General features: G+C 69.5%; 55 protein-coding genes (2 of these 55 cut by a window edge). 26 read left to right on the forward strand and 29 right to left on the reverse strand.

Annotated elements, in window-relative coordinates; all coding sequences use genetic code 11:
* Positions 1–105, forward strand: the final stretch of a protein-coding gene (locus ASD43_RS03030; protein ID WP_045254946.1) for a GNAT family N-acetyltransferase. Its footprint begins 213 nt before the window's first position; only the last 105 of its 318 coding nucleotides appear in the window; its start codon lies beyond the left edge, outside the window; it ends in the stop codon at positions 103–105.
* Entirely contained in the window at positions 105–1,022 is a 918-nt protein-coding gene (locus tag ASD43_RS03035; RefSeq protein ID WP_056413399.1) for a pirin family protein, read from the forward strand. Before ASD43_RS03030 ends, ASD43_RS03035 begins: the two co-directional genes overlap by 1 nt.
* 137 nt (positions 1,023–1,159) lie before the next feature.
* Here the strand turns inward: ASD43_RS03035 and ASD43_RS03040 are convergent, their stop codons facing one another.
* The 7 genes from ASD43_RS03040 to ASD43_RS03070 form a co-directional block, all read right to left on the reverse strand.
* Entirely contained in the window at positions 1,160–4,189 is a 3,030-nt protein-coding gene (locus tag ASD43_RS03040) for a S8 family serine peptidase (protein WP_056413402.1), read from the reverse strand.
* A 192-nt stretch (positions 4,190–4,381) separates the two neighbouring features.
* On the reverse strand, positions 4,382–5,839 hold the full coding sequence (locus ASD43_RS03045) for a sodium/solute symporter (protein ID WP_056413405.1): 1,458 nt from the start codon (positions 5,837–5,839) through the stop codon (positions 4,382–4,384).
* Positions 5,836–6,210, reverse strand: coding sequence for a hypothetical protein (locus ASD43_RS03050; protein ID WP_056413409.1), 375 nt, complete (start codon positions 6,208–6,210; stop codon positions 5,836–5,838). The genes ASD43_RS03045 and ASD43_RS03050 overlap by 4 nt, the downstream gene beginning before the upstream one ends.
* Positions 6,207–6,923, reverse strand: coding sequence for a LytR/AlgR family response regulator transcription factor (locus tag ASD43_RS03055; protein ID WP_056418970.1), 717 nt, complete (start codon positions 6,921–6,923; stop codon positions 6,207–6,209). Before ASD43_RS03055 ends, ASD43_RS03050 begins: the two co-directional genes overlap by 4 nt.
* A gap of 25 nt (positions 6,924–6,948) precedes the next feature.
* Positions 6,949–8,133 carry a sensor histidine kinase gene (locus tag ASD43_RS03060; protein WP_056413411.1) on the reverse strand — a complete coding sequence of 395 codons (1,185 nt, stop codon included), beginning with the start codon at positions 8,131–8,133 and terminating at the stop codon, positions 6,949–6,951.
* A 615-nt stretch (positions 8,134–8,748) separates the two neighbouring features.
* Complete coding sequence (locus ASD43_RS03065) at positions 8,749–8,994, reverse strand: YbdD/YjiX family protein (protein WP_056413415.1); 246 nt, start codon at positions 8,992–8,994, stop codon at positions 8,749–8,751.
* 1 nt (position 8,995) lies between these two features.
* Complete coding sequence (locus ASD43_RS03070) at positions 8,996–11,293, reverse strand: carbon starvation CstA family protein (protein WP_056413418.1); 2,298 nt, start codon at positions 11,291–11,293, stop codon at positions 8,996–8,998.
* 185 nt (positions 11,294–11,478) lie between these two features.
* Here ASD43_RS03070 and ASD43_RS03075 point away from each other — a divergent pair, with 185 nt between their 5' ends.
* From ASD43_RS03075 to ASD43_RS03095, 5 genes are all read left to right on the forward strand, one after another.
* Complete coding sequence (locus ASD43_RS03075; protein WP_056413421.1) at positions 11,479–12,021, forward strand: ECF transporter S component; 543 nt, start codon at positions 11,479–11,481, stop codon at positions 12,019–12,021.
* A 129-nt stretch (positions 12,022–12,150) separates the two neighbouring features.
* Positions 12,151–13,914 (forward strand): ABC transporter ATP-binding protein, encoded by a 1,764-nt coding sequence (locus tag ASD43_RS03080; protein WP_056413424.1) that lies wholly within the window; start codon positions 12,151–12,153, stop codon positions 13,912–13,914.
* Positions 13,911–14,729 (forward strand): energy-coupling factor transporter transmembrane component T, encoded by an 819-nt coding sequence (locus tag ASD43_RS03085; protein WP_056413426.1) that lies wholly within the window; start codon positions 13,911–13,913, stop codon positions 14,727–14,729. Before ASD43_RS03080 ends, ASD43_RS03085 begins: the two co-directional genes overlap by 4 nt.
* An 11-nt stretch (positions 14,730–14,740) precedes the next feature.
* A complete protein-coding gene (locus ASD43_RS03090; RefSeq protein WP_056418973.1) occupies positions 14,741–15,616 on the forward strand; it encodes a siderophore-interacting protein in 876 nt (291 codons plus the stop codon).
* A gap of 137 nt (positions 15,617–15,753) precedes the next feature.
* On the forward strand, positions 15,754–16,329 hold the full coding sequence (locus ASD43_RS03095) for an ECF transporter S component (protein ID WP_056413430.1): 576 nt from the start codon (positions 15,754–15,756) through the stop codon (positions 16,327–16,329).
* Positions 16,330–16,454: 125 nt separating this feature from the next.
* Here the strand turns inward: ASD43_RS03095 and ASD43_RS03100 are convergent, their stop codons facing one another.
* Positions 16,455–17,618 (reverse strand): acyl-CoA dehydrogenase family protein, encoded by a 1,164-nt coding sequence (locus tag ASD43_RS03100; protein ID WP_056413433.1) that lies wholly within the window; start codon positions 17,616–17,618, stop codon positions 16,455–16,457.
* A 163-nt stretch (positions 17,619–17,781) separates the two neighbouring features.
* A complete protein-coding gene (locus ASD43_RS03105; RefSeq protein WP_056413436.1) occupies positions 17,782–18,717 on the reverse strand; it encodes a M15 family metallopeptidase in 936 nt (311 codons plus the stop codon).
* A gap of 82 nt (positions 18,718–18,799) precedes the next feature.
* Here ASD43_RS03105 and ASD43_RS17140 point away from each other — a divergent pair, with 82 nt between their 5' ends.
* The 3 genes from ASD43_RS17140 (at position 18,800) to ASD43_RS03120 (ending at position 21,789) form a co-directional block, all read left to right on the forward strand.
* Positions 18,800–20,893: an intein-containing Rv2578c family radical SAM protein gene (locus ASD43_RS17140; RefSeq protein ID WP_056413439.1), complete on the forward strand. Its 2,094-nt coding sequence runs from the start codon at positions 18,800–18,802 to the stop codon at positions 20,891–20,893.
* A gap of 100 nt (positions 20,894–20,993) precedes the next feature.
* Complete coding sequence (locus tag ASD43_RS03115; RefSeq protein WP_056413442.1) at positions 20,994–21,209, forward strand: hypothetical protein; 216 nt, start codon at positions 20,994–20,996, stop codon at positions 21,207–21,209.
* Between the two features lie 40 nt (positions 21,210–21,249).
* Entirely contained in the window at positions 21,250–21,789 is a 540-nt protein-coding gene (locus ASD43_RS03120; RefSeq protein ID WP_056413445.1) for a YaeQ family protein, read from the forward strand.
* Between the two features lie 182 nt (positions 21,790–21,971).
* Here ASD43_RS03120 and ASD43_RS03125 read toward each other — a convergent pair whose 3' ends face one another.
* Positions 21,972–24,260 carry a DEAD/DEAH box helicase gene (locus ASD43_RS03125; protein WP_056413448.1) on the reverse strand — a complete coding sequence of 763 codons (2,289 nt, stop codon included), beginning with the start codon at positions 24,258–24,260 and terminating at the stop codon, positions 21,972–21,974.
* A gap of 289 nt (positions 24,261–24,549) precedes the next feature.
* On the opposite strand from ASD43_RS03125, the gene ASD43_RS03130 reads away from it, so the two are divergent.
* Positions 24,550–25,446 (forward strand): aldose 1-epimerase family protein, encoded by an 897-nt coding sequence (locus ASD43_RS03130; protein ID WP_056413451.1) that lies wholly within the window; start codon positions 24,550–24,552, stop codon positions 25,444–25,446.
* Positions 25,447–25,556: 110 nt separating this feature from the next.
* Here the strand turns inward: ASD43_RS03130 and ASD43_RS03135 are convergent, their stop codons facing one another.
* The 4 genes from ASD43_RS03135 to ASD43_RS03150 form a co-directional block, all read right to left on the reverse strand.
* A complete protein-coding gene (locus ASD43_RS03135; RefSeq protein WP_056413454.1) occupies positions 25,557–28,748 on the reverse strand; it encodes an efflux RND transporter permease subunit in 3,192 nt (1,063 codons plus the stop codon).
* A 22-nt stretch (positions 28,749–28,770) separates the two neighbouring features.
* Complete coding sequence (locus ASD43_RS03140; RefSeq protein ID WP_056413458.1) at positions 28,771–29,364, reverse strand: TetR/AcrR family transcriptional regulator; 594 nt, start codon at positions 29,362–29,364, stop codon at positions 28,771–28,773.
* A 114-nt stretch (positions 29,365–29,478) separates the two neighbouring features.
* Positions 29,479–29,838: a fluoride efflux transporter FluC gene (locus tag ASD43_RS03145; protein WP_056413461.1), complete on the reverse strand. Its 360-nt coding sequence runs from the start codon at positions 29,836–29,838 to the stop codon at positions 29,479–29,481.
* Positions 29,835–30,224, reverse strand: a complete 390-nt coding sequence (locus ASD43_RS03150; RefSeq protein WP_056413464.1) for a fluoride efflux transporter FluC — start codon at positions 30,222–30,224, stop codon at positions 29,835–29,837. Before ASD43_RS03150 ends, ASD43_RS03145 begins: the two co-directional genes overlap by 4 nt.
* Positions 30,225–30,310: 86 nt before the next feature.
* Here ASD43_RS03150 and ASD43_RS03155 point away from each other — a divergent pair, with 86 nt between their 5' ends.
* Positions 30,311–31,840 carry an FAD-dependent oxidoreductase gene (locus ASD43_RS03155; protein ID WP_056413466.1) on the forward strand — a complete coding sequence of 510 codons (1,530 nt, stop codon included), beginning with the start codon at positions 30,311–30,313 and terminating at the stop codon, positions 31,838–31,840.
* 3 nt (positions 31,841–31,843) lie between these two features.
* Here the strand turns inward: ASD43_RS03155 and ASD43_RS03160 are convergent, their stop codons facing one another.
* Both ASD43_RS03160 and ASD43_RS03165 read right to left on the reverse strand, forming a co-directional pair.
* Entirely contained in the window at positions 31,844–32,668 is an 825-nt protein-coding gene (locus ASD43_RS03160) for a nitroreductase family protein (protein ID WP_045252746.1), read from the reverse strand.
* Between the two features lie 4 nt (positions 32,669–32,672).
* Entirely contained in the window at positions 32,673–33,047 is a 375-nt protein-coding gene (locus ASD43_RS03165) for a hypothetical protein (RefSeq protein WP_056413470.1), read from the reverse strand.
* Between the two features lie 242 nt (positions 33,048–33,289).
* On the opposite strand from ASD43_RS03165, the gene ASD43_RS03170 reads away from it, so the two are divergent.
* From ASD43_RS03170 to ASD43_RS03195, 7 genes are all read left to right on the forward strand, one after another.
* On the forward strand, positions 33,290–33,532 hold the full coding sequence (locus ASD43_RS03170; protein ID WP_149424024.1) for a hypothetical protein: 243 nt from the start codon (positions 33,290–33,292) through the stop codon (positions 33,530–33,532).
* A gap of 29 nt (positions 33,533–33,561) precedes the next feature.
* Positions 33,562–34,323, forward strand: a complete 762-nt coding sequence (locus ASD43_RS03175; RefSeq protein WP_235564148.1) for an ATP-binding cassette domain-containing protein — start codon at positions 33,562–33,564, stop codon at positions 34,321–34,323.
* The gene (locus ASD43_RS03180) at positions 34,320–35,891 is read left to right on the forward strand and encodes a hypothetical protein (RefSeq protein ID WP_056413479.1); all 1,572 of its coding nucleotides are present in this window, start codon (positions 34,320–34,322) and stop codon (positions 35,889–35,891) included. Before ASD43_RS03175 ends, ASD43_RS03180 begins: the two co-directional genes overlap by 4 nt.
* Positions 35,875–36,039, forward strand: a complete 165-nt coding sequence (locus ASD43_RS17145) for a hypothetical protein (RefSeq protein ID WP_157550753.1) — start codon at positions 35,875–35,877, stop codon at positions 36,037–36,039. The genes ASD43_RS03180 and ASD43_RS17145 overlap by 17 nt, the downstream gene beginning before the upstream one ends.
* Position 36,040: 1 nt before the next feature.
* Positions 36,041–36,571, forward strand: a complete 531-nt coding sequence (locus ASD43_RS03185; protein ID WP_056413482.1) for a hypothetical protein — start codon at positions 36,041–36,043, stop codon at positions 36,569–36,571.
* Between the two features lie 73 nt (positions 36,572–36,644).
* The gene (locus tag ASD43_RS03190) at positions 36,645–37,484 is read left to right on the forward strand and encodes a DUF4097 family beta strand repeat-containing protein (RefSeq protein ID WP_056413485.1); all 840 of its coding nucleotides are present in this window, start codon (positions 36,645–36,647) and stop codon (positions 37,482–37,484) included.
* Positions 37,481–38,107, forward strand: coding sequence for a PadR family transcriptional regulator (locus ASD43_RS03195; protein WP_056413489.1), 627 nt, complete (start codon positions 37,481–37,483; stop codon positions 38,105–38,107). The genes ASD43_RS03190 and ASD43_RS03195 overlap by 4 nt, the downstream gene beginning before the upstream one ends.
* Before the next feature lie 284 nt (positions 38,108–38,391).
* Here the strand turns inward: ASD43_RS03195 and ASD43_RS03200 are convergent, their stop codons facing one another.
* Complete coding sequence (locus ASD43_RS03200; protein WP_056418976.1) at positions 38,392–38,934, reverse strand: universal stress protein; 543 nt, start codon at positions 38,932–38,934, stop codon at positions 38,392–38,394.
* 149 nt (positions 38,935–39,083) lie between these two features.
* On the opposite strand from ASD43_RS03200, the gene ASD43_RS03205 reads away from it, so the two are divergent.
* Both ASD43_RS03205 and ASD43_RS03210 read left to right on the forward strand, forming a co-directional pair.
* The gene (locus ASD43_RS03205; RefSeq protein WP_045254362.1) at positions 39,084–39,272 is read left to right on the forward strand and encodes a DUF3073 domain-containing protein; all 189 of its coding nucleotides are present in this window, start codon (positions 39,084–39,086) and stop codon (positions 39,270–39,272) included.
* A 100-nt stretch (positions 39,273–39,372) separates the two neighbouring features.
* Positions 39,373–40,212 carry an MOSC domain-containing protein gene (locus tag ASD43_RS03210; RefSeq protein WP_056413491.1) on the forward strand — a complete coding sequence of 280 codons (840 nt, stop codon included), beginning with the start codon at positions 39,373–39,375 and terminating at the stop codon, positions 40,210–40,212.
* A 24-nt stretch (positions 40,213–40,236) separates the two neighbouring features.
* Here the strand turns inward: ASD43_RS03210 and ASD43_RS03215 are convergent, their stop codons facing one another.
* From ASD43_RS03215 to purM, 3 genes are read right to left on the reverse strand one after another with little or no spacing between them, the layout of a single operon-like run.
* A complete protein-coding gene (locus tag ASD43_RS03215) occupies positions 40,237–41,595 on the reverse strand; it encodes an MFS transporter (RefSeq protein WP_235564005.1) in 1,359 nt (452 codons plus the stop codon).
* On the reverse strand, positions 41,568–43,040 hold the full coding sequence (gene purF, locus ASD43_RS03220; RefSeq protein ID WP_056413495.1) for an amidophosphoribosyltransferase: 1,473 nt from the start codon (positions 43,038–43,040) through the stop codon (positions 41,568–41,570). Before purF ends, ASD43_RS03215 begins: the two co-directional genes overlap by 28 nt.
* A gap of 6 nt (positions 43,041–43,046) precedes the next feature.
* Entirely contained in the window at positions 43,047–44,183 is a 1,137-nt protein-coding gene (purM, locus tag ASD43_RS03225) for a phosphoribosylformylglycinamidine cyclo-ligase (RefSeq protein WP_056413497.1), read from the reverse strand.
* A 161-nt stretch (positions 44,184–44,344) separates the two neighbouring features.
* On the opposite strand from purM, the gene ASD43_RS03230 reads away from it, so the two are divergent.
* Positions 44,345–44,977, forward strand: a complete 633-nt coding sequence (locus ASD43_RS03230; protein WP_056413500.1) for a hypothetical protein — start codon at positions 44,345–44,347, stop codon at positions 44,975–44,977.
* Positions 44,978–44,992: 15 nt separating this feature from the next.
* Here ASD43_RS03230 and ASD43_RS03235 read toward each other — a convergent pair whose 3' ends face one another.
* The gene (locus ASD43_RS03235; protein ID WP_056413504.1) at positions 44,993–45,307 is read right to left on the reverse strand and encodes a hypothetical protein; all 315 of its coding nucleotides are present in this window, start codon (positions 45,305–45,307) and stop codon (positions 44,993–44,995) included.
* Between the two features lie 211 nt (positions 45,308–45,518).
* Entirely contained in the window at positions 45,519–45,890 is a 372-nt protein-coding gene (locus ASD43_RS03240) for a sterol carrier family protein (protein ID WP_056413508.1), read from the reverse strand.
* Positions 45,891–45,951: 61 nt separating this feature from the next.
* Between ASD43_RS03240 and ASD43_RS03245 the strand changes: the two genes are divergently transcribed.
* Positions 45,952–46,632 carry an NUDIX hydrolase gene (locus ASD43_RS03245; RefSeq protein WP_056418983.1) on the forward strand — a complete coding sequence of 227 codons (681 nt, stop codon included), beginning with the start codon at positions 45,952–45,954 and terminating at the stop codon, positions 46,630–46,632.
* 157 nt (positions 46,633–46,789) lie between these two features.
* Positions 46,790–48,067, forward strand: a complete 1,278-nt coding sequence (gene purD / locus ASD43_RS03250) for a phosphoribosylamine--glycine ligase (protein ID WP_056413511.1) — start codon at positions 46,790–46,792, stop codon at positions 48,065–48,067.
* Between the two features lie 82 nt (positions 48,068–48,149).
* Here the strand turns inward: purD and ASD43_RS03255 are convergent, their stop codons facing one another.
* From ASD43_RS03255 to ASD43_RS03280, 6 genes are all read right to left on the reverse strand, one after another.
* Positions 48,150–48,878, reverse strand: coding sequence for an amino acid ABC transporter ATP-binding protein (locus ASD43_RS03255; RefSeq protein WP_056413514.1), 729 nt, complete (start codon positions 48,876–48,878; stop codon positions 48,150–48,152).
* The gene (locus ASD43_RS03260) at positions 48,875–50,353 is read right to left on the reverse strand and encodes an amino acid ABC transporter substrate-binding protein/permease (protein WP_157550756.1); all 1,479 of its coding nucleotides are present in this window, start codon (positions 50,351–50,353) and stop codon (positions 48,875–48,877) included. The genes ASD43_RS03255 and ASD43_RS03260 overlap by 4 nt, the downstream gene beginning before the upstream one ends.
* Before the next feature lie 120 nt (positions 50,354–50,473).
* On the reverse strand, positions 50,474–51,004 hold the full coding sequence (locus ASD43_RS03265; RefSeq protein ID WP_056418990.1) for a GNAT family N-acetyltransferase: 531 nt from the start codon (positions 51,002–51,004) through the stop codon (positions 50,474–50,476).
* 68 nt (positions 51,005–51,072) lie between these two features.
* A complete protein-coding gene (locus tag ASD43_RS03270; RefSeq protein ID WP_056413517.1) occupies positions 51,073–52,623 on the reverse strand; it encodes a DHA2 family efflux MFS transporter permease subunit in 1,551 nt (516 codons plus the stop codon).
* Entirely contained in the window at positions 52,620–53,243 is a 624-nt protein-coding gene (locus ASD43_RS03275; protein ID WP_082539223.1) for a PadR family transcriptional regulator, read from the reverse strand. The genes ASD43_RS03270 and ASD43_RS03275 overlap by 4 nt, the downstream gene beginning before the upstream one ends.
* A 67-nt stretch (positions 53,244–53,310) precedes the next feature.
* A complete protein-coding gene (locus tag ASD43_RS03280) occupies positions 53,311–53,859 on the reverse strand; it encodes a GNAT family N-acetyltransferase (RefSeq protein WP_056413520.1) in 549 nt (182 codons plus the stop codon).
* 69 nt (positions 53,860–53,928) lie between these two features.
* Here ASD43_RS03280 and ASD43_RS03285 point away from each other — a divergent pair, with 69 nt between their 5' ends.
* Together ASD43_RS03285 and ASD43_RS03290 are read left to right on the forward strand one after the other, a co-directional pair.
* Positions 53,929–54,807, forward strand: a complete 879-nt coding sequence (locus ASD43_RS03285; protein ID WP_056413523.1) for a phosphoribosylaminoimidazolesuccinocarboxamide synthase — start codon at positions 53,929–53,931, stop codon at positions 54,805–54,807.
* A 344-nt stretch (positions 54,808–55,151) separates the two neighbouring features.
* Entirely contained in the window at positions 55,152–56,507 is a 1,356-nt protein-coding gene (locus ASD43_RS03290) for a uracil-xanthine permease family protein (RefSeq protein WP_056413525.1), read from the forward strand.
* A 101-nt stretch (positions 56,508–56,608) separates the two neighbouring features.
* Here ASD43_RS03290 and ASD43_RS03295 read toward each other — a convergent pair whose 3' ends face one another.
* Positions 56,609–57,024: the 3' portion of a TetR/AcrR family transcriptional regulator gene (locus ASD43_RS03295; RefSeq protein ID WP_056413528.1), read on the reverse strand. The gene runs 235 nt beyond the window's last position; the window shows 416 of its 651 coding nt (coding positions 236–651); its start codon lies off the right edge, out of view; it ends in the stop codon at positions 56,609–56,611.

Here is a 57,024-nt window from a genome sequence, read left to right on the forward strand (position 1 = left end):
GTGCCGCTGTGCCCGTACATCGCCAGATACCTCGAGAGCCACGAGATCCCCGGCGCCGAGATCCGCTGGCCGAAGCGCCCCGGCACCGCCCCCGCGGAGGCGTGATGATCGGACAGCGGCGCATCGTCCTCGAGCCGCGCGAGGTCCCGCTCGGCGGCGTGCGGGGCATGAGTGTGCTGCGCGTGCTGCCGCACCGCAACCTCCCGACGATCGGAGCCTGGTGCTTCCTCGACCGGTTCGGTCCGGCGGACACCCGGATGCGCGTCGAGCCGCATCCGCACATCGGGCTGCAGACCGTGACCTGGCCGCTGATCGGCGAGATCCGGCATCGTGACTCGCTCGGCAGCGATGCCGACCTGCGCCGGGGCCAGCTCAATCTGATGACCGCGGGCAACGGCATCTCGCACTCGGAGTACTCGATCGGCGAGGAGCCGATCCCGCTCGATGCGCTGCAGCTCTGGGTCGTGCTGCCCGAGGGCGCCCGGCAGGGAGTCGGCGGCTTCGAACGCCACGCCGAGCTGCCCACTCTCGCGGTCTCGGCCGAAAACGGTCCGGATGCCACGGCGACCGTCGTGCTCGGGGAGTTCGCCGGCGTCGTGTCACCGGCGACCGTGCACACGCCGATCGTCGGCGCCGAGATCGCGGTGCCGGCGGGCACCCGCATCCGCCTGCCGCTGCGCACGGACTGGGAGCACGCGATCATGCTCGTCGAGGGCGACGCGCAGGTCGCGACGCACGGGATGACGCAGAACGATGTGCTCTATCTCGGCGACTCCCGCGACGAGGTCGAGGTCACGAGCGCCCAGGGAGCACTGCTGTTCCTGATCGGCGGGGAGCCGTTCGACGACGAGATCGTCATGTGGTGGAACTTCGCCGGCCGCACGCACGAGGAGATCGTCGACGCGCGCACCGACTGGGAAGCGGAGTCCCCGCGCTTCGGGGTCGTCGAGGGTCACGATGTGCGCATCCCCGCTCCTCCCCTGCCCGACGTGCGACTGATGCCGCGCGGCCGCCGGATCTGATCCTCCCTTCCCCCGGTCGTTGAGCGAGGACGACGGAGTCGACCGAGACGAAACGCGGTGAGCCGATGCTGCATACCCACCGCGTTTCGTCTCGCTGCTCAGGTGCTCGCTCAACGACCTGAGCGGTGTGTTGACTGTTACGGCGTGTCGACCGTGACGACGGTCTGCACCGCCGAGTCGCCGTACTGCACGAGTCCGAGATAGCGGGTGCCCGCGGTCAGGCCGGTCCAGTTCAGCTCGTAGCTCGTCGCCTGTCCGCGCACAGCGGGGACGGGGTTCGGGTTCGCCGTGAACGTGCCTTCGCCGTCGGCCTGCACGGTGGCGTAGGTCATGTCCCACGTCATCGACGCCGACGTGGAGTACACGTTCGCGACCACCAGGTAGGTACCGGCCGTCGGTGCGGTCAGCGTCACCTGCTCGTCCGCCGACCCCGTCGCCGACTGCCAGCGCTCGTAGTAGCTCAGGTCGTCAGGGCCGACCACGCGGTAGACCGTGAGGTCGAGGTCGCTTCCGGTGTCGTCGGACGAGTCGAGATCGAAGCGCGAGAGCGCGGCTCCCTCGGGCACGTCGACGATCCACGACACGTTCTTGTCGGCGTCTCCCGACGCCTCGTCGCCCGAGTGTCCGACCACGCGGCCGTCCGGGTCCTCGAGCAGCGTGAACGGCGTGAGACCCGACAGTCCGAGCGAGAGATCGCCGTCGACGCCCGGCGTGATCTCGACCGACGTCGATCCGTCGACACCGGTGCCGGACACCTCGGCCGGAGCATCCGCCGTGACCGGGAAGACCGCGATCGGCGAGCGCACCGTGTTCTTCTTGCTCGTCCACGTGAGCGATCCGGTCGCCCACTGCTCGACCGGCGCGCTCTCATTGTCGAACGTCACCGTGTACGTCGCGGTCTGGCCCGGCTTGGTGAACTTCAGCGTCGAGGGCTGCACCGTCGCGTTCACACCCGGCAGGTCGACGGATGCAGTGAAGGTGCCCTTCTCGGTCGCCGTGACCGTGCGGGTGACGGTCTGCGCGCTCGCCAGCGACCCGATCGAGAACGACGCGACGTTGAGGTCGCTGCCGTCGATCGGCTCTCCGGGGAAGTCGGCGAGCCCCTTGCCCTCGAGGTACGCGGTCCAGTCGGCCACGTCGTTGAGGTACAGCAGCCCCGGGGTGAAGTAGCGCTTCGGGTCGACCTGACCCGCACCCTGCTGGAACGGATCCGTGTTCGGCGATCCGTCGGCGTTCACCGTGTCGTACGCGGTGGTCATCATGGCCGACTTGATCTCGGCCGGCTTCGCGTTCGGACGCTCGCCCAGGTAGAGCGCGGCGAGGCCGGCGATGTGCGGAGACGCCATAGAGGTGCCCGACAGGATGCCGAAGGTCGGCGTCTCTCCGGGCGCGTTCTGCGTCGCCGCGAGGATCGCCACACCCGGAGCCGCGATGTCGGGCTTCATGATGTCGCTGCCGTCGGCCAGCATGGGCCCACGGCTCGAGAACCCGGCGATCTGCGGCACCGGCGTCGTCACGCCCGTCGTGTTCTTGCCCACGAGGGAGATCGGACGGTCGACGCCGCCCTGCACGTAGCCGAGCACGGCGGCGCGGTACGCGGAGGCGAGGTGCACGGTGGGCACGGCGTGGAAGTCGTTGTCGAGCGAGTCGGCGCCACCGGGGACGTTCACGAGGACGACACCTGTTCCGCCGGCATCCTTCACGACCTGGGACTTCTCGGCCCGCGCATTGCCGCCGCGGTCGCAGACCACGATGTGACCGGTGACCTTCGCCGCATCGAGGCTTCCCGGCAGGCAGAGTGCCGCGTCGGCGGGCGTCTGCCCTGCGGCGGGCGCGTCCCCGGCGTAGACGGAGGGACCGGTGACGGTCGTGCCGAACGGCACGCTCACCGAGGCACCCGCCTGCGCGAAGCCGTCGAACTGCACGGTGCCCTCCCACGTCGGGATGGTGGATGCCGCGACCGTCGTGTACCAGGGCGAGGCGTGGTCGGCGGTCACCGGGTCGGGTCCGTCGTTGCCCGCGCTCGTCGCGACGAAGACGCCGGCGGCTGCCGCGTTGAAGAATGCGATGTCCTCGGGGGCGAGGACGGTGGATGCCGCCCCGCCGCCGATGGAGTAGTTGATCACGTCGACGCCGTCGGCGACGGCCTGGTCGATCGCGGCGATGAGGTCGCTGCCGGCGCAGATGTCGTCGGTGGTGACGGTCTCATCGGGTCCGACGTAGCAGGCCTTGTAGGCGGCGACCTTGGCGCCGGGGGCGACACCCGAGATCTTGCCGAAGTCGACATCCTCGATCGATGCCTTCACGCCGAAGTTCCCTGCCGCGGTGCTCGCGGTGTGCGAACCGTGGCCGTCGCCGTCGCGCGGCGAGAGGTAGTCGTACTGGAAGTCGAAGCCCGCCGCCTGCGCTCCGGTGAAGAAGTACCGGGCGCCGATGAGCTTCGACGAGTAGTCGCCCTTGTCCCACTCCTGCGCCTCGACCATCTCGCCGCGGAACTGGCCGCCGTCGGACTTGTCGAAGTAGACGGACGTGCCGTCGGTGTAGGGCTCGCCGCCCTTGTGGCGCTTGTCCTTCTTGGGCTGCTTCTTCAGCTTCTTGCCCGCGAACGACGGATGCTCGGGGGCGATGCCCGTGTCGATGACGCCCACGACCACGCCCTCGCCGGCCTTCTCGACGCCGCCGGTCTGCTGCCAGATCCCGCCGCGGCCCTTCTTGTCGTCACCCAGACCGAGGAGGTCCGTCGATGTCTGGGCATCCGGGTGGCGGATGAAGTCGGGGTACACGTCGTACACGTCCTTCGAGGCGCGCAGCGTGTCGACCTGCTCGCCCGTGAGCTCGGCGCTGAACCCGTTGAGGACGACCTGGTAGCTGATATCAGGAGTGACGCCGGCCTCCTCGGCCACCGTCCGCTGCTCCGTCTCGAGGTGCTCGACGTAGCGCTGGGAGTCCTGGGACTCCGTCTCGAGCTGCTCCCCCTCGGCGGGCTTCGTCGCCCGGAGGCCGTCGACCTCTCCGGTGTAGCTCGCGAGCGGGTCGGACTTCAGCACGACGATGTAATGACCCGGTGTGCCGTCGACGGGAGTGGGGTTCACCTCCTCCGTGCCTGCGTAACCTGCGGTTGCCGTCGAGGCGATGAACAGCGTGGCCAGGGTGGTGGCGGCTGCCATCCGGAGGGGTGTTCGACCCATGTGCTTCTCCCGGTGATCAGGGTACGGAGGTGTTGCCGCACCGCCGCTCAACGTACGCCCGACTTTCGGCCACACACCAGGGTCGGGGACGATTACTGGACGAACGGCCAGAGGACTCGCCAATGGTCGATCGGCGACGTGCGCCAGGGCCGCCGCACCGCGCGAGGAGCCTCAACGACGCTCGGGCGAGTGCACCCGGGTGAGGAATCTCTGGGTGCGCGGAGACGGCCCCCGCGGATCGAGCAGCGACACCACGACCGTGACGACGGCCGCGAGCGGGATCGTCCACGCCGCCGGCTGGGCGAGGTAGGGGGCGGCCGCGCCCACACCGCCGATCAGCCCGTGGACCAGCAGCGCCAGGCCCGCGGCGACGCCGCCCGACAGCATCCCGGCGACCGCCCCTCGAGCCGTGAGACCGCGCCACCAGACCCCGAGCAGCACGACCGGCGACAGCGTCGACGCCGCGACCACGAAGACGACGCCGACGCTCGAACCGAGCCCGGCCGGTGCGGTGAGGAGAGCGACCGCGAGCGGCACCAGCGCGCACAGCACGGCCGAGAGGCGGAAGGAGCGCACCGATCCGGAGAACACATCCTGGCTGATGACGCCGGCGAGCGACACCACGAGACCGGCGGAGGTCGCGAGGAAGGCCGCGAACGCACCGGCGACGATGAGCGCCGTCAGGAGCTCGCCGGCGAAGCCGGGGAACACCCTCGACGGGAGCAGCAGCACGACGGTGTCGGCGACACCGGGCACCGCGAGATCGGGGGCGGCGATGCGTGCGAGGAGCCCCATGGTGCTCGACACCGCGTAGAACGCGCTCACCATTCCGATCACGATCACGGTGGTCCGCCGGGCCGAGACCCCGGTCGGGCTCGTGTAGAAGCGCACGAGCACGTGCGGCAGACCCATCGTCCCCAGCAGAAGCGCGATGAGCAGGGATGCCGTCTGGTACGCGTCGAACCCCGACGGCCCCGCCTCGGCGGGGAACACGAGCGCGGGGTCGAAGTCGTGCGGTCCGCCGCTCAGTGCGAACGCGATGCACACGACGGGCACGAGCAGCGCCGTGAGCTTGAGCCAGTACTGGAAGGCCTGCACGTACGTGATCGCCCGCATGCCTCCGGCGGCGACCGCTGCGGCGACGAGCACCGCGACGAGCACGGCGCCGACCCATTCGGGCACGCCCGCGACGACGAGCAAAGTGATGCCCGCACCGTGCAGCTGCGGGACGATGTACAGCCAGCCGATCACGAGCACCGCGATGCTGGTCACCCGGCGAGCCGCCGTCGATTCGAGTCGCGCCTCGATGAAGTCGGGGATCGTGTACGCGCCGCTGCGCCGCAGCGGCGCCGCCACGAACACGAGGACGAGCAGGTAGCCGGCCGCATAGCCGATCGGGAACCAGAAGCCCCGTGCGCCGTCGAGCAGCACGAGCCCGGAGAGTCCGAGGAACGTGCCGGCCGAGAGGTACTCGCCGCTGATCGCCGAGGCGTTCCACACCGGCCGCACGGTGCGCGAGGCGACGAAGAAGTCTCCGGTGGTGCGGGAGATGCGCAACCCGTACACGCCGATCAGCAGGGTCGCGACCACGACGAGCGCGATGCCGACCAGGTCGAGCACGGCGTTCATTCGCGGTCACGCAGCGCACGGAAGCGCCGCTCGTTGCGGGCCGCCGTGCGCACGTGGAGCACCGCGAAGACGAGGATGAGCGGATAGAAGGCATACGCCTGCAGCAGCCACGACAGCGGCAGCCCCCACACGACGAATCGATCGATCTCGGGGATCAGGGCGATGGCCAGGGTCAGCGCGACGACCACCAGCACGAAGCCCGCGACCGTGCCGAGCGCGAGCCGCAGCTGGCTGCGCATCAGCGCGCGGACGAACACCGCATCCGCCTCGTCGACAGGGGAACCGGGCAGCGCGATGCCGCGCGTCGACGGTGCCGCACGCCGCGTCGGGTCGTGAGCGGTGACCCGCACGCGCTTCGGGGTCTCGGTCACGGTGCGCCCTCCACCCGCAACAGGGCATCGCGCACCGCGGGCACCAGACGTCTGCTCACGGGCAGCACCGCGGCATCCACCACGACCGCAGGATCCGCCCCCGACAGCCGCGCCTCGGTCACCGCCGCCGAACGGACGAGGGTCGAGCGGTGGATGCGCAGGAAGCCGGCATCCGTCCATCGGGCCTCCAGCTCGGAGATCGGGATGCGCACGAGATGTCCGCCGTCGGCGGTGTGCAGCCGCGAGTAGTCCCCCTGCGCCTGCACCCAGCGCACCTCGCTGCGCCGGACGAAGCGCACCGCTGATCCCACCGTCACCGGCAGTGTCTCGTCGTCGGCGGGGGCGGCGACCTCGCCCAGATCGATCACGCGGTCGATGGCGCGGCGCAGGCGCTCGATGCGCACGGGTTTGAGCAGGTAGTCCGCGGCGCGCAGCTCGAAGGCCTCGACCGCGCGGGCCTCGTCGGCCGTGACGAACACGACCGCCGGCGCCGTCGCGAGGCTGAGCAGCGAGCGGGCCAGCTCGGTCCCCCGCAGGCCCGGCATGTGGATGTCGAGGAACGCGATGCGCACGACGCGCTGCGAGAGCAGACGAAGGGCGTCGACACCCGAGGTCGCCGTGAGCACCTCCCCGATGCGCGGATCGAGGCGCAGCAGATGCACGAGCTCGTCGAGAGCGGGCTTCTCGTCGTCGGCGACGAGCACGTCGATCATGTGCATCTCGGTCGTCATCGAAGCCTCAGTCGTTGTCCGGGTCGTGCTGCGGCTGCGACTTCGGCACCCGCATGCGCACCAGGGTACCCGCGCCCGTGTTCGTCTCGACGACGAGGCCGCCGTCGGGCCCGTACAGCTGGCGCAGCCGGGTGTCGACGTTGCGCAGCCCCACGTGCAGCCCGTCGTCCGCCGCGGTGAGCGTGGCGAGCAGTCCGTCGGGGTCCATGCCCACGCCGTCGTCCTCGACGGTCACCTCGGTGTGCGTCCCGTCATCACGCGAGACGATGCGGATCTCTCCGCCGCCCTCCCCCGGTTCGATGCCGTGACGCACGGCGTTCTCGACCAGCGGCTGCACCGAGAGGAACGGGATGACGGTCGCGAGTGTCTCCGGCGCGATCCGCAGGGTGACCCGCAGACGTTCGCCGAACCGGGCGCGCTCGAGCTCGAGGAAGGAGTGGATGCTGCCGAGCTCCTCCGCGAGCGTCGTGAACTCCCCCTGCCGTCGGAACGAGTACCGGGTGAAGTCGGCGAACTCGAGCACGAGGTCGCGCGCGCGCATCGGATCGGTGTGGATGAACGACGCGATCGCGGTCAGCGCGTTGTAGATGAAGTGCGGCGAGATCTGCGCGCGGAGCGACCGCAGCTCGGCCTCGGCCAGCTGGGTGCGCGAGGCGTCGAGGCTGCCGAGCTCGACCTGCGCCGCGCACCAGTCGGCGACCTCCTGCGCCGCGCGCACGAGAGCGGCGCCCACCGGCGACGCGAAGGCGACGACCGCGCCGATGACCTGCCCGTCGACGACGATCGGCGCTCCCACGCCTTCGAGGTCGTCGGCCCGCCCGTCCGGTGAGCGGAACACCTGTCGGCGGCCCGAGCCGCGCACCTGCTGGGCGATGCGCACGGCGGCCGGTTCCAGTCCCTCGGAGGCCCCGTCCATCGACAGGGCGTCGTCGTCGCCCACAAGCGCGACGGCCGCACTGCCGAGCAGCACCCGCAGGTGCCTGGCGGCCTTGACGACATCGGGGCCGGCGAGCCCCGCGCGCAGATGCGGGGCGGCGAGGCTCGCCTGATGCAGCGCCTGCAGCGCCGCACGCTCCGCATCGCTGCCGAGGTCGGCCGACCCACGGGCGAGCCGCCGAGCGAGCAGCAGGAGCACCGAGAGCACGATGCCGCCGAGCACGCCGAGGATCGCGGCGAGGACGACGTCGTTCATGCCCTCAGCCTAGATCCGCGTGTCCGGCTCCGCCTTCGTCTCGCTCCGCGGATCCTGAGCGAGGAGCGAAGCGACGAGACGAAGGGCGCACGCACCACCGCAGCGCGCCCCTCCGCGTGGAACGCCCTTCGTCTCGCTCCGCGGATCCTGAGCGAGGAGCGCCCTCACCACCTCCGCCCCCTGAGCGAGGAGCGCCCTCGCCACCTCCGCCCCCTGAGCGAGGAGCGAAGCGACGAGACGAAGGGCGGCAGGGAGCGGGAGACTCGACCGGAGCCCTCCGCCCCCGCCGCCTCCGTGAGGAGCACCCTCGCCACCTCCGCCCCCTGAGCGAGGAGCGAAGCGACGAGACGAAGGGCGCACGCGCAGCCGCAGCGCGCCCCTCCGCGTAGTACGCCCTTCGTCTCGCTCCGCTCGCTCAGGGAGCGGCGGACTCGACCGGAGCCCTTCGTCTCGCTCCGCGTGGAACGCCCTTCGTCTCGCTCCGCGGATCCTGAGCGAGGAGCGAAGCGACGAGACGAAGGGCGACAGGGAACGGGGGACTCGACCGGAGCCCTCCGCCACCGCCACCTCCGCCCCCTGAGCGAGGAGCGCAGCGACGAGACGAAGGGCGCATGCTCAGCAGCAGCGCGCACCCGGGTTTCGATCCTGATCGTCCATCCGCTGCCGCCAGAACTGCCGCTCGGTCATCGGCGCCTCGCCCGGATGCTGCCGCTGCTGATGGGCGACATAGGTGGCGTAGGCGCCGTCGCCCATCAGGGTGGTGATGTACCAGCGGATGCCGCGGCCCACCCGCCCCGCGGCGCCGAGCAGCGTCCGCAGGAGGGTGGTCGCGGCATCCGTCCGGTTCGCGATGTCGGCCATCTCAGTGCCCCGACGTCGAGCGCTCGTCGGCGAGGATCGGCTCCCACTCCTTCTCCAGCTCGCGTTCGGCCGGGCTCGGGAGGAATCCGGCCGGGGCGAACCGCCGCGAGGCGACAGGGGTCTCCTCGGTGTTCTCCCCGCCGCCGTTGCGGATGGCCTTGACCGTGACGACCACCGCGGCGACCATGACGATGATCGCCAGGGTGACGAAGATGATCGACAGGGTGCCCTGCACGGCGGTGTTGCGGATGACGGCCTCGAGCACCTCGGGGGCGCCCAGCGAGGTGTCGCCGCTGTCCCGCGCCGCGACGTAGCGGAAGTGGTTCGCCCAGTAGCCGATGGCCGGCACGGGGGAGGCGATCTTGTACAGCGACGCGGTGATCGTCACCACGGCGGTGAACGCGAGCGGCAGCCCGATGATCCACAGCCACTTGATGTAGCTCTTGCCGCGCTTGGCGACGATGGCCATCACCACGGCGAGCGCGATCGCGGCGAGCAGCTGGTTCGCGATGCCGAACAGCGGGAAGAAGGTGTTGATGCCGCCGAGCGGGTCGGTGACGCCGAGGATGAGGATCGCTCCCCAGCCGGCCACCATGATGGCGGTGCAGATCCAGACCCCGGGGCGCCAGGACACGTCACGGAACTTGGGGAACCAGGCGCCGATCGAGTCCTGGAGCATGAAGCGTGCGACGCGGGTGCCGGCATCCACCGCGGTGAGGATGAACAGCGCCTCGAACATGATCGCGAAGTGGTACCAGAACGCCATGAGCGCCTGCCCGCCGAGGGCCTGCTGCATGATGTGGGCGAGACCGAGCGCCAGGGTCGGCGCGCCACCGGTGCGCGAGACGATGGATTCCTCGCCGACCGCCTGCGCGGTGCCGGTGAGCATCTCGGGTGTGAGGTTCACCCCCGTGAGCCCGAGGGAGTTCACGAAGGCGACGGCACCCTCGACCGTGCCTCCGGTCGCTGCCGTCGGGGCGTTCATCGCGAAGTAGATGCCCTGGTCGATCGAGATCGCGGCGACGAGGGCCATGATCGCGACGAAGGATTCCATCAGCATCCCGCCGTAGCCGATGAAGCGCGTCTGGCGCTCCTTCTCGACGAGCTTCGGGGTGGTGCCGGATGCGATCAGCGCATGGAAGCCCGACAGGGCGCCGCAGGCGATCGTCACGAAGAGGAACGGGAAGAGCGGACCGGCGAACACCGGCCCCATCCCGTTCTCGCCGAAGACGCTGACGGCCGGCACCGTGATCTCGGGGCGCACGAGCACGATCGCGCCGGCGAGCATGACGATGACGCCGATCTTCATGAAGGTCGACAGGTAGTCGCGCGGGGCGAGCAGCAGCCAGACGGGGAGCACTGCGGCGATGAAGCCGTAGACGATGATGCCCCACGCGATCGTGGTGCGGTCGAGGTGGAAGATCGCCTGACCCCACTCGGTGCCGGCGACCCAGCCGCCGCCGATGATGGCCGCCATCAGCAGCGCGAAGCCGATGAGGGAGACCTCGGTGACCTTGCCCGGACGCAGGTAGCGCAGGTAGATGCCCATGAAGATCGCGATCGGGATGGTCATCGCCACCGAGAACACACCCCAGGGGCTCTCGCCGAGCGCGTTCACGACGACGAGGGCGAGGATCGCGACGATGATGAGCATGATCAGCAGCGAGGCGACGATCGCGGCGGTCCCGCCGATCCTGCCGAGCTCCTGCCTCGCCATCTGACCGATCGTGCGGCCGCCGCGACGCATCGAGAAGAACAGCACGGTGTAGTCCTGCACGGCACCCGCGAGCACGACGCCGACGATGATCCAGATGGTGCCGGGGAGGTAGCCCATCTGCGCGGCGAGCACCGGGCCGACGAGCGGTCCGGCACCGGCGATCGCGGCGAAGTGGTGCCCGTACAGCACGCGGCGGTCGGTGGGGACGTAGTCCTTGCCGTCCTGCCTGACCTCGGCGGGGGTCGCCCGCCGGTCGTCGGGTCGGGTGATGTACTTCTCGATCACCTTGGAGTAGAACCGATAGCCGATCAGGTACGTGCAGACGGCGGCGAACACGAACCAGATCGCGTTCACGGTCTCGCCGCGCACGATCGCGAGCATCGTCCAGGCGACCGCCCCGAGCAGGGCGATCGCCGACCAGAGGACGATCTTGGGCCAGGTCCAGCGGCCGGCCTTCTCGTGGTGCTCGTCGGTCAGTGCGACCGGGGGCAGGGAGGGATCGGTGGTGATCGCGGTGTCGCCGTGGCGTCCGGCGCGATCGCGGCCGGTCCCGCCGCGGCGATGCGACGAAGATGCAGTCATGGGGGTCTCCTCGGGGTGCGCGTCTTTGCGTTCCCCCACGCTAGGAAGCATCCGGGCGCTCCACCCGCCCGAGACGCAGGACATGCGACGAACGGCACGGACGACGCGACGAACGGATGCCGCGGCGGCGGTTTTTCCCGGCGCCGGCCGCCGCTGCCTCCTCGACCCGCAAGTAGGCTGGAGGGGTGGCATCCTCCCCCGTCCTGACGACTCGCGTGCTGCTCGTCTGCGCCGCGATCGGTGTCGCGACGGGCATTCTCGGAGGTGTCGCCGGCTGGATCACGCTCCCCGTCCTCGCGGGGCCGGCGTTCCTGTACGGTCTGGTGCTCGGGTCGCACGTCCTGCCCGGGATCATCGCGCAGGAGGTGCTGCGGCGTCCGTTCGTGGCGCTCGTCACGCACGTGATCGCGGCTCTCATCTCGAGCGCGTTCAACCCGGCGTGGACGCTGCGTTTCATCGGCACCGCCCTGCTCTTCGGCGCGATCCAGGAGGGCATCGCCGCGCTCACCCGCTACCGCTCCTGGGGCGCGTGGCGCTTCTTCCTGTCGGCCGGTGTGATCGGTGTGATCGTCGCGGTCGTCGTGTTCTTCGCGGCGCACCTCGCCGTGATGCCGCTCTGGGCGCAGATCGCCTACCTGGTGATCTCGGTGCTCGGACCGGTCGCCTGGACCGCCGTCGGACTCGCGATCGGCACGGCACTGAGCCGCGCGGGCGTCTCCCGGCGCTGACCCTCGCCTCGGCACCTCGCTGCGGCATCCTCCTGCGCGGGTGCTGCGCCCTTGCTGTACCCCTGCTGCAGATCAGGTTAGGCTTAGCTAAGTCAGAACTTAGCCGATCCGCTGAACCGGGGTGATGCCGTGCGCTCCTCTGCGCCCCTGCTGAGCGTGCGTGACCTCTCGGTCGCCCACGCGGATGCCGCGCACCCCTCCCCTGCGGACGTCTCCTTCGACGTCCACCGCGGCGAGGTCGTGCTGCTGCTCGGCCCGTCGGGCTCGGGCAAGTCCACACTGACGCTCGCCCTCAACGGGCTCATCCCGCATGCCGTCCCCGCGACCATGTCGGGGGTGGTCGTGGCCGGCGGACTCGACACCGCCGACACCCCCACCGCCTCGCTGAGCACGCGCGTCGCGATGGTGTTCCAGGATCCGGATGCGCAGATCGTCACCGGCACGGGCTACGACGAGGTCGCGTTCGGCCCCGAGAACCTGCGGCTCCCCCTCGACGAGGTGCATCGCCGGGCCGAGGACGCCCTGCGACGCGTCGGCCTCTGGGAGCGCCGAGACGAGAACCCCGACCGTCTCTCGGGTGGTGGCCGCCAGCGCCTCGCGATCGCCTGCGCTCTGGCGATGGGATCCCCGCTGATCGTGCTCGACGAGCCGACCGCCAATCTCGACCCCCAGGGCATCGACGACGTGTACGCCGCGCTGACCGACGTGATCGCCGCCGGGGACAGGGCGATCCTGCTCGTCGAGCACAACCTCGACGCGGCGATGGGGTTCGTGACCCGCACGATCGTGCTCGATGCCGCGGGCCGCGTCGCGTTCGACGGTCCGGCCGACGAGGTCATCCGGAGGCACGCCGACGAGCTCGTCGCGATGGGGGTGTGGCTCCCCGCGGCCACGCTGGCGGCGCTGCGGATGCGGGAGCTGGGCCTGCACATCCCGGAGATCCCCCTCACCCCCGCCGAACTCGCCTCGGCGCTGGCGGACCGGCCCTCCGTCGGCCTGCAGGACCACGGCACGGATGCCGGACCGCAGCCGGTGGATCGACCCGACATCCGTGCCTCGATCCTGCAGGCCGCACGGGCCTGGGGCCCGATCGCCCCCTCGATCGACGAGTCGGATGCCGTCAGCGGGTCGCCGTCCCCGATCATCCGCGCCCGGGGATTGACCGTCCGCCGCCACCGCACCGAGATCCTGCACGGCCTCGACCTCGACATCGCCCCCGGCACTCTGACCGCGATCGTCGGGGCGAACGGAGCGGGCAAGACCACGCTGCTGCAGGCGCTCGCCGGAGTCGTGCCTCCGCCGCGACGGCAGGTCTCGGTCGACGGGATGGACCCGGGGTCCGCGTCGCCCCGGGAGCTCGCGAACCGCATCGGCTTCGTCTTCCAGAACCCCGAGCACCAGTTCATCGCGCACACCGTCTTCGACGAGCTCGCGCACGGCCTTCGGCTGCGGCGCACCCCGGATGCCGAGGTCACTGTGCGCGTCGACGCCATGCTCGAGCGGTTCGGCCTCGAAGCCAAGGCGCACGTGCACCCCTTCCTGCTCTCGGGAGGGGAGAAGCGTCGCCTGTCGGTCGGCACCGCGCTCATCACGCGCCCGCGGGTGCTCGCCCTCGACGAGCCGACCTTCGGACAGGACCGCGCACGCGCATCCGAACTCCTCGCGCTGCTGCACGATCTGCGCGACGAGGGCACCACGATCCTCATCGTCACGCACGATCTCGCGCTCGTCGCCGCGCACGCCTCGCACACCGTGATCCTCGCCGACGGACGCGTCCACGCTGCCGGCCGCACCACGGATCTCTTCCGCGACGAGCGGCCGTTCGTCGACGCCGGCCTCCGGCTCCCGGCTCTTCAGCGCGTGCTCGCCGCAGCAGGGCGGACCCCCGCATGAGTGTGCAGACGTTCGACCCGTACGCCGCGGTGGCCGAGACCTCGCCCCGGCGCTTCCTCCACGCCCTGAACCCGATCGCGAAGGTCGCCGGCGTCGCGCCCGCGATGGTGGTGCTGATCTTCGTGCGCGACCTCGCGACGCCGACGGCGTTCCTGCTGCTCTCTCTGCTCCTGATCGCCGTCGGGGCGCGACTCACCGCACGCAGCGCCGCCCTGCTGTTCCTCGCCCTGCCAGTGGGGATGCTTGCGATCACCCTGGGCTTCTCGCTCTGGGTGGACCCCGCTCTCGTCGCCCACACCCCCGCGGTCGCTCGGATCGGCGACTGGACGCTGTTCGAGGGCGCTCTCACGATCGGCGCCGCCACCGCCCTGCGCCTCGGCTCGATCATCGCGCTGGCGCTGATCGGAGGACTCACCACCACGGGCCCCGGTCTCGTGCGGGCGAGCGTGCAGCAGCTGCGGGTGCCGTACCGGATCGGGTACACGGCGCTCGCCGCCTTCCGTTTCGTTCCGCGCTTCGGGCACGAGCTGTCGGTGATCCGCGCCGCACACCGCGTGCGCGGTCATCACGGCGGCAGCGGACCGTTCGCGCGCATGGCCCGGGGGTGGGGGTACATCGTGCCGCTGCTGGCGGGAGCGATCCGGCATGCGGAGCGCGTCGCGCTGGCCATGGACTCCCGCGCCTTCGGTGCGCACCCCACCCGCACCGAGCGCCACCTCGTGCCGTTCCGCGCGCGCGACACCGTCTTCATCGGATGCTGCCTCGCCGCATCCGCCGCGATCTTCGTGATCTTCTTCCCCTGGCAGCTTCCCTGAAAGGTATGCGCATGGCGTTCAGCAAAATGGTCAAGCCCGAGTCGTCCGAGGTCATCCACCTCGAGGTGCTGCGCACCGAACGCCTCTCGCCGCACTGGATGCGGGTGACTCTCGGCGGTGGCGAGATCGAGAAGTTCCGGTCCATGGGCTTCGATCAGTGGTTCCGACTCTTCCTGCCGATCGGGGGCGAAGCCGGACTCGATCGTGTACCCGCCAAGGCGAACAGCCTGCTCGGGTACCTCAGGTTCCTGCGCATCCCCAGCGGCGAGCGCCCGGTCATGCGCAACTACAGCGTGCGCGCGTATCGGCCCGCCTCGGAGGGCGCAGGCGCCGAGATCGATGTCGACTTCGTGCTGCACGGATCGGCCGAGGACGGCACGGCCGGACCCGCGTCGCGGTGGGCAGAGACCTGCGAGCCCGGCGAACCCGTGCTGATCCTCGACGAGGGGATCACGTTCAACCCGCAGCGCGGAACCGCGCGCGTGGTGCTGGTGGGCGACGAGACGGCTCTCCCCGCCATCGCCTCGATCTGCGCCTCGCTGCCGGACGATGCCACGGGTACCGCCCTCATCGAGGTCCCCTCCGAGGAGGATGCCCTCACGTTCCCGCATCCGCAGGGAGTCGACATCGTCTGGCTCGTGCGTCCGCACGAGTTCGCCCCCGGCACGTTCGCCCTCGGCCGGTTGAGCGATCTGGAGCTGCCCGAGGCTCCGTTCCACGCCTACGCCGCGGGTGAGCAGTCTCTCGCCTCGGGAGCCCGCAAGCATCTCGTCGGCGAACGCGGGGTCGACAAGAACAGCGTGAGCTTCTGCGGCTACTGGAAGATCAGCGCCGGGTCCGCTGCGTCGAAGGCGGCGCGGGACGCGTCGGCGGAGCCCCGCGCATGAGCGGGGCGGATGACGCGCGCCGGAACCCCTACGCAGATGCGTCGGCCGGCGCGGGGTCGCCGACCGCCGGTGCGGGGTCAGAAACGCACCCCGCCCCCGATGCGGGGCCAGAAACGCACGCCGAATCGCCCTCCGCGGTGCAGAATCGACCCCGCAGCGGCGTCGGCCGCTCGCGTTTCCGTCTGCCGACCGCCATTCTGCTCACCTGCGCGGCGCTCGGAGTGGCCGGCGGCGTCCTGCTCGCACCCGCGAACTGGATCTCGACGGTGCTGTTCCTCGGCGTCCCCTTCGCCAGCGTCGCGCTGGCCGGGCTGTGGCTCCTGCCGTCGGTGATCGCCCTGCGTCTTCTGCGACGTCCCGCGGTGGGCCTGTTGGTGGGGCTCCTCGCCGGACTCGTCATCGTGCCGTTCTCCGGATACGGATTCAGCAGCGTGGCCACGAACCTCTGGTGGGCGGCGTTCACCGAACTCCCGTTCCTGTTCGTGCTCTGGCGCTACTGGGGAACCTGGTTGCACTACCTCGGCGCGGCGATCGTCGGCATCGTCTACCCGGTCCTCGCCTGGACGTCGTTCAACCTGGGGACGTTCGACCTCGGCCTGCAGATCACGTTCTTCGCGATCACGCTCGCGAGCTGTCTCGGGGGCACGGCACTCGGCATCCTGATCGCCGACCGGCTGCGCCGCGCGGGTGTCGGCGGGCGCCTGCCGCGCTGACCACCCCTGGCCAGCCCCTGATCGCCCGTGGCCGGGAACAGACCCGTCTCACTCGGTCAGCCGCCCGACAGACGCAGAAGGGCCCCGGATGCCGGCATCCGGGGCCCTTCTTCCGTCGATCCGCGTCAGCGCTTGCCGGCGATCTGACGACCGACGATCTCGCGCATGATCTCGTTCGTGCCGCCGTAGATGCGGTGCACGCGGGCGTCGAGAAAGGCGCGCGCGATCGGGTACTCGGTGATGTACCCGTATCCGCCGTGCAGCTGCACACCGGTGTCGAGCACCTCCCACTCGCGCTCGGTCGCCCAGAACTTCACCTTCGCCGCCTCTTCGGCCGAGAGCTCGCCCTTCGAGTACGCCAGCAGTGCACGGTCGACGTACGCCCAGAGCGCGTCGACCGTCGTCGCCATGTCTGCGATCTTGAAGCGGGTGTTCTGGAAGTCAATGATCCGCTCGCCGAACGCCTCGCGGTCCTTCGTGTACGCGACGGTCCAGTCGAGCGCGGCCTGCGCGGCCGCCGCGCCGGCGACACCGATCGACAGGCGCTCCAGCGGCAGGTTCATCATCAGCTGCACGAAGCCCTTGCCCTCGACACCCCCGATGAGGTTCTCGTCGGGGACGAAGACGTCGCTGAACGAGAGCTCGGCGGTGTCGTGCCCCTGGAAGCCCATCTTGTGGAGCTTCTTGCCGTGCTCGAACCCCTCCATCCCGTCTTCGAGCAGCACCAGGCTGAACGCATCGGGACGGTTGCCCTCACCGGTCTTCACGAACGTGACGACGAGATCGGCGGTGGCACCCGACGAGATGAAGGTCTTGGCGCCGTTGACGATGTACCCGCCGTCGGTCTTCTTCGCCGTGGTCTTGATGCCTCGCAGATCCGACCCGGCACCGGGCTCGGTCATCGCGAGTGCGCCGATCACCTCGCCGGTGGCCATACGCGGCAGCCACTTCTCCTTCTGCTCCTGCGTTCCCATGTGCACGAGGTACGGCACGGCGAGGTCGTCCTGGATGCCGAAGGCACCCGCGAGCGAGCCCGCTCCGGCGGCGATGACCTCTTCCATCACGATCGTGCGGAAGCGGTAGTCCTGCAGCATCCCCGCGCCGCCGAACTCCTCGGGCACGGACAGCCCGATCAGGCCGGCCTCGCCGGCGGCGAGCATGGTCGCGCGGTCGACCTCACCGTCGGAATCCCACTTCTCGATCGTCTCGTGCGTGACGTGGCGCTTGACGAAATCCTTGACGAGGTCGCGGAATGCCTCGTGATCCTCTTCGTAGATGTCGCGTTCCATGGCGTCCTCCTGAACGTTCGTGCGTCTTTGCTCCGGTGAGTCTATGCCGGTTCGCCGACACCACGACAGCCCATTGTGAGAATGCATCCCACAATCCGTGACACTGGGTACCGTGATTGTCGGATGCCGCAACGAGGTCGTCGAGACCGGCATCCGCAGGCGATCAGTGCAGGTAATCGGGGGCTGCGGGAAGCCCGAAGAACTCCTCGAGCGTGTGATAGCCGCCCTGGTGGTAGGCCGCGGCGAGATCCCGACCGACGTAGCGGAGGTGCCAGGGCTCCGGCTTGTATCCGGTGATCCCCGAGCCGACCTGCTCGTAGCGCACGATGAAGCCGTACTCCCAGGCGTTCGCCGCGATCCAGTCGCCCTGCGCGGTCGCACCGAACGACTCGATCGCACCGCACGACGACTCGCACGCCACGAGGTCGATCGCGAGCCCGGTCTGATGTTCGCTGTGGCCCGCCCGTGCCGACGATGCATCGGCACCGGCCTGGCCGTCGGTGCGCACATGCGAGGCATGGGTCGCGACCTGCAGGTCGTACGACCGGTAGCCGTTGTTCGCTCCGATGCGCCCCGCCCCCTCGGAGTCGGCCGCCACGGCCATCTCGCCCACCGCGGCGGCGACATCGGCGCGAGCCTGGCCCGAACGCGTCGTCATCTGCACCGGGATGTCGGCGAGAGGCGACGGCGCGAAATCCAGGGGGGTCAGCGGACGCGCCTTGTTGACCACGACCCACACGTGCGCCGGGTCGTCGAGCGAGATGCACGGGGCGTTCCCCGCGATCACGGCCGCCCGGAAGCCCTCCCCGCCACCGAACCCCGCGACGATCGCCGCGTCGTCGGCGACCGAGATCGCCTCGAGAACGCTCGGCTCGGCGCACGGGTCGGCCGCGGTGGTCGCGCCGACCTGCACGGCCGGCACCTCCTGCACCACGCTCGGCTCGGGCATCCCCGGATCGTCCGACGCGGAGGTCGCGACCGGCGCCGTGGCGATCGAGAGCAGGATGCCGATGGCGGTCACCGCGAGTCCGACCGGCAGCGCAGGCCCTCGGGCCGGGGACCGGGTCGCCGCATGCTGAGGCTGCGGCAGAAGATGCATGCCTCTATTGTCGCTTAACTCGAATCGAACATATATCGCAGCCGGGTTGACGTGACAGTCGATTTTATGTTCGACTCTCTGCATGAGGTGGCAAGGTCAGAAGGTCGGCGACGTCGACTCCGGGGCACTCCCGGGGCTCGAAGACCGGTCGAGCGTGCTGCGCACCGTGACCACGCCCGACTTCGCAGGGATGACCTTCCACGAGGTGCTGTCGAAGTCCGCGCTCAATCACGTCCCCGGCGCATCACGCATGCCGTTCGCCTGGACGATCAACCCGTACCGGGGATGCAGCCATGCCTGCGTCTATTGCCTATCCCCCGACACCTTGATCCTCTGCGCCGATGGCCGCCAGCGGCCCCTGCGTGCCCTCGAGATCGGTGACGAGATCATCGGCACCGAGCGGCAAGGCAGCTACCGCCGCTACGTTCGCACCAAGATCCGGGCGAAGTGGGCGACGCGGAAACAGGCGCATAGGGTCACGCTTGCGGATGGGACCGAACTCGTCGCGAGCGGGGATCATCGGTTCCTCACTGAGCGCGGGTGGAAGCATGTCGCAGATGCTGATTCCGGGCAGCGTCCACATCTCACGACGAACAATCGGCTCATGGGGTTCGGAATCGGATCCGCCGGGTCGTCGATCGATGCGCTCTCGTCCGGATACCGTCGCGGCTACCTCTCGGGGATGATCCGCGGCGACGGGACGATCTTCCACGGCACCTATCCGAGCGAGTCCCGAACCCGCGAGATACACAGCTTCCGCCTCGCACTGATCGATGACGAAGCCCTCGAGCGAACTCGGCTATTCCTCGACGATGAAGGCGTTCCGACCAGGACCCGCCCCTTCGCGGTCGCCACCAATACGCGCAGCGATGCGGACGCGATCCACACCGCCGCCAGGCATCATGTCGAGACCGTCGAGTCGCTCGTGCAGACGCCCGACGCTCCGGACGCCGACTGGTACGCGGGGTTCCTCGCCGGCATCTTCGACGCGGAGGGAAGTTGCTCGGGGGGCGTCCTGCGGATCTCGAACAAGGACGCAGAGATCATCGCGCTGATCGAACGCGGCTTGCGGATTTTCGCGATTCCGCATGTCGTCGAAGATCCGCGCCCCAACGGCGTTCGTTGCGTCCGTGTCGTCGGCGGCCTCCCCAGCCGCCAGCGATTCTTCGCGATCTGCTCGCCGGCTATCACTCGCAAGCTCTCCATAGAGGGAACCGCGGTGAAGAGCGTCGCCGATCTGAGGGTCATCGAGATCACGCCGATCCCGGGAGAGCAGGAACTGCTCGATATCACGACCGGCACAGGAGACTTCATCGCCAACGGGGTCGTCAGCCACAACTGCTTCGCTCGAGGGACGCACGAGTATCTCGACCTCGACGGCGGAGCCGACTTCGACTCGCAGATCGTGGTCAAGACCAACGTGGTCGAGGTTCTGCAGAAGGAGCTGCGCAAGGGCAGCTGGCAGCACGAGACCGTCGCACTCGGCACGAACACCGATCCGTACCAGCGCGCGGAGGGTCGGTACAAGCTGATGCCTGGCATCATCGAGACCCTCGCTGCATCGGGCACACCGATGTCGATCCTCACCAAGGGCACCTTGATCAGGCGCGACATCCCGCTGCTGGTGAAGGCTGCGCAGCGGGTTCCGGTCGACATCCAGATGTCCATCGCGATGTACGACGACGAGCTGCAGAAGGCGATCGAACCGGGCACACCGACGACGCAGGCGAGGCTCGACACGGTGCGGGCTCTGCGAGATGCCGGGTTCCGCGTCACGGTGTTCCTGATGCCGATCATGCCGCACATGACCGATTCGGTCGAAGCGCTCGACACCGCGCTGCGCCGCATCACGGAGGCGGGTGCGAGCCGGGTGATCTACGGCGCGCTGCATCTTCGCGCGGGCGTGAAGCCGTGGTTCATGCAGTGGCTGGGCGAGTGCCGCCCGGATCTCGTCTCGTCGTACCGCGGACTGTACCCGGGGGTCTCCGCCGAGGCACCGAAGGGCTATCGGCAGTGGCTGGCCAAACGAGTGCGCCCGCTGATCCGGATGCACGGTCTCGACGCCGAACACGAAGACGACTATCCGGTGCGCGGCATCCGCTCGTCCGCCCCGCACGGACGCCCGGCACCCGCTGTCGCGGCGCCTGCCGCGCCCGCGCAGCCGATGCTGTTCTGACGTGCGCCGATGCTCGGGGGTTCCCGGGGATTCCGGGGTTCCGGCGGACTCTCCGGGCCCTCCGGGCGTGTGCGCCGAGCATCCCGCTAGGTTGGGCTGCATGTTCCGCGGATACGTCGCCCTGCTGTTCCTCGCCGGTCTCGCCGCGACCGTCTACGGCACACTGCTGCCGCTCGGCGGCGGCTCGACGCTCGCGATGGTGGGGGCGGCCGCCCTCGGTGCCTCCTTCGTCCTGATCGGGATCGTGCTTCTCGGCGATCGAGGGAAGGCGCAGGCGCCCTCGCGCGAGGGCGCTGCCGGTCGAGCGATCGGGTGAGGTCCGGAGAGCGCGTCCAGGGCGCGTAGGCTCGGTCGTTATGGCTACCGGCTCCACGATGCACACGTTCGACGTCCAGCTGGCCGACATGGATCGTGGGGTCTACGACGACTACTCGCTGCGTGTCGCCCGGCATCCGTCAGAGACCGACGCCTACATGCTGACGCGCGTACTGGCGTACGGACTCGAATTCACCGAGGGCATCACCTTCGGCGGCGGCATCTCGCAGACCGACGAGCCGGCCGTGCTCGTGCGCGACCTCACCGGCAGCACCACCGCATGGATCGAGGTCGGAGCGCCGGATGCCGAACGCCTGCACTACGGCTCCCGGCTCGCCGAGCGCACGGTCGTGTACACGCATCGCGACCCGGCGAAGGTCATGGCGCCGTGGGCCGACAAGCGCATCCACCGTTCCGAAGACCTCCGCGTCTTCAGCTTCGACCCCGGCTTCGTCGATTCGGCCGCGCCCCTCCTCGAGCGTCGCAACACGATGACCCTCACGGTCACCGAGCAGGTGCTCTACCTCGACCTCAACGGCACGACGCTGACCACCGCGATCCACGAGCACCGACTCGGCTGACGCGGGCTCCTCCTCCCTGCGCCGGTGCCGCGCCGTGCACCGCGTCGGGAGGAGAACAGCCTGTCGGGAGGACTCGCTGCCTGAAATCCTCCTCCCGACGCGTGGATCTCCTCCCGGAGAGACGGCGCACGGCACGACGAAGGCCCCGTCCCCGCAGATGCGGAGACGGGGCCTTCGAGCGCTCAGGCCGTGAGGTCTGCCGCGGTCGGCACGCGACCGGCGATCTCCTCGATCAGGTCGTCGTTCAGGCGCGCGTTCTCGAACGGCGCCTCGATCTCGGCGCGCTCCAGCAGCTCCGTCATCCGGCGCTGACGCTGACGCGTGATCAGCGTGACCACACGTCCCGAGCGACCGGCGCGACCGGTACGGCCGGAGCGGTGCAGGTACGTCTTGTACTCGTCGGGAGCATCGGCCTGGACGACCAGGTCGATGTCGTCGACGTGGATGCCGCGGGCGGCGACGTCCGTCGCGACGAGCACGTTCACGCGGCCCGAGGTCAGACGCTCGAGGTTGCGCGTGCGCTTGGCCTGGTTCAGGTCGCCGTGCAGCGAGACGGCCGGGATGCCGGCATCGTCGAACTGCTCCGCGAGCATGTCGGCGTACGCGCGGGTACGGGCGAAGACGAGTGTCTTGCCGTCGCGGTCGACGAGCGAGGTGAGGATGTCGGCCTTGTCGCGGTGCTCGATGACGAGCACGCGGTGCTCGATGGTGCTCGAGTCCTGGTCTTCACCGGCGACCTCGTAGACGGCAGGATCGACGAGGAACTCGTCGACCAGCGCCGCGACCTCGCGGTCGAGCGTGGCCGAGAACAGCAGCTTCTGGCTGCCGTCGGCGGTGTGCCGCAGGATGCGCTGCACGGGCTCGACGAATCCGAGCTCGCACATGTGGTCGGCCTCGTCGAGCACCGCGATGCGGCAGTCGGAGAGATCGAGCTTGCCCTGGTTGATGAGGTCCTCGACGCGACCGGGCGTGCCGATGACGATGTCGACGCCCTTCTTCAGCGCGCCCACCTGACGTCCCTGGGGCACGCCACCGTAGATCTGGGTGGTGAACAGACCCACGCTGCGCGCGATCGGCTGGATCGTGCGGTCGATCTGCAGCGCGAGCTCGCGGGTCGGCGCGAGGATGATCGCGCGCGGCGACCGTCCGAACTCACGGCGCTTGCCGGCCTGCGACTGCAGGACGCGCTCGACCAGCGGTGCGCCGAAGGCGATGGTCTTGCCCGAGCCGGTACGGCCACGGGCGAGCACGTCGCGGCCCGCGAGCACGGCCGGGATGCTGGCCGCCTGGATCGGGAACGGCGTGGCCGCTCCCATGCCCACGAGGGTGTCGACGATGTTGGAGCCGAGCCCGAGATCGCCGAAGGTCACACCATCGACCTCGACGGCTGCAACCGACTTCGCCTCGAGGCGCTCGTGCACGACGTCATCGCCCTGCTCGAACTTCTTGCTCGGCGCGGCGGCGGCGGTCGCGTTCCAGTCGTTGCGGCTCGGACGCTCGTTGCGGCTCGGACGCCCGCGGGTGTCGGAGGTCAGCGGGCGCACACGGTCGGTGCGGTACGCGCCACCGGTCGACGGACGCGAACGCTCGTCGCGGCCGCCCTCGAACGACCGCTGCGTGCGGTCGCGATCGAAGGCGCGGCGGGCACGGTCGGCATCGTAGGAGCGCTCCGGGCGCTCCGCGCCGCGGCTCGGCGCACCGGAACCGCGGTCGTCACGACGCGGACGCTCGTCGCGACCGAAGCGCTGACCGCCGCGGTCGTCCCGGCCGCCGCGCTCGTCACGGTAGCTTCCGGGACCGGTCGGACGCTGGCCGCGACGGTCGTCGCGAACGGGACGGCCGCCATCGCGGTGGTCGTTGTCGCGGAAGCCCTGGCGCTGCGTGCCGGCACCGCGGTCGTCGCGACGCGGACGCTCGTCGCGCTGGCCGCCGCGCTCGTCGCGGTAGGTGCCGGGACCGGTGGGGCGCTGGCCGCCACGGTCGTCGCGACGCGGGCGGTCGTCGCGGTCGAAGCGAGGACGCTCGTCGCGTCCGCCGGCGCGGGTCGGGCGGTCGTCGAATCGACGCGCACCGGTCGAGGCGCGGTCGCTGAAGCGGGGACGCTCGGTGCGCTCGTCGCCGCGGTGATGCGGCGCCTCGCGGCGGCCGGACTCGGCGCGGTTGCGGATGCCGCGAGCCTCGTCGCGCCCCGCACGCTCCTGCGCGCTCCAGCGCTGCTTGGGGGCACCGGTCTCGGCCTCGGCCGCGCGGTATCCGCGGTGTCCGACGCTGCGGCTGCCGGGGCGACGGTCGTAGCCGCCTGCGGCGGGAGCGCTGCGGCGCTCGCCGGCATCCGCTCGTCCGCCGCGCTCGGGACGCCCGGCGTCACGGCCGCCGGCGTGGCGGTCGTGGAACGAGGTCTTGTTCGCGCCGTAGCGCGGCTCGAAGTTGGCGGCGGGGCGTCCGCCGCGGGGCTTCTTGTTCTTGGGCATGGATGTGTCCTTCTGAGTTCTCGCACGAGAACAGCGCTGCGCACACGCGCGAGCACCCTGTGCCTGATCCAAAGTGATCGAGCTCGGGGTTCCGGACTGTCAGCGGCCGGGGCCATTCATGTGATGGTTGATTTACGTCGATCGACGCTCACCATCGGCCCCTGGACTCACACTTCTTACACAAAAACGTCCGCGCCATGCGCGGGTGTCCGAAGCCGACCGCACAAGTGTAGCGGGCACGCCTGAAAGAGTGCCCAGTCCGGCTCGCGGCGAGCCATACGATGGCGAGGTGAACTCCGCTTCCCCCACCGGCATCCAGGTGCACCTCCAGCTCGGCGACGTCAGCGCCCAGATCGCTCAGGTCGGCGCGTCGCTCCGCGCCCTCCGCATCGGCGCGGTCGATCTGATCCCCCCGTATCCGCTCGACGCTCCGACACCCTCCTGTTCGGGGGTCGTGCTCGCCCCCTGGCCGAACCGGGTGCGCGACGGACGATGGGATGACCGCGGCACGGAGCGGCAGCTCGCGATCACCGAGCCGAAGTTCCGGAACGCCAGCCACGGACTGCTGCGCTTCACGTCCTACGACATCTCCGAGACCGCGTCAGCGGCGACGCTGACCGCGACGATCGTGCCGCAGACCGGGTACCCGTACCTCGTCGAGACGAGCGTGACCTATGTGCTGCGGGCCGACGGCATCGACGTCACGCACGCCCTCACGAACCGGTCGGCCACTGCGGCACCGGTCGCCCTCGGCACGCATCCCTTCTTCATGATCGGCGATGTGGACACGCAGGATCTCGTGCTGCGCGTGCCGGCGCAGACGGCGTTCGACACGGACGAGCGCATGCTGCCCACCGGATCGCGCCCTGTCGACGCGACGCTGCGCGACGGCATCCGCCTGGGCGACACGAGCCTCGACACCGGGTTCGCCGATCTCGATCGCGACCCCGACGGACTCGTGCGGCACTCGCTCACCGCGCCGGACGGTCGCCGCCTCACGGTCTGGCAGGGTGCCGGCTTCGACTTCGTACAGGCGTTCACGACCGACAAGTACCCCGGACAGCCGCTGGCGGTCGCGATCGAGCCGATGACGGCCCCCGCGGACGCGCTGAACAGCGGCGTCGGCATCCGCCACCTCGATCCCGGCGAGACCTGGACGCTCGAGTGGGGCATCACGCTCGACTGAGTCCCCGGCGCCGCGGGCACGATTCAGCACCGATACGCCGATGCCCGCCCGGGAATCGTTTCCGGGCGGGCATCGGGCTCAGCCGTGCTGAATCGCAGACGGGGCGGCGATCACTCGCCGCGCTCGCGAAGCTCCCGACGGGTCAGCTGCGGCGCATGCGGCAGACCGGCACCGGCCAGTGCCGCATCGCCGGCAGGTACAGGGCCACCGGACGGCTCGTGGTCGGCCGACGCTGAGCCGTCGTCGCCCGATCCCGACCTGCGCGCCCGGCGCCGCTCCTTCGCACCCTCGACGAGGTTGTAGAGGGTCGGCAGCACGATCAGCGTCAGCACGGTCGAGGAGATGAGTCCGCCGATCACGACGATCGCGAGCGGCTGCGAGATGAATCCGCCGTGTCCGGTGATGCCGAGCGCCATCGGGGTGAGCGCGAAGATGGTCGCGAGGGCCGTCATCAGGATCGGCCGCAGACGCTTCTCGCCACCCGCCTTGACGGCATCGATCGTCGACAGACCCTTCTCCCGGTACTGGTTCACCAGGTCGATGAGGACGATCGCGTTCGTCACCACGATGCCGATGAGCATCAGGACACCGATCAGCGAGGCGACGCCGAGCGGCACGCCCGTGACGATCTGCAGCAGGATCGCACCGGTCGCCGCGAACGGCACCGACACCAGCAGCAGCAGCGGCTGGCGCAGCGACTTGAACGTCGCCACCATCACCACGTAGACGATGAGGATAGCCGCCAGCATCGCCAGGCCCAGCTGCGAGAACGAGTCGGCCTGCTGCGAGGCGACACCGCCGACCTCGGCCGACGCACCGTCGGGCAGGTCGACCGCAGCGAGCGCCGCGGTCACCGAGGCGGTGGCGGTGGCGAGGTTGTCGGATGCCGGAGGCACGGTGATCGTCGCGGTGCGGCGTCCCTGCTCGGTGGTGATCGACGTCGGCCCGTTGCGCTCCTCGACGGAGGCGATGTCCTGCAGCTGCACGACGCCGAGGGCGGTCGGGATCGCGAGCTCACGCAGCGCCTGCGCCGTGGTGGGCGGCTCGGACGACGCCAGGTAGACGGTCAGCGCGGTGTCGTCGATCTCGATCGAGCCGAGCTGCTCGGGGCGCATCGTGTTCGACACGATCGCTCCGACGGCGACCTCGGACAGACCGCGCTGGGCGGCCGCGTCGCGGTCGACGACCACGGCGAGGTACGGCAGAGCGGCGGCGAGGTTGTCGGTGATCTGGCCGATGCCGTCACGGTCCTTCAACTCGTCGATGACGGCCGTCGTCGCGGTCTGAAGGTCGTCGGAGCCGGATGCCGAGACCGTGATCTCGATGTCGCTGGAGCCGAGTCCGGCCGATGCCGCGACCGACACCTCGCCGACGTCGGTGAGGTCCTCGATCGCGCTCTGCACCGACGCGCGCAGCTTCTCCTGGTCGGCGTCGCCGTCGGTGAGCACCGAGTAGGTCACGCCGGCGCCGCCCGAGAAGGCGTCGCGCAGCGCCGAGCCGCTCGATCCGATCGATGCCTGCACGTGGGTGACGCCCTTGATGTCCAGCAGTGCGTCCTCGACGGCGATGGCCGCCTGGGACTTGGTCTCCAGGCTCGCCGTGGGTCCGAGGTCCTGCGTGACGGTCATCGTGTTCTGACCGGAGTCGCTGAGGAAGTTGATCTTCATCAGCGGCGCCGCCGCGACGGTCGCACCGAGCACGATGACGGCGAGGATCACCGTGATGCCGGAGTGCTTGAGCGTCCACGCCAGGATCGGGCGGTAGCCGCGCTGGAGTCGGGTCGGAGGAGCATCCTGGTGCTCCGGGTCGATCTGCACGCCGTTCTCATCGAGCAGCGGTTTGCCCGGGCGGAGGAACCAGTAGGCGAGCACCGGGACGATCGTCAGCGAGACGAGCAGCGAGGCGACCATCGCGATCGACACGGTGACCGCGAACGGACGGAAGAGCTCTCCGACCACGTCGCCGACGAACACGATGGGCAGGAACACCGCGACCGTGGTGATGGTGGAGGCAGTGACCGCCATCGCGACCTCGCGCACCGCGAGGCGGATCGCGTCTCCCTTGTCGGCGTCGCCGACGTAGTGCCGTTTGATGTTCTCGATCACGACGATCGAGTCGTCGACGACGCGACCGATCGCGATCGTGAGGGCGCCGAGCGTGAGGACGTTCAGCGAGTACCCGAACGCCTGCAGTCCGATGAACGTGATGAGCACGCTCGTCGGGATCGAGATCGCCGTCACGAGGGTCGAGCGGATCGAGAAGAGGAACACCAGGATGACCAGCACGGCGAAAACGAGACCGAGGAGTCCTTCGACGGCCAGCGTCTCGATCGATTGCTGGATGAAGGGCGCCTGATCGAAGATGATCGTGAAGTCGGCATCGGGGAACGTCTTGCCGATCTCGTCCAGAGCGGCGATCACGCCCTGCGAGACATCGACCGTGTTGGCGGCGGGCAGCTTGGTGATCGAGATCGAGAGCGCGTCCTTGCCGTCGACACGAGAGATCGAGGAGACCGGGTCGGACTCCTGCACGACGGTGGCGACATCGCCGATCGACTGGTCGGAGCCGACCAGGGGAAGCGCTGCGAGCTCCTCCACCGAGGTGATCTTCGCGCCGGTCTGCACCGTGAGCGTCTGGCCGTTCTCGGTGATGTCTCCACCCGGGAACAGTGTGCCGTTCTGCTGCAGAGCCGTGCTGATCGCCTGCGTGCTCTGCCCTGCGGCGGCGAGCTTCGCGAGATCGGGGGTGATCGTGATGCGCTGTCCGACGCCGCCGATGATCTGGGCGGCGTTGACTCCGTCGACGTCCTCGAGGTCGGGGATCGCGATGTTCTGAAGTTCGGCCTGGGCGTTCTCGGCGTCGTCGAAGCCGGTGACCGCGACCTGGATCACCGGGAAGTCGTCGATCGACACCGTCAGGACCTGCGGGCTGAGGTCGTCGGGCAACTGACCCGAGATGCGGTTGATCGCCTGCTGGATCTTCTGCTCGGCTGTCGCGAGGTTCGTGCCGTACGCGAAGGTGGCCTGCACGATCGACGCATTGGTGGTGCTCGTCGCCGTGGTGGCCTCGAGCCCCGGCACGCCCTGGATCGCCGATTCGATGGGGGTCGACACGTCGTTCTCGACGACCTCGGGCGAGGCGCCGGGGTACGTCGTCTGCACCACGAGGTTCGGCAGTTCCAGCGACGGGATGAGCTCCTGCTTGAGGTTCGTCAGAGCGAGTCCGCCGAACACGGCGGCGACGATCGTGATGAGCGCGATCAGTGCGCGGTTCTTGAGACTCAGGACGGCGAGGTTCGACAAGGCGGATTCTCTCTCGATCGGATCAGGCGGATGCTGCGGCGGCGGATGCGGAGGGGGACGCCGGAGAGGGAATGAGGATCCCGGCGAGGGCGTCGCGGATGAGCTCTTCGTCGAGCGGCTCGTCGTGGATCTGTGAGTGCCACAGTACGCCGTCGATGAAGGCGGCGGCGGCCCGTGCGCGATCCGTTCCGTGGACGGGCGAGATGAAGCCGACGATCTCCTCGGACCAGCGCCTGGCGAAGGCGCGGACGCGGGGATCGTGCACGGCTGCGGTCACCACCGCGCGGTCGGCCTGCACCGCCCTCGCGTCCTCGAGGCTGCGGTGCACGAGTCGCGCGATGCCCTCGGGGCTCACACCCTCTGCGGCCACCGCTCGCCTGGTCTCGTCGATGCGCACCTCGACCTCGGCGGCGAGCGCGCCGATGGCCGCTTCGCGCAGGTCGTCGAGGGTGGCGAAGTACTGGGTGGTCGACCCCAGCGGCACACCGGCACGGGCGGCGACCTTGCGGTGCGTGAGAGCGTCGACGCCGACCTCGATGATGAGCTCGGCGGCGGCCGTGATGATCTCGAGACGGCGTGCCTCAGGGTCGCGGCGGCGGCGTGTGCCCTCGCTCATCCGGATCCCCCTGCGCTGTCATGCCTGTACGCACGTACATGTACGTTTGTACATTCTGCGCGGCGAACCTGGGCATTCGCCCGGTGCAGTGCTCTGGCGGCGCACGGAGCGAGGTCAGAGCAGCGAGCCGAGCACCAGCCCGAGGCCGGCCGCGAGCAGACCGAGCAGCAGCATCCCGACAGCGTTGACTGCGGATGCCCTGCGCTCGCCGTCGCGCCAGAGCGCCACCGTGTCGAGCATCGCGGTGCTGAAGGTCGTGTAGCCGCCGAGCAGACCGGCGCCGAGGAGGAACGCCTGATCGGGCAGCGCCGCGGTCACGACGCCCAGCGCGAACGAGCCGGTGAGGTTCACGACGAAGATGCCCCAGGGGAATCGACGACCGGCGACCTTCGCGACGCCGAGATCGACGAGGTACCTCAGCACGGCACCCACACCCCCGGCGAGCGCCGCTGCGACGAACAACAGGGGGTTCACGAGTCGACTCCTGCGCGGCGAACGGTCGAGCGAGGGCGTCCGATCCGCAGCCCGAGCACCGCCGCCGCGAGACCGAGCACGAGGCTGGCCCCGGCGTAGGCGGCGGCGAGCAGCGGGGCGTGCGCCCAGAGCGCGTCCGTGCCCGTCATGAGCGCACTGTACGTGGTGAAACCGCCGAGCACACCCGTGCCGAGGAACACTCGCAGACCCGTGGTCTGCGGCAGCCGTGCCGCGAGGATGCCGATGAGCAGCGCGCCGAGCACATTGACCAGGAGAGTGGCGACGGGCACGCCGCCCGCATCCGGCATCCAGAGTCCGACGGCGAGCCGTGCTGCCGTGCCGAGGCTGCCACCGGCGAAGACGAGCAGCAGCGAGCGAGAGGTCACGCGGCAACTCTAGCCTCGCCATGGCAAGGCGATCGGCGATTGTCAACCGGGTGCGGATCGGGAGCCCCGGCACGAAGACTGGGGCCATGAAGCCACTGTGGAAGCTCGACCGGACCCCGCCCACCGGCACACCGTTCGACCCGGGGGCGCGACACGATGTCATCATCGTCGGCGCGGGCCTGACCGGCCTGACGACCGCCGTCATGCTCGCGCGTGCCGGACTCGATGTCGCGGTGATCGAGGCGGGAGAGGTCGCCGAGCTCGCCACGGGAGGCAACACCGGCAAGCTGAACCTGCTGCAGGGCAAACGCCTCGCCGAGATCCGCGCGCACCACCCGGCCTCGCTGGTGCAGGCCTACGTCGACGGCAACCGCGAGGGCATGGACTGGCTGGTCGCGTTCGCCGATCACGCCGGGGTCTCCTACGAGCGACGCACCGATCACTCCTATGCCCAAGACGAGAGCGGAGTCGACGCGGTGCGGCAGGTGCACGCGGCGGCGCGCGAGGCGGGACTCCCGACCCGGATGCTCTCGCGGTCCGAGCTGTCGTCCACCGCGTTCCCCGTCGCGGGGGCGGTGGCGCTCGACGAGCAGGTGACGATCGATCCGGCCCTGGTGACCGACGCCCTCGCTGCGGAGTTCCTCGCCGCGGGCGGAACCCTGCACACCGGCGTCCGCGTCACCGCGACCCACGCTCTGCCCGAACCGCGCGTGGAGACTCCGGTCGGCCCCCTGTTCGCCGAGCACATCGTGATCGCCACCGGGTCTCCGATCCTCGACCGCGGTCTGTACTTCGCCAAGATGCGCGCGTTCCGGTCGTATTGCGTCTCGTTCCGCGTGCCGGGCGACGTGCCCGAGAGCACCTTCATCTCGGTCGACGACCCCACCCGCTCGATCCGTCCGGTGTCCTCTGCGGACGGACCAGGCGGCGACGCGCGACTCGTCGTCGGCGGCAACGGACACCCCGTCGGACGCTCCGACGGCGAGGCGGCGGCCGTCGACGATCTCGTGTCCTGGGCGCGCACGTACTTCCCGGAGGCCGAGGAGACCCACCGCTGGTCGGCCCAGGACTACGAGTCGCACAACCAGATCCCCTTCGTCGGCGCGATGCCGCGCGGGCTCGGCCGCATCCGCTTCGCGACCGGATACGCGAAGTGGGGCCTGTCGAACGCCCCCGCCGCCGCGCTGCGACTCACCGCCGAGATCCTGGGGGCGAGCTGGCACGATCGTCCCGGTTGGATGGTGAAGATCGGCACGAGGCTCACGGTTCCCGCGGATCTCGCGCGCGGCGCGGTCGAGGGAGCCAAGGTCGCCGCGGCCGCGACGACCGGGTGGATCGACGCCGAGTCCCGTCCCGTTCCCGTGCCGAGGCCCGCCGACGGCGAAGGAGTCGTCGCGCAGCGCAGCGGGCGCCCTGTCGCGATCTCGACGGTCGACGGAGTGACCCGCGCGGTCTCGGCCGTGTGTCCGCACCTCGGCGGCGTGCTCGCCTGGAACGACGCCGAATGCACGTGGGACTGCCCGCTGCACGCCTCGCGCTTCGCCCCCGACGGCACCCGCATCGAGGGGCCTGCGCTTCAGGACCTCACGGTGCTCCCGCGCACGAGCGGCGGGTGACGCTCAGTCCCGGGGCGGGGCACCGGCCCCGGGAGGCGGCGAGTCCCACCCCTGCTGGGGCTCGTCGCAGTTCTCACGGAACACGTACTGCGAGACGAGCTTGCGCTGGTGGCTCGACCAGTCGATCGCCGGCCGGCGCTGCTCCGGGGGCAGATAGCCGAGCCGGTAGACGGCCATGAGCTCCAGGTCGTCGGGCACGCGCAGCAGCGCGTTGATCTCGTCCCAGCGCCCCGGCACCTCCATCGGGAACGAGATGAACTGGATGCCCATGCCCAGTTCGACCGTGGTGAGCCAGACGTTCTCCATCGCCGCACCCATGCTGAACACCGAGTAGAACGACGACAGCTGGCCTGGACGATACTCGCTGCGATCGAGCATCACTCCGAGCAGCAACGGGGATCCGCCGACCAGCTTGTGGTTCTCCTCCCCCAGCGTCTTGGGCACGCCGAACGTGTTCATCAGCTTCTGGCCGCGCTTGGTGAAGACCTGGCTCGTGAAGGGCCGCAGCGCCGCGGGGAGCTTGTCGAACAGCATCCCGCTGCGTTTCTCCTCCATCTCGGCCTGGCTGAAGCGGAAGTACGGCTTGTACCGCTCGAAGAACGTGCCGTTCGACATCGCCTCGGTCATGCTCTCGCCGGAGATGCGGGCGATCTTGTCGATCGTGTCGCGGTTCTCGATGACCACGAAGCGCCACGGCTGGCTGTTCAGCTGCGAGGGCGCCCGCCCCGCCGCCTCGAGCAGGATTCGCTGATGCTCCTCCGACACCGGGTCGGGGAGGAACGGCCCGTTCGTGGTCTTGCGGCGGCGGATGGCGTCGAGCAGTTCCATGCGGTCACTTCCGGTCGGTGGTGAGGTGCGCGCACACGAGGCCCGCGACGATGAAGGGGGCCGCGGCGAGCGCGACGAGCGGATGCCGCCTGCGGTGCGTGCCCAGGTACGGGATGGCCGCGAGCGGCACCGCCGCCGGCGCGAGGGCCAGGGCGGCGCGTCGGCTCGCGGGCCTCGGCCGCCCCCAGACGAGCGCCGAGAACGCGGCGGCGGAGGCCACGCAGGTCGCGATGTAGATCGCGTGATGCAGCCAGCGGAAGCCACTCGTGTCGATCAGCTTGGCGGCGACGGCCGACCCGAGCGCGACGTTCGCGGCATAGGCTCCCGCAGCCACCGCGAACAGGGGGGCGGCATCGGTGCGTCTGCGGCGGGGGGCCATGGCACGACCCTACGCCCCGCCGCGGCATCCGATCTCGGTCTTGCCACGGCGGGGCGGATCCCTGCGGGGGCACAGGCTGCTCTCCGCGTGGTGCTCGTGAGGCGAGGAGTTGACGCAGCGTCGACGTCGATCGTTCTCCCCATCGCGCAAACGTATGTCAGCATTCTGCACTCATATGACTATGTTTACGTTTCAGAGGCAGCACAGCCTCTCGCTGTAACGAATTTATGGAGGTGGTGTACATGTCCCTACTGGCGGCAATCGAACCGACGATGATGCGTCGGCGTGCGCAGGACGCGATCGACGATGCGATCCTGCGGATGGATGCGTGGTGGCTGGTGCTGATGGCGGCGATCCTCGTCTTCGGGGTCGCGTTCCTGGCGGCCCTGGCGCTGTGGTGCTTCTTCTCCGCCGGGGGTCGCAGATTCAGCGGCAACTGGAAGTGGGGCAAGACCGGCGTCTCCGTGTGGATCGAATGCGTCTAGACCCACGTCGCCTCCGTGCATCGGTGCCGATGCACGGAGGCGACGGCGCTCCGCTTCCCGAGGCCCGGGCCCTGCTCGAGGTGGCCGACGTCACCTTCGGGTACTCGGCGCGGGCGTCGGCACTTCGCGACATCTCGTTCTCGCTCGCGCCGGGCGAGAGAGTCGGTCTGGTCGGGCCGAACGGCTCGGGCAAGTCGACGCTCATCCGCCTCGTGGCAGACCTGTTGCAGGTGCGACGGGGCAGCGTCACCATCGACGGCCGCCCGAACCACACCCGTGCGTCGCGCGAACAGCTCTGCTACATCGCGAGCAACGACACCCTGCCGCAGTTCCTGACCGGCCGCGAGTACATCGAGCTGATGCATCGTCTCTATCGGACGACTCCCGACGCCGCCGCCGTCGACGACCTGCTCGACCGCTATCAGATGGGTGCGCGGCAGTTCGACCTCATCGAGGACTACTCGCACGGAATGCGCAAGAAGATCCAGCTCGTCTCGGCGCTCTCGCTGGGCAGACCGCTCACGATCATCGACGAGACGCTCAACGGCGTCGACGTCGACGCGCTGTTCGAGTTCGAGATCGATGCCGCCCGCATCGCGGACGACCGGGGACTGCTGCTGTGCAGCCACGACTTCCGCCTCCTCGAGAACGTCTGCGACCGGGTGATCGTGCTGTGCCGGGGCGAGATCGTGTTCGACCTCCCCACCGCACGCGTACTCGACGACGTCGGATCGGTCGACGCGCTGGTCAGGCGGGCGATCGCGATCGCCCGCACGCAGGAATCGCCATGAGGCCGTCGCTGCAGCTGGCCGGCTTCCTCTGGACGTTCCTCGTCCGACGCATCCTCCGCCGCAGCATGCTCCGCATCACGGCCGTCCGCTGGGTTCTCGTCGCCGCAGTCGCGGCGGCGTTCCTGGGCTTCTGCGCGTTCGGGGTGCTCGCCCTGCGACAGCTGATCGTCGAGCCCGAGCAGCTCCCTCCCCTGCTGCGTGTCGTGGGCGTCTCGATACCGCTCTGGGTGCTCACGGCGTTCACCGTCGTGCGGGTGCTGTTCCTGAAGGCCGGCGATCTGATCGAGCTCACCTTCTCCTTCCCGCTGACCAATCGGGCGCGCGGCCTCGGCGTGCTGCTCTTCGAGACGCTGCTCGTCGCGATCGCGGTCACCTTCGCGCTCGGCGCCGTCGTCTCCGGCGCGCTGTCGATCGGCGGCGTCGGCATCCTCGACGACATCCTGACCTGCGTGATCCTGCCGGCGGTCGTCGCCTACCTGCTGACGAGCGTCGCCTACCTGGCGCTCGAGCGACTGCTCCTTCGCATCCGTCTCGCCCGGCTCCGCGCCTTCCTCGTGCCGGTGGTACTCGCGGCCGCCATGGCCGTCGTCTATCTCGGAGTGTCGGCGCAGTCCGAGCCGGTGCTCTTCGCGGCGGTGGGTCAGGGCGACGACTACTTCGCCCCCTCGCTCGTGTTCGCCGACATCGCCGCGGCGCACGGACTGATCGCCGCGCTCTCGGTGTGGGCCCCCTGCGTCGCGCTGCTCATGCTCGCGGTCATCGCGATGGCGCCTCGGCAGTTCGAGCCGACGCGGCGCTTCGCCGTCGTCCCCCGTCTGTTCGGGTCGACGGAGTTCGGCGTCTACTTCTCGGCCCACATCCGGGCGATCGAGACCATCACCGTGATCGGCCTGGCGCTGGCGGGCTCGTACGCCCTCTTCCTCGCGAACGTCCGACTCCCGCCCCTCCTGCTCATCGCCGTCTCGGTGCAGTCCGTCTACTCCTTCGTCTCGACGGAGTCGCTGCGTGCCACCGGGCCACGGCGGCACGGCCCGTCGATGCGCTATCTCCTGATCCTCGGCCCGCAGCTGGCGACGCTCGCGCTGATCGCGGTCCCGATCAGCGCTCTCTCGGCCCTCACCGGAGCGCCCGCCGACGCCATCCTCACCGTCATCGGCTTCGCGGCGTCCAACATCGTCGTCCTGACCCTCGCCGGGATCGCCTTCCCTCCCGAGAAGGGCAACCCGTTCTCCGTGATCGCCGGCGTCGCCATCGCGGGGCTGGTGGTGGGGACGATCATGCTCGGCACGAACCTCCTCGGGCTCCCGGCTCCGTTCACCGTCGGGGTGATGGTCTTCCTCACCCTCCTCTCCGCCGCACTCTCCATCGCAGGGATGGACAGAACAGAAAGGACCGCTCGTCATGAAGTGGTTGTTGAGGACCGCCGTGAGCGCGGTCGGAGCGCTCGTCGTCACCGCGGGGGCGGCGATCGCCACCGCGATCTGGTTGATGTTCGCGGAAGGATCGACGGAGGGCCGACGGCTCGGCTTCTTCGGGGCGGTCTTCGTCGAGGTGCATCCGAGCGCTGACGGGCCCACCCAGTTGGGAGCAGGGCTGAACGACCCGCTGCCGATCATCCTCAGCATCGTCGTGGTGACGGTGTTCATCCTCGCCGTGTTCGCCGTGCACGATGCGCTCGTCGAGCGGCGCAGATACCTTCTCGCCGGGGGTCGGTGAGATGTGGTCGGCCCGTGCCGAGCGAGTCGGCGCGGGCCTCGTCTGCCGCTGGCTTCTCCTCGCGGCATGGCCTCTTCACCTCGCCTTCGGCGCGCTGGTCGCGGCGACCGCCGCCCTCGCCGCCGTCACCGAGCAGACGGGGATAGCGGATGCAGTGGCCGCACTCGCTGTGCAGTACATCCTCGGACTCTGCTGCTCCTTCGGCCTGCACGAGCTCGGGCACCTGGTCGTGCTCTCGCGCGCGGAAGGGGTCACGGCGATCACCCTCGAGCGCACACTCTGGCGGCTGTCGGTCAGCGCGCACGGCCGGATCAGCGGGCGCGATGCGGTTCTCGCGGCTCTCGCCGGGCCCGGCACCTGCGTCGCCGTGGGCGCAGCGCTCCTGCTGCTGGCCCCGCAGTCGCACCTGCACCTCTGGTACCTGGCGCACGCCGTCTTCCTCGTCCCGGTCTTCGGTGATGGGAGAGCCGTGCTCTCCGTCATCCTCTCTCGGCGTGCGGCACGCGGGGTCGCACAGCGAAAGAGGGGCTGACGGAGTCGAGATATATCGTGTTATTCTGACCAAACACGATATATCGTGATCACTCAACACAGGAGAAGCAGACATGACCGAGAAGTGGCTCGTCGCCCCCGGCGAAGAACGCGTGATCGACATCGAGAACGTCACCCGGCTGAAGATCGGCCTGGTCGGCGGTCAGGTCGATGTCATCGCGCACGACGAACCCGGCATCCGCATCGAGGTGCACGGTGTCACCACCAAGGACCTGCGCATCGAGGCGAACGATGGCGAGGTCGAGATCGACCACCCGCAGCTCGGCTGGGACAATTTCCTCGAGGTGTTCCGCAACTTCGGCTCCGGAGGGCCCAAGGCTGAGGTCAGCGTCGCGGTCCCCCGCTCGATCGCCCTGAACCTGGGCGTCGTGAGCGCCGGCGCACTGGTGTCGGGCATCCGCAACGACGCACGGTTGAACACCGTCTCCGGCGACCTCATCGTCGACACCCTGATCGGCGACCTCACGGTCAACTCGGTGTCCGGCGACGTGCAGGTGCGCGGGCTGACCGGATCGATCAGCGCGAACAGCGTCTCGGGCGACGTCGCCGTCACCGGCACCGTCCGTCGCGCGACCGTCGACATCGTGTCCGGCTCGACGCTGGTCGACGCCGCGGGAGACGTCAACACCATCACCGTGAACTCGGTGTCCGGCGGCACCACGGTGCGCCTCGACGAGTCGCTCGCTGCGAACTACGTCATCCGCTCGCTGAGCGGGCGTCTCCTCATCGACGGCGTGGAGCGCAACACGTCGGGCCCCAGCAACTACACGGGATCGACCGGCGAGCTCGCCGGGCGCTTCGTCGACCTGCGCGCCAACTCGGTCTCCGGCGGTGTGACGGTGCTCCGCCGCTCGCCGGCATCCATCACCGACGATGCGGAGTGGGAAGCATGAGTCCTGCGGTCTTCTCGCACGGCGACCTGAGGCTCTACCTCCTCTCGCTGCTCGCCGAGGCGCCCCAGCACGGGTACGGGATCATCCAGGCCCTGACGGACCGCACCGGTGGCACGTACACGCCCAGCGCCGGCACGATCTACCCCCGGCTGGCGAAGCTCGAGGAGGAGGGTCTCGTGAGCAAGACCGTCGACGGTCGCACGACGATCTACGCGATCACGGACGCCGGACGCGCCGAGCTCGCCTCACGAGAAGGCGACCTCGCCGGCATCGAAGCGGGGCTCACCGATTCGGTGCGGCTGATCGCCAACGAGGTGCGCCAGAGCGTCAAGGAGGCCATGAAGAGCCTCCGTGCCGACCTCGCGACCGCGGCGAAGGACGATCGCGCCACATCACCGTCCCGCCCCCGCAGTGCGGGCGACGACGAGCGCTCCCTCACCCGCGAGGAGATGCACCGAGCGGATGCCGTCATCAACGCCTTCCGCGCCCGGGTGCGCACCGACCTGCGCACCCACATCGCGAAGGGCGGCACGTTGCCCGCATCCGTGGTGACGCAGCTCGAGGACGGACTGGACGCCGCCGCCCGCGGCATCACCGTCGCACTCGCCTCGCTGGGGCGCTGACGTACTGCGCGTTTCGTCTCGCTCCGCTCGCTCAACGACCGAGCCCCACCCCGCCCGTTGAGCGAGCGGCCGGGACCCACCCCACCCGTTGAGCGAGGAGCCGGACCCCACCCCACCCGTTGAGCGAGGAGCCGGACCCCACCCCGCTCGTTGAGCGAGGAGCGCAGCGACGAGACGAAACGCGCCTCCTCCTCCGTCCACACCCATCCCGCCCGTTGAGCGAGCGGCCGGGACCCACCCCGCCCGTTGAGCGAGGAGCGCAGCGACGAGACGAAACGCGCCTCCTACTCCGTCCAGATCTCCGGCTGCGTGTCGGGCACGGGTTCCTCGAGCGGGACCACCAGCACGGACCGATGCTGACGATGCGCGAGTCGCGCCGCCACCGAACCCGTGAAGAATTCCCTGATCGATTCGCCGATGCCCCGCTTGCGCGTGCCGACGACGATCAGCTGCGCGTCGAGACGGTGCGCGAGCTGCTTGATGGCGAGGGCGGGATCCCCGACGAGCTGTCTCGCGGTCCAGGTGAGCCCCGATCCGTCGAGCACAGCGGCAGCCTGAGCCTGCACCGCCTCGAACTCGGCCGTCCCCGCGTCGAAGTTGACGTCGATGGGGGCCGAATGCACGTATCCGTCGGGATCCTCGTAGGTGACGAAGCGCGTGACGTCGACATGGGTCACGACGAGCGGCACGCGCAGCAGTCGGGCGTAGCGCGCGGCCTCCTCGATGACTCTGGGCGCCTGGCCCGGTTGCATCCCGACGATGACTGCTTTCTGCAGTGTCGCGTTCTGCGCCGCCTCATCGGCGTGCTCGGCGTTGCTCTCGGTCATGAGGATCGCTCCCTTCACCAGCCTGCAGACGAGCCAGGGCGGTCCGCCCGCGTGCTATTCTGAATGCTACTCTTACCGGCCTTCAGCCGGTGTCGTGAATGACTCGGGCTTTCGTTGCCCGCAGCTTAACTCGTGAGGGGGTCTCGCGCATGGGCCGTGGCCGTCAAAAGGCGAAACACACCAAGATCGCTCGCGAACTGAAGTCATTCAGTCCGTCGGTGAACTACTCGGCGCTCGAACGTGAGCTCGCGCACCCGAGTGACTCGGAAGACGCGTACGTCGACAAGTGGGCCGACGAGTACGCAGACGAAGACGAGGATGAACTAGAGAAGGCCTGATCGCCTCTCCGTTCGACTTCTCCCCCGCACGACCTGCGGGGGTTTCGTCGTACCCGGCGACCGGTTCCCCGTGTACGCGCCCCTCCGAGAGGATGTCCTGATGCCCCGCGTGGTCGCCCTGTACCGCCATCCCCTCAAGGGTTTCACCGCCGAGTCCGTCGAGGAGCTGCACGTGCAGTCCGACGGCAGGGTCGCCGGCGACCGAGTCCTCGCCTTCCGGTTCGCGGACGCAGCGACGCCGGAACGGCGCGACGACGGTCTGGACCATTGGCCGAAGGCGCGGGGTCTCTCACTGCAGGACTTCCCCTCGGTGGCCGCGCTCCGCACCCGATACGACGATGCCTCCGGTCGGGTGCGGATCGAACACGGCGGCGACCTGCTGGTCGAGGCCGGCCTCGACGCCGACGGTCGCACCGCGCTGGCCGAGGCCGTCACCGAGTTCGTCCTCGCCACCCCCGAGGGCCGCAAGCTCTCGCGCCCGGGTCGTCTGCCGCTGGTGCTCGTCGGCGACGGTGAGACGGCGCGTTTCCAGGACCGCGCTCGCGGCTTCATCTCGGTGCACGGACGAGCGAGCACGCTCGCGCTGGGCGGCGCACTCGGGATCGACGTCGACGATCGCCGCTTCCGATCGAACATCGTGATCGACGGCGTCGACGCCTGGGAGGAGCTCGACTGGTCGGGCGAGGTGCGCATCGGCGAGGTGACGCTGCAGACGGAGGGACCCATCGTGCGGTGTCTCGCGACACATGCGAACCCCGACACCGGCATCCGCGACGCCAAGGTGCTCACCACCCTCACCGGCGCCCTCGCTCAGGAGGAGCCGACACTGGGACGCCTGCTGCTTCCCGCGACGACAGAGGGCTCGGTCTCGTCCGGCACGATCAGGCTCGGCGACGAGGTGCGGCTGCCCACCGCGCAGGGAACTCCCGCGCCGGCGTGACCTGGCGGCACCGTCAGGGGCGCGTCACCACCGCCCGTACCGGCGCTCCCAGTCCTCCTCGATCGTCCGTCGCCGACCGGCGACCCATCCCGCGGGGATCACGACGATCAGCACACCGACCAGGACCCACAGGGGGATCACCCAGCTGTCGGTCGCGTCGTGCAGCAGACCGATCAGCAGGGGGAACACGGCCGCGACGGCGTACCCGATGCTCTGCACGAAACCGCTCAGCGCGACGGCGCTCTCGGGGGTGCGGGCACGGATGCTCAGCAGCACCAGCGCGACCGGGAACAGTGCCGGCGCGAGGCCGAACAGCACCACCCAGAGCGGGAGCCCGACGGTCGGGAAGAAGAGGAATCCGACGAGGCCGATCAGTCCCGAGGTGATCGCGAAGAAGAACACCGGTCGCGTCGCCTGGAAGCGCACGATGAGGACGGGGACGATCAGCGAGCACGGCAGCCCCATCAGGCCGAACAGCGACAGCAGCAGCCCTGCGTTCGAGGGCGAGACCCCACCCACGTCGATCATGATGGTGGGCAGCCACGAGAACGAGACGTAGGCCACGGTCGACGACGCCCCGAAGACCAGCGCGATCGACCATGCCAGGGGCAGGCGCCACAGTCGACCGAACACCCGGGGGTTGGCGGGTGACGTGCCGATCGGGCCGGTCGCCAGCGAGGCGGCATCGGTGTCGGCATCCGCATCGGCATCCGCATCCGCATCCGCATCCGCATCCGTCGATGTCGAACCAGCCGCCGGCACGCGCGCTGCGGGGCCGGCCGTGCGGTGAGCGAGCAGCATCGTCACCCACGGCACCAGGGCGATCGCGGCGAACACGCCCCACAGCCCCAGAGACACGCGCCAGCCCGCCGTGTCGGCGATCGGCACGGCGACCAGGGGCGGGACGAACGTCGACACGGCCATCGTGGTCGAGTACACGGTCATCATCAGCCCGAGGCGATCGGGGAAGTACTTCTTGACCAGCGGCGGCAGCAGCACGTTCCCCGAGCCGACGCCCGCGAACACCACGGCGGTGGCGGCGAGGAGCGACGTCGAGTCGACGGCGAGGCTGCGCAGCAGCAGACCGGCCGCGATCAGTGCGATCGCGACGACCGCGACGCGTTCGAGACCGAAACGCCGCTCGAAAAGCGGGGTGAGCAGGCCGAACACGGCGAAGCACACCGGCGGAGCGGCCCCGATGAGGCCGACGACGACCGAGGAGACAGGGAAGTCCTCGGCCACATGGTCGATCACCGGCGACAGCGAGGCGACGGCCGATCGCAGCGAGAACGCGACCAGGACGATGCCGATCAGGGCGAGCGCGCGTCCACGCCACAGCGGCTGCGCACCCGAGGTCACGAGGTCTGCGACCCCTCCACCCACGCGAGGTACTCGTCGGAGACGGTGCCGGTCACATACCGGCCGTCGAAGCAGCTCATGTCGAGATCGTCGAGCACCGACCCCTCGGTGATCGCGGCCTTGAGGTCCTCGACCTCCTGGTAGACCAGGTGGTCGCAGCCCAGTTCGGCGGCGATCTCGGGGATGGTGCGGCCGTGCGCGATGAGCTCGTGACGCGAGGGCATGTTGATGCCGTAGACGTGCGGATACCGCACGGGGGGCGCCGCCGAGGCGAACGTCACCGACGTGGCGCCGGCATCCCTGGCCATCTGGATGATCTCCCTCGAGGTCGTGCCGCGCACGATCGAGTCGTCGATCAGCAGCACGTTCTTGCCCTGGAACTCCGTCGACATGGCGTTGAGCTTCTGCCGCACGCTCTTCTTGCGCACCGCCTGCCCCGGCATGATGAAGGTGCGACCCACGTAACGGTTCTTGTAGAAGCCCTCGCGGTATTCGATGCCCAGCTTGCGAGCGACCTCCATGGCCGCGGGACGCGAGGAATCGGGGATCGGCATGACCACGTCGATCTTGTCCATGGGGACGTGCTTCGCGATGGTGTCGGCGAGCTTGTCGCCCATGCGCAGCCGCGACTCGTAGACCGAGACGCCGTTCATGACCGAGTCGGGACGCGCGAGGTACACGTACTCGAACGCGCACGGCGCGAGAGTGGCATCCTTCGCGCACTGGCGGCTGTGCAGCTCGCCCTCGTTCGTGATGAAGATCGCCTCGCCGGGCTCGATCTCGCGCACGACCTCGTAGTCCGCGTTCTCGAGCACGAGCGACTCGCTGGCCACGACCCACTCGTCGCGCCCCTCCGCTCCGACGACCGTCGAAGGACGACGTCCGAGGATCAGCGGACGGATGCCGAAGGGATCGCGGAACGCCAGCAGACCGTACCCGGCGATCACCGCGATCACCGCGTAGGCGCCCTCGATGCGCTCGTGCGTGCGCTCGACCGCCTCGAAGATCCGCTCGGAGTCGAGGTCGACCGTCGACGTGGTGTTCTGCAGCTCGCCGGCGAGCACGTTGAGCAGCAGCTCGGTGTCGCTGGAGGAGTTGAGGTGGCGGCGGTCGCGCTGGGCCATGTCGGCGGTGAGCTCACGGGTGTTGGTGAGGTTGCCGTTGTGGATGAGGATGATGCCGTACGGCGCGTTCACGTAGAACGGCTGCATCTCCTCCTCGTTCGACGCGGTGCCCTTGGTCGCGTAGCGCACGTGTCCGAGTCCGACGTTGCCCAGCAGCGCGCGCATGTCGCGGGTGCGGAACGCCTCGCGGACCATGCCCTGCGCCTTGGCGTTGTGCATGACGCCGTTCGCCTCAGCGGTGGCGATGCCCGTCGCATCCTGGCCGCGGTGCTGCAGCAGCAGGAGTGCGTCGTAGATGTCCTGATTGACCGGGGCAGAGCCCACCATTCCGACGATGCCGCACATGGACTCTTACTTCGCTCCGTCCGCGTAGGCGCCGATCAGGCGCACCGCTCCGCCGTCGACGCCCTTGGCGCCCTGTTCGAACTCGCCGGACGGGCGGGCTCCGAAGCCCACCGTGCCGACCTGCCATGCGGGCATGCCCTCGGCCGCGAGGGCGGCGATCGCCGCATCCTTCGCATCCGCCGAGATGATCGCGAGGAAGCCGATGCCGAGATTCCAGGTTCCCTCGGCCGACTCCAGCGTCGATCCCGCGATGTCGCTGAGCACCCGGAAGATCGGGCTCGGCGACCACGTGCTGCGATCGACCTCAGCCCAGCTCCCCTGCGGGAGTACGCGTGCGAGGTTGGCAGCGATGCCGCCTCCGGTGACGTGGCTGAGCGCATGCACGCCACCAGTTCCTGAGCCTGTCGAAGGGCCGAGCTTCTCGATGAGACGCAGCAGGGGAAGCGTGTAGAGACGGGTCGGCTCGAGCAGGGCCTCGCCCCACGTCATCCCGAAGTCGGCGGCGTTGTCGCCGTAGCCGATGCCCGCGTTCGTCACGATGTGACGCACGAGCGAGTAGCCGTTGGAGTGCAGACCGCTCGACGCGACCCCGAGGACCACGTCTCCGTCCTGCACGCGATCGGCGCCGAGGATCCCGTCCGCCTCGACGACGCCCGTCGCCGCACCCGCGACGTCGTAGTCGCGCGGCCCGAGGAGCCCGGGGTGCTCGGCGGTCTCTCCGCCGACGAGCGCGGTGCCCGTCGCGGCGCACGCCTCGGCGATACCGCGCACGATGTCGGCGATGCGCTGCGGGAAGACCTTGCCGCAGGCGATGTAATCGGTCATGAAGAGCGGCTTCGCTCCCACCACGACGATGTCGTCGACGACCATGCCGACCAGGTCCTGCCCGATCGTGTCGTGCTTGTCGATGGCCTGCGCGATGGCGACCTTGGTACCGACGCCGTCGGTACTGGTGGCGAGCAGCGGTCGGCGGAAGTCGCGCAGCGCGCTGGCGTCGAACAGGCCGGCGAATCCGCCCACACCGCCCAGCACTTCAGGACCGTGCGTCGCGCGCACGGACGACTTCATCAGCTCGACGGCGAGATCACCTGCAGCGGTGTCGACGCCGGCTTCGGAATAGGGATTGGTGGGGGAGGCAGCCACCCCTCCAGCCTAGCGCCCGGCAGGCGACGGGTCTCACCAGGAGCCATCGTCCGGATGTGATCCTGCGCCTCTCCATCATTCCCCGTCACTCGACCGCGGATGTTGGACGCTTCCGCCGTCGACACTGCCGTGATGACGTGAGCGTCTCCTACGATGGGGCCATGGCCGACAAGCCGCAGTGGTTGATCCGCGAGGACGCGAGCGTTCCCGTCCTCGTCGCGCTCGCGCTGCGGCAGTCGCTCGGCATCCGGGTTCCCGAAGACCTCCCGAGCCTGCGCGACCTGCCGGTGCGCGCGCCGGATGCCGCCGAGGTCACACCGAGCCTCGAGAAGCAATGGCGCGAGTACTGGGACATGACGGTCGAGCCCAGGGCGCATCCCTCGGGGGTGCCTCTCGAGCTCGTCGAAGGGTTCGACACGCTCGTCGCCCTCCCCGCGACCGGCGCCGAGGAGCTGACCGCGGCGATCGCACCGCAGGCCGATTCCGCCCTGCACTTCGCACGCGTGGCGCACGACAGGTACGTCGCCTCGATCCGCAGCTCGATGGGGAGCCGCTCGACGGGCGGCACCATCGGCGGCGACGCGTACCGCGCCTACGCGAGCGCCATCGCCGAGTTCGAGCGCGACGTCGGTCGGCGGGCGCACTCGTTCGAGCTCAACGTTCAGGTGCTGCCGTTCTCGCAGCGGGGCATCTGGTGGGTCGGCGCCCTGACGGTCGCGGTGACCGACGGCCTGCGACGCGACGTGGTGTCGTTCGACGCGGCGATCCGACCGATCATCGCGGAGCTGGCCTGATCCGCGAGGCGGGTGTCAGTCGCTCTCGATGATCGTCTCGTGCTCGACGTGCACGACCCGGTCGTGCCGACGCGCCGTGCGCTCGAGGATGAGGGCCACGACGCTGCCGAGCGCGAAGCCGATCGGCACCGTCCACAGCAGCAGGAAGCCGAAGACCTGGCCCGGAGGGTAGACGACGTTGACAGCGTCGGACGGCTCGTAGCTGCCCACCATCGTGAGGATGCCGGCGGCGATGATGCCGAGCACGACGCCGATGCCCATGAACACGCCGAAGCGCGGCACACGGCGGACGGTCGCCTCGACCGTCTGGGGGGAATCGGGGGAGGACATGAGTCCATTGTCCCACCGTTGGCGACCTCGCGCGGCCGCCTGCGGAGAGGGATTCTGCTCGGGCAACGGGGTGTCCGGCTCAGGCCAGAGGTTCTGCGCGGGCAACGCGGTGCCGCTCAGGCATCGAGCGCGGCTCAGGCCACGAGTTCTGCGGAGGCAGCGCGCTGCCGCTCTCATCGCCCGACGCGAACGAGCACGACTCCGGCGGACGTCAGGGGCGCAGCGGGAGCACGTCAGCGAGGTCGGCCCGTGTGCCCGAGGCACTGACGCGGCCCGAGGACGCCGCATCCGCCCAGTGCTCCGCACCCGTCGCGACGGCGATCCAGGTCGCGGCATCCATCTCGACGACGTTCGGGGGCGTTCCCCGTGTGTGCCGGGGCCCCTGGATCACCTGCACCGCGCCGAACGGCGGCACCCGTACCTCGACGCTGTTGCCCGGAGCCTTCTCATCGAGCAGCTGCAGCAGGTAGCGCACCGCCGTGGCCAGAGCCGTGCGCGCCGGCTTCTCGCCCGCAGCATCCGCTCCTCGCACCGCGTCGAGGGCCGCGCGGCCGTCGATGATGTCGATCTTCCTCGGAGGCATGTGCCCAGGCTACGCCGCGCGCACCGCCGCACCCGGCGCCCACGGGAATATGCTCGAGGCGATGAGCCAGACCTCCGATGCCCTGCCCGGCGCACGCGCCGAGCTGCTGGCCGCCGCCCGGAGTGCGGATGCCTGGGCTCGCCCCTTCCCGCCGATCGTCGGCCCCGCCCACGCGGCGTCCGTACTGGTGCTGTTCGGCCGACTCGACAGCATCCCGGCGCGGACCGATGAGCTGACGGTCGCCGCCGACCTCGATGTGCTGCTGCAACGCCGGGCCGCGACCCTGTCGTCGCATCCGGGGCAGGTGTCGTTCCCGGGTGGTCGGCGCGAGGAGCAGGATGCGGATGCCGTGGCCACGGCCCTCCGCGAGGCCGAGGAGGAGACGGGTCTGGATCCCTCGGGTGTCGACGTGCTCGCGACGCTGGCCGAGCTTCCGCTGGCGGCGAGCAATCATGTGGTGACACCGGTGCTGGGGTGGTGGCGCTCACCGTCACGCGTCGCGGCGGTGGATCATGCCGAGACGGTCGACGTGTTCCGGGTGCCGGTGGCGCAGCTGCTCGACCCCGCGACCCGGTTCACCTCGACGCTGCACCGGCTGGGGCGCACCTGGAAGGGCCCCGCCTTCGACGTCGACGGGACGATCGTGTGGGGGTTCACCGCGATGGTGCTCGACGCGCTGTTCGACGCGACCGGGTGGACGCGGGAGTGGGATCGGTCGCTCGAGCGCCCGATCGACCTCTGAGTCCTCGCCTCGCCTCTTTCACGTTCACGATTCAGCACCGATGCGCTCGCCGGCCGCGAATGTGTCCGGTCCAGGCCCCGTGCACGGTTCTGTGCTGAGTCCTGCACGCGCTCGCATCCCGCCGAAACCCGCGCGCGGGCCTCGGTAGTCTGGAGGCGTGAAGATTCTCGTCCTCGGTTCCGGTGCCCGTGAGCACGCGATCATCCTCGCTCTGCGAGCAGAGAAGGCGGAGCACGAGGTCTTCGTCGCCCCCGGCAACGCGGGCATGGCGCACGACGCGATCCCCGTCACGCTCGACGTGCTCGACGGCGCCGCGGTGACCACCTTCGCCAACGAGCAGGGCATCGACCTCGTCGTCATCGGCCCCGAGGCCCCGCTGGTCGCCGGCGTCGCCGACGTGCTTCGCGCGCACGGGATCCCGGTGTTCGGCCCCGGGAAGGCGGCGGCTCAGCTCGAGGGGTCGAAGTCGTTCGCGAAGCGGATCATGGATGCCGCGGGCGTGCCCACCGGTCGCGCGGTCCGCGCCACCACCAGCGCAGAGGTCGAGGCCGCGTTCGACGACCTCGGCGCCCCCTACGTGGTGAAGGCCGACGGTCTCGCGGCGGGCAAGGGCGTCATCGTCACATCCGATCGGGGCGACGCGCTCGCCCACGCCGAGAACTACCTGCCGTCCGGCCCCGTGCTGATCGAGGAGTTCCTCTCCGGCCCCGAGGTGTCGCTCTTCTTCCTCAGCGACGGCGACACCGTGCGCGCGCTCAGCCCCGCGCAGGACTTCAAGCGGGCGCTCGACGGCGACGAAGGCCCCAACACCGGCGGGATGGGCGCGTACTCGCCTCTCCCCTGGCTCGCCGACGACTTCGGCAGCGAGCAGGCATTCGTCGAGGAGGTCACCCGCGACGTCGCGCTGCCGGTGATCCGTCAGCTCGACAGCGAGGGCACCCCGTTCATCGGCCTGCTCTACGCGGGGCTCATCCTCACGCCGGCCGGCGTGCGCGTGATCGAGTTCAACGCACGGTTCGGCGACCCCGAGACACAGATCGTGCTGCCGCGGCTGACGACCCCACTGTCGGAACTGCTGTTCGCCGCGGCATCCGGCACTCTCGAAGACCAGCCCGAGCCGGTCTTCAGCGACGACGTCGCCATCACCGTCGTGCTCGCGAGCGAGGGCTACCCCGACGCACCGCAGACCGGCCGCCCGATCGAGGGCCTGGCCGACGCCGCGGCCGTCGAGGGGGTGCGTCTCGTGCACGCCGCGACCGCGAGCCCGGACGCCCCCGGCGGATCCCTCATCGCGACCGGTGGCCGCGTGCTGAACGTCGTCGCCGTGGCGGCGGACTTCCCCACCGCCCGCGAGCGCGCGTACGAGGCCATCGGCCGGATCACGCTCGAGGGGTCGCACTTCCGTACCGACATCGCCGCCCGCGTCGCGGAGTAGACCGGGCCCGGGGCCGCTGTCCGGGAGCAGAAGAAGGCCCTCGTCCGGGAACCGGGCGAGGGCCTTCGTCACAGGTGAGGACTCAGAGCACCTTCGAGAGGAAGTCCTTCAGCCGCTCGTTCTTCGGAGCGCCGAACAGCTCGGCGGGCGTCGCCTCTTCGACGACGACTCCGTCGTCCATGAACACGGTGCGGCCGGAGACCTCGCGCGCGAAGCCCATCTCGTGGGTCACCAGCACCATCGTCATCCCGCCGGAGGCGAGGTCGCGGATGACCTGCAGCACCTCGCCGACCATCTCGGGGTCGAGCGCGCTGGTCGCCTCGTCGAAGAGCATGATCTCGGGGTCCATCGCGAGCGCACGGGCGATCGCCACGCGCTGCTTCTGACCGCCGGAGAGGGATGCCGGCTTCGCATCCGCCTTCTCGGTCAGGCCGACCCTCTCGAGCAGCGCCATCCCCCGCTCGCGGGCCTTCGCCTTCGAGAACTTGCCCAGCTCGATCGGGGCGAGGGTGATGTTCTCGAGCACCGTCATGTGCGGGAAGAGGTTGAAGTGCTGGAACACCATGCCGATGCGCTGGCGCACCTCGTCGAGCTTGACGCTCTTGTCGGTGAGGTCGACACCGTCGATGACGACCTTGCCCGACGTCGGCTCCTCGAGCTTGTTGAGGCAGCGCAGCAGCGTCGACTTGCCCGAACCCGACGGCCCGATGACGGCGACGACCTCGCCGTCCTCCACCGTGAGGTCGATGCCCTTGAGCACCTCGTTCTGACCGAAGGACTTGTGCAGGTTCTGCACGGCGATCTTGCTCATGCGTTGAACTTCCTCTCGAGGCGGTTCGCGAGCAGCGTCAGCAGCGTGATCACGACGAAGTAGATGATGGCGACGATGGTCAGCACCTGCGCCGACAGGTACGTCGAGGCGATGATCTGACGCGACTGGAAGGTCAGCTCGGCGAGCCCGATGACGCTGATCAACGACGTGTCCTTGAGCGTGATGATGCCCTGGTTCACGAACGACGGGATCATGATGCGGAAGGCCTGCGGGAGCACGACCTTCTGCATGGTCTTCCAGTGGCCGAGACCGAGCGAGCGCGATGCCTCGTTCTGACCGGGATCGACGGCCTGGATGCCACCGCGGATGATCTCGGTCATGTAGGCGCCGGTGTTCAGGGACAGCGTGATCGCACCCGCGACGAACGGGTCGAACGTGAGCCCGGGGAACAGCTGCGGGATCGCGAAGAACACGAAGAAGGCCTGCACGAGGATCGGTGTTCCTCGGAACACGAACACGTAGGCGGTGGCGAGCCAGCGGAACGGCAGGAACTTCGAGATGCGACCGAAGCCGAAGACGATGCCGAGGATGAACGCGGCGACGAGGGCCACGAGCGTCGCGAGGATCGTGAGCCCGAGACCGCTCATCAGCGCGGGCCAGTACTTGACCGCGACCGAGATGATGTCGGTCGGCTGCGTGGTCGTCTCGCCGGCGCTCAGGTACGTGTCGACGATCTCGTCGTACTCGCCAGACTCCTGGAGGTTCGCGAGGCCGGCGTTGAACTTCTCGATCAGCTCGGGGTTCATGCCCTTGTTGACGGCGAAGCCGTATTCCCCGCCGAGTTCGGGTTCGCCGATCAGACGGAAGCCCGAGCCCTGCTGGATGCCGTACGCGAGCACGGGGAAGTCCTCGAAGTAGCCGACCGCCTGGCCGGCCTTGACGGCATCGACCATGTCGGTCGTGTCGGAGTACGGGGTGATCCGGTAGCCGAACTCATCCTGGTTGTCCTCGGCGAAGGTCTGCCCCTGGGTGCCGGTCTTGACCGCCACGGCCTTGCCGTCGAGGTCGTCGAGCGACTGGATGTCGCTGGCTTCGAGCACGCCGAGCTGGACGCCGCTGGTGAAGTAGGGGTCACTGAAATCGAACGTCTGCTGGCGGTCTTCGGTGATCGACATGCCCGCCATGACGCCGTCGACCTGATTCGACTGCAGGGCCTGCAGAGCGGCGTCGAATCCGAGCTGGCGGATCTCGACCTCGAAGCCCTGATCCTCGGCGATCGCTCGGAGCAGATCCATGTCGATGCCGACGAGGTCGCCGTTCTCGTCGGTGAACTCGAACGGCGCGAACGTCGTGTCAGTGCCGATGACGTAGGTCTCACCGGTGGTGTCGGCGGATGCCGCGGTCGCACCGCCGAGCAGCGCACCGGCGGCGATGAACGCCGTGAGCGCCATCGCTCCGACGGTTCGTCCGAGCGTGCGCAGACGCGCGGACGCAGGAGAGGGATGTGGGATCACGACGGATGCTCCTCGGATCGGGTGGGCGGCAGGACACTGCCACCGGGATGGTCGTCGACGATCAACCCTAACCGGGGACGGCGTGTCGCCGCGTCCGCGAGCGCTCGGGACGGCCTCCGGCTAGAGCGAGATCCAGTACCGGCGAACCGGGGTGTCGCCGTGCTCGGGCACGACGCGGACGTCCTGCAGCATCCCGCCCGCACTCTCGATCGTGCGGAAGGATCCGATGTTGTCGTCATCGCAGGTCACCATGACCCGTTCGAGTCCGATCTCGCGCGCCCGATCGAGGCCGAGGCGCAGCGCAGCCGAGGCGTAGCCCTGACGTCGCCGGGACTCCCGCACGGAATAGCCGATGTGACCGCCCACCTCCCGCAGGTGGTCGTTGAGCTCGTGACGGAACGACAGGAAACCGACGACCTCGCCGTCATCGACGACCCAGTACAGGTCGTTGTGCACGATGTCGTCGGGCAACGGCGCCGAGGTGTCGGCCCAGAGAGTCGACTTCTCGATCAGGGCGTCCAGCGTCGCCCGGTCAGGGGTGACCGGTGCCCGCAGACCCGATCCGTCGACATGACCGTCACCGAATTCGGAGACAGCGGCAGCCCAGGAGTCGAACAGGGATGCGGAGGGTCTCAGGAGCTCGATCGTCATGCCCGATGACATCACAGCGGGCATGATCGTCGCAAACCGGTCAGCCTCGGCTCGCCGTCAGGGCTGGGTCAGGCCGCAGGCTCAGGGGCCTCCACGGGAGCGGATGCCGCCGCATCCGCCTTGTCGTAGCGTCCGAGGAACAGCGACGCGACGAGGGCGACGACCATCACGCAGGCGGGCAGCAGGATCGCCTGCGACATGCCGGCCGCGAAGCCCTCGGCGACCTGAGGAGGCAACGACCCGCCACCGCTGATGCCCGACGGGGCGTCGGAGAGCCCCGGAAGGTTCGCCTCGAGACGCGACTGCATGAACGCGGCGATGGATGCCGAGCCGATCACCGATCCGATCGTGCGAGTGGTGTTGTAGATGCCGGCACCCGCACCGGCCTGATGCCGAGGAAGCCTGCGCGTCGCGGTCGTCGCGAGCGGTCCCCACATGCCCGCGTTGCCGAGGCCCATCAGCGCCGAGGGCAGCAGGAACATCCAGATCGGAGTGTCCATGTCGATCAGTGCCGAGTACCAGACCAGGGCGACGCCCACGCAGAGCAGACCCGGGATGAGGATGACGCGCGGATCGACGCGATCGAGCATCTTGCCGGCGAACGGCGCGAGCACTCCCGACAGCACCGCCATCGGGATCAGCAGCAGTGCAGCTTCGGTCGGCGTGAGATCTCGTGCCGTCTGCAGGAAGAACATCATCGGGAGCGACATGCTCGTGACCGTGAAGCCGACTGCGGCGATCGCGACGTTGGCGCCCGAGAAGTTGCGGTCGCGGAAGAGGTCGAGCGGAACGAGCGCCTCGCTGCGGGTGCGCGCCTGCTGCACGATGAACACCGCGAGCACGACGAGACCGGCGATGATGAGGCCCCACACCGAGATCGGCCCCCAGATGACGCCCCAGCCGAACTTCTCGCCCTCCTGGAGCCCGAAGACGATCAGGAACAGCGCGACGGCGCTGAGGATCACGCCGAGGACGTCGAAGCGGTGCGGGGTGGTCTGCAGCCTCGGCACGAGGCGCCACGCGAGCACGAACGCGACGACGCCGACGGGGATGTTGACGAAGAAGATCCACTCCCAGCCGAATCCGTCGACGAGCAGACCGCCGAGGAGCGGCCCGACGAGCGTCGCGACACCGGCCGTCGCACCCCACAGGCCCATGGCCGCGCCGCGGCGCTCGGGCGGGAATGTGCGCGTGATCACGGCCATGGTCTGCGGCGTCATGAATGCGGCGCCGAGACCCTGAACCGCGCGAGCCGCGATCAGCATCTCGAGCGAGTCCGACAGTCCGCACCAGAGCGAGGCGAGGGTGAAGACGGCGAGGCCGATGAGGTAGATGTTCTTGGGCCCGAAGCGGTCGCCGAGACGTCCGGTGATCAGCAGCGGCACCGCGTAGGCGAGCAGGTAGGCGCTGGTGACCCACACCACGTTGTCGAGGTTGTTGGTCGTCGGATCGAGCGCGGCCTTGATCGCGGGGTTCGCGACCGAGACGATCGTCGTGTCGACGAGGATCATGAAGAAGCCGATGACGAGGGCCCAGAGGGCGGGCCAAGGGCTCGCGGGGCGCTGTCCGGCGGCGAAGGTTCCCGTGTCGGGTCCTGTCGCCTGGCGGGATTCGGTCATTGCTGTGCAGCCTTTCGCTGAGCGAGGTAGCGGTCTGTGTCCTCGAAAGCCGTGGGGCCCCAGGCGAACTCCTCGGATTCGAGGCGTTCGAGGAGAGAGTCGAGCCAGCGCAGCTCGGCGCCGAGCAGCACCTCCTGGCGGTCGAACTCGACGAGCACCTGTTCGGGCACGGCCTTGGCGCGTGCGTCGACCAGTCCGTCGCGATGCACCACGTGCCCCTCGTCGAGAGCGTCGCGTCGGGAGCGAAGACACTCGATGACGTCTGCCCGCTCGAGGTTGTGCGCCTCGGCGAGCGCGATGCGGAACTCGGCGGGCCGGTCGATGACGGAGAGCTCCCGCCGCAGCCAGTCGACCAGGGCGTCCGTACCCGCATCCGTGAGCGTGTAGGTGGTGCGCTCGGGGCGATTGCCGTCGCGGTCGATGCCGACCTCGTCGATCAGCCCCTCCCGCTGCAGTCGACCGACCGTGTGATAGAGCGTGCCGTTGGTGATGCTCAGCAGGCGCTCGTCACGACGGGAGCGCATCAGACGCACCATCTCATAGGGGTGCATGTCGCCCTCGCGCAGCAGCGCGAGCACCATGACACCCATCGGGGTGAGTGTGTCGACGGGGCTCTTCACGGCGATCCTCCATCCCGATTAGTCCATGTGGACTATACGCCCGTGCGCGCCTCTCCCACAAGGCGGCTCATCGCAGCGCCGCCGCGAGCTGTGCGGAGGTGAGCTCACGGTCGGCGAAGACGAGTCTCATGACCGTGGGATCGGGATTTCCCACGTCCGGCGCTCGGTGGACGAGCTCGAGGCCGAGTTTGACGGCCACATTCGCGGATGCGCGATTGTGCTCGACGAGATACGCGATCACGGGCCTCTGCGGATCCCGCGCGCGCGCCTGCTCGACCCCGGCCCTCGCGAGCTCGGTCGCATACCCCTTGCCGTGGTGATCTCCGGCGATGCGGTAGCCGATGTTCCACACTTCTCCCCCGAGCACGGTGCAACCGCCGTTGCCGACGACCTCGCCGGTGTCGCGCAGACGGGCGACCCACGATCCGAGACCGGCCTCCTGCCAACTGCGCTCCCAGCGTTCCATCATCGCGACGCTCTGCGCGGGATCGGTGTGACGCAGGCTCGGGTAGTGCGTCCACACCCGCGGATCGCTCTGGATCGCGAACACCTCGGGCAGGTCGGAGGGGTGCGGGCGCGACAGCCGCAACCGCTCGGTGAGGATGTCGTCGGTCAAGGTCCCACGTTAGGCAGGACCGCCGACATCGGGACGCGGCATCCTCTCGCGCTCCGCGATAATGGGCGGGTGAGCACACCTTCGGAGAACAACGCGCAGACCATCCCCGGCTGGCGCCACATCTACTCGGGCAAGGTCCGCGACCTGTACGCCTCGGACGATGCCGCCGACACCCGCATCCTGGTGGTCGCGTCGGATCGCGTGAGCGCGTTCGACTTCGTGCTCTCCCCCGGCATCCCTGAGAAGGGCGCACTGCTCACCCGACTCAGCCGCTGGTGGTTCGACCAGCTGGCGGACGTGCCGAACCACCTCGCCGAAGGCGAGATCCCCTCGAGCGTCGCCGACCGTGCCATGCTCGCGCAGTCGCTCGAGATGCTGCCCGTCGAGTGCGTCGTACGCGGCTACCTCACGGGGTCGGGGTGGGCCGAGTACACCGAGAGCGGCACCGTGTGCGGCATCCCGCTGCCCGAAGGCCTGCAGAACGGCGACCGGCTTCCCGAACCCCTGTTCACCCCGGCCTACAAGGCGCCGATGGGCGAGCATGACGAGAACATCACCTTCGCGCAGACGGTCGAGCTCGTCGGCGCCGAGCGGGCGGCCGAACTGCGCGACGTGTCGCTGTCGCTCTACACCCGCGCCGCCGCGATCGCCGAGGAGCGCGGCCTCGTCCTCGCCGACACGAAGTTCGAGTTCGGCACGGATGCCATCGGATCCCTGCATCTGGCCGACGAGGTGCTCACGAGCGACTCCTCGCGATACTGGGATGCCGAGGCGTGGCGCACCGGCTCGACGCCGACCGATCGCATGGCGAGCTTCGACAAGCAGATCGTCCGCGACTGGCTCGCCGCCAACTGGGACAAAGAGGGAGAGCCGCCCGTGCTTCCCGACGACATCGTCGACCGCACGGCCGCCCGCTACCGCGAGCTCATCGAGCGACTGGGGGCCTGACCCTTCGTCTCGCTCCGCGGCCCCTGAGCGAGGAGCGCAGCGACGAGACGAAGGGCGCCCAGGGACCGGCAGCCTAAGCCGCGGTTCCTGAGCGAGGAGCGCAGCGACGAGACGAAGGGCGCCCTTCGTCTCGCTCCGCTCGCTCAGGGACCGGGGGTCTACTCGCTCAGGGAGCAGAGGCCGACTCGCGCAGGGACCGGGGTGCAGACCGCTCAGGGACCGGGAGCCCAAACGGCGGTTCCTGAGCGAGGAGCGCAGCGACGAGACGAAGGGCACCCAGGGAACACACAGGAATCGGTAGTGTTGCTCCAGCACTCCCCTCCCCCCGATCCTGAGGAGCCCGCATGCCCCTGTGGAAGATCCACGGCAACGGCCGCACCGTCGAAGCCGGCGCCGTCGTCACCCCCGCCGAACGTCTGAACTGGCCCGCCACCATCGCCATCGGCGCGCAGCACGTCGTCGCGATGTTCGGCGCGACATTCCTCGTGCCGACGCTGACCGGCTTCCCCGTCTCGACCACGCTGCTGTTCAGCGGTCTCGGCACCCTGCTCTTCCTCCTCATCACGAAGAACAGGCTTCCCAGCTACCTGGGTTCGTCGTTCGCGTTCATCGCCCCGATCACCGCCGCGACGGCGTCGGGCAACTTCGGCTCGGCACTCGCGGGCGTGGTGGCCGTCGGCATCCTGCTCACCATCGTGGGTCTCGTCGTGCAGTTCGCGGGACTGCGCTGGGTCGATGCGCTGATGCCGCCGGTCGTCGCCGGCGCGATCGTCGCCCTGATCGGCTTCAACCTCGCGCCCACCGCGTGGAGCAACTTCGCGCTCGACCCGGTCACGGCGACGATCACACTCGTCGCGATCATCGTGTTCGCCGTGCTCTTCCGCGGGTTCCTCGGCCGCATCTCGATCTTCCTCGGCGTTGCGGTCGGCTTCATCTGGGCGGCGGTCAACGGGTCGTTCGACGTCCCCAACGCACTGCGCGGAGGCAAGACCCCGAACGAGCTCATCGCGGATGCGCCCTGGATCGGCCTGCCCGAGTTCCAGTTCCCTGATTTCGTCGAGCCCGGCACCTGGTCGACGATCGCGATGTTCCTGCCCGTGGTGCTCGTGCTCGTCGCGGAGAACATCGGCCACGTGCGCGGCGTCGCGAGCATGACCGAAGCCCCGACCGTGAACACGCAGACCGGGCGTGCGCTCATCGCCGACGGCGTCGCCACCACGATCGCCGGCGGTTTCGGCGGCTCGGGCACCACGACCTACGGCGAGAACATCGGCGTCATGGCCGCGACGCGCGTCTACTCGACGGCCGTCTACTGGGTGGCCGGCCTCTTCGCCATCCTGCTGGCGTTCTCGCCCAAGGTCGGCGAGGTGTTCAACTCGATCCCCGCCGGCGTCCTGGGTGGCGCGACCACCGCGCTCTACGGCCTGATCGGCATCATCGGCATCAAGATCTGGGTCGACAGCCGCGTCGACTTCTCGCGGCCGGTCAACCAGTACACCGCCGCGGTCTCGCTCGTGATCGGCATCGCCGGCTTCTCGATGCAGCTCGGCGACTTCTCGTTCGGCGGGATCGTGCTGGGCACGGTCGCCGCCCTGCTGATCTACCACGTGGGCAACCTGATCGCCCGAGCGCGGCGCACGGGAGCCGACGACCCGCGTCCGCTCGAGGCCGTGGGTCCGCTGGGCGGAGACCCCGCCTGACCGACGGCGGAGCCCGCGCCTGACCGACGGGACCACGATCCCGGATGCCGCACGTCGCGGCATCCGGGATCTTCGCGTCTCAGCGGTCGGTCATGCGCATGTCACGCCCGCGCCGCACGAGTGCGGGCATCGGGGTTGCGCGGGGCCAGCCGCAGCGGCAGGGGCGCCTCCGGTTCCGGCAGACCGTAGAGGCGGTGCACCCAGCGACGGGAGTCCTCGAGCGGGAACGTGTCGCCGTAGACGGCGTACTTGAGGAAGATTCCTTCGAGCGTCGTCCGCAGCATGATCTCCTCGAGAGGCGGGTCCGCCGCGCCCCGGTCGCGGAAGATCTGCCGCACGATGTCCTCCGAGCTGGAGGACTGTTCGTCGAACCTGCTCTCCGACTCCGCGAACAGGCGGTGCGTGTCGGGCTGGAGCTGCATGGCGAACACGGTCCGCTGCAGCGGCATGGCGTAGCCGGTCGCGGTGAGCGCCCCGTCGATGATCCCCGAGAGCCGGACATCCGCCGGTCCGTCCG

This window comes from Microbacterium sp. Root553 (genome assembly GCF_001426995.1).
Lineage (GTDB): Bacteria > Actinomycetota > Actinomycetes > Actinomycetales > Microbacteriaceae > Microbacterium.

Coding starts and splice junctions, on each gene's coding strand:
- ASD43_RS03035 (WP_056413399.1), top strand. CDS start 105: ATGATCGGACAGCGGCGCATCGTCCTCGAGCCGCGCGAGGTCCCGCTC.
- ASD43_RS03040 (WP_056413402.1), bottom strand. CDS start 4,189: ATGGCAGCCGCCACCACCCTGGCCACGCTGTTCATCGCCTCGACGGCA.
- ASD43_RS03045 (WP_056413405.1), bottom strand. CDS start 5,839: ATGAACGCCGTGCTCGACCTGGTCGGCATCGCGCTCGTCGTGGTCGCG.
- ASD43_RS03055 (WP_056418970.1), bottom strand. CDS start 6,923: ATGATCGACGTGCTCGTCGCCGACGACGAGAAGCCCGCTCTCGACGAG.
- ASD43_RS03060 (WP_056413411.1), bottom strand. CDS start 8,133: ATGAACGACGTCGTCCTCGCCGCGATCCTCGGCGTGCTCGGCGGCATC.
- ASD43_RS03065 (WP_056413415.1), bottom strand. CDS start 8,994: ATGGCCGACATCGCGAACCGGACGGATGCCGCGACCACCCTCCTGCGG.
- ASD43_RS03070 (WP_056413418.1), bottom strand. CDS start 11,293: ATGACTGCATCTTCGTCGCATCGCCGCGGCGGGACCGGCCGCGATCGC.
- ASD43_RS03085 (WP_056413426.1), top strand. CDS start 13,911: ATGAGTGTGCAGACGTTCGACCCGTACGCCGCGGTGGCCGAGACCTCG.
- ASD43_RS03090 (WP_056418973.1), top strand. CDS start 14,741: ATGGCGTTCAGCAAAATGGTCAAGCCCGAGTCGTCCGAGGTCATCCAC.
- ASD43_RS03100 (WP_056413433.1), bottom strand. CDS start 17,618: ATGGAACGCGACATCTACGAAGAGGATCACGAGGCATTCCGCGACCTC.
- ASD43_RS03105 (WP_056413436.1), bottom strand. CDS start 18,717: ATGCATCTTCTGCCGCAGCCTCAGCATGCGGCGACCCGGTCCCCGGCC.
- ASD43_RS17140 (WP_056413439.1), top strand. CDS start 18,800: ATGAGGTGGCAAGGTCAGAAGGTCGGCGACGTCGACTCCGGGGCACTC.
- ASD43_RS03115 (WP_056413442.1), top strand. CDS start 20,994: ATGTTCCGCGGATACGTCGCCCTGCTGTTCCTCGCCGGTCTCGCCGCG.
- ASD43_RS03120 (WP_056413445.1), top strand. CDS start 21,250: ATGGCTACCGGCTCCACGATGCACACGTTCGACGTCCAGCTGGCCGAC.
- ASD43_RS03125 (WP_056413448.1), bottom strand. CDS start 24,260: ATGCCCAAGAACAAGAAGCCCCGCGGCGGACGCCCCGCCGCCAACTTC.
- ASD43_RS03140 (WP_056413458.1), bottom strand. CDS start 29,364: ATGAGCGAGGGCACACGCCGCCGCCGCGACCCTGAGGCACGCCGTCTC.
- ASD43_RS03155 (WP_056413466.1), top strand. CDS start 30,311: ATGAAGCCACTGTGGAAGCTCGACCGGACCCCGCCCACCGGCACACCG.
- ASD43_RS03160 (WP_045252746.1), bottom strand. CDS start 32,668: ATGGAACTGCTCGACGCCATCCGCCGCCGCAAGACCACGAACGGGCCG.
- ASD43_RS03165 (WP_056413470.1), bottom strand. CDS start 33,047: ATGGCCCCCCGCCGCAGACGCACCGATGCCGCCCCCCTGTTCGCGGTG.
- ASD43_RS03170 (WP_149424024.1), top strand. CDS start 33,290: ATGTCCCTACTGGCGGCAATCGAACCGACGATGATGCGTCGGCGTGCG.
- ASD43_RS03175 (WP_235564148.1), top strand. CDS start 33,562: ATGCACGGAGGCGACGGCGCTCCGCTTCCCGAGGCCCGGGCCCTGCTC.
- ASD43_RS03180 (WP_056413479.1), top strand. CDS start 34,320: ATGAGGCCGTCGCTGCAGCTGGCCGGCTTCCTCTGGACGTTCCTCGTC.
- ASD43_RS03185 (WP_056413482.1), top strand. CDS start 36,041: ATGTGGTCGGCCCGTGCCGAGCGAGTCGGCGCGGGCCTCGTCTGCCGC.
- ASD43_RS03190 (WP_056413485.1), top strand. CDS start 36,645: ATGACCGAGAAGTGGCTCGTCGCCCCCGGCGAAGAACGCGTGATCGAC.
- ASD43_RS03195 (WP_056413489.1), top strand. CDS start 37,481: ATGAGTCCTGCGGTCTTCTCGCACGGCGACCTGAGGCTCTACCTCCTC.
- ASD43_RS03200 (WP_056418976.1), bottom strand. CDS start 38,934: ATGACCGAGAGCAACGCCGAGCACGCCGATGAGGCGGCGCAGAACGCG.
- ASD43_RS03205 (WP_045254362.1), top strand. CDS start 39,084: ATGGGCCGTGGCCGTCAAAAGGCGAAACACACCAAGATCGCTCGCGAA.
- ASD43_RS03210 (WP_056413491.1), top strand. CDS start 39,373: ATGCCCCGCGTGGTCGCCCTGTACCGCCATCCCCTCAAGGGTTTCACC.
- purF (WP_056413495.1), bottom strand. CDS start 43,040: ATGTGCGGCATCGTCGGAATGGTGGGCTCTGCCCCGGTCAATCAGGAC.
- ASD43_RS03230 (WP_056413500.1), top strand. CDS start 44,345: ATGGCCGACAAGCCGCAGTGGTTGATCCGCGAGGACGCGAGCGTTCCC.
- ASD43_RS03235 (WP_056413504.1), bottom strand. CDS start 45,307: ATGTCCTCCCCCGATTCCCCCCAGACGGTCGAGGCGACCGTCCGCCGT.
- ASD43_RS03240 (WP_056413508.1), bottom strand. CDS start 45,890: ATGCCTCCGAGGAAGATCGACATCATCGACGGCCGCGCGGCCCTCGAC.
- ASD43_RS03245 (WP_056418983.1), top strand. CDS start 45,952: ATGAGCCAGACCTCCGATGCCCTGCCCGGCGCACGCGCCGAGCTGCTG.
- ASD43_RS03255 (WP_056413514.1), bottom strand. CDS start 48,878: ATGAGCAAGATCGCCGTGCAGAACCTGCACAAGTCCTTCGGTCAGAAC.
- ASD43_RS03265 (WP_056418990.1), bottom strand. CDS start 51,004: ATGACGATCGAGCTCCTGAGACCCTCCGCATCCCTGTTCGACTCCTGG.
- ASD43_RS03270 (WP_056413517.1), bottom strand. CDS start 52,623: ATGACCGAATCCCGCCAGGCGACAGGACCCGACACGGGAACCTTCGCC.
- ASD43_RS03290 (WP_056413525.1), top strand. CDS start 55,152: ATGCCCCTGTGGAAGATCCACGGCAACGGCCGCACCGTCGAAGCCGGC.